At 48.0% G+C, this 57,671-nt stretch carries 46 protein-coding genes and 1 tRNA gene (2 of these 47 cut by a window edge); 26 read left to right on the plus strand and 21 right to left on the minus strand.

From position 1 onward, the window contains the following. Both T496_RS0106575 and T496_RS0106580 read right to left on the minus strand, forming a co-directional pair. Positions 1–350, minus strand: the 5' portion of a protein-coding gene (locus tag T496_RS0106575; RefSeq protein ID WP_027450042.1) for an outer membrane beta-barrel protein. The gene continues 151 nt to the left of window position 1, outside the view; 350 of the gene's 501 nt are visible here — the first part of the coding sequence; its start codon is at positions 348–350; the stop codon falls past the left edge of the window. A 7-nt stretch (positions 351–357) separates the two neighbouring features. Beyond that, positions 358–1,827: a carbon starvation CstA family protein gene (locus T496_RS0106580; RefSeq protein ID WP_027450043.1), complete on the minus strand. Its 1,470-nt coding sequence runs from the start codon at positions 1,825–1,827 to the stop codon at positions 358–360. Positions 1,828–2,026: 199 nt separating this feature from the next. On the opposite strand from T496_RS0106580, the gene T496_RS0106585 reads away from it, so the two are divergent. Both T496_RS0106585 and carB read left to right on the plus strand, forming a co-directional pair. Then, positions 2,027–3,577: a glycoside hydrolase family 10 protein gene (locus tag T496_RS0106585; protein ID WP_231478020.1), complete on the plus strand. Its 1,551-nt coding sequence runs from the start codon at positions 2,027–2,029 to the stop codon at positions 3,575–3,577. 114 nt (positions 3,578–3,691) lie between these two features. Further along, complete coding sequence (gene carB / locus T496_RS0106590; protein ID WP_027450045.1) at positions 3,692–6,925, plus strand: carbamoyl-phosphate synthase (glutamine-hydrolyzing) large subunit; 3,234 nt, start codon at positions 3,692–3,694, stop codon at positions 6,923–6,925. A gap of 562 nt (positions 6,926–7,487) precedes the next feature. Here carB and T496_RS0106595 read toward each other — a convergent pair. Continuing rightward, the gene (locus T496_RS0106595) at positions 7,488–7,907 is read right to left on the minus strand and encodes a rhodanese-like domain-containing protein (RefSeq protein WP_052342116.1); all 420 of its coding nucleotides are present in this window, start codon (positions 7,905–7,907) and stop codon (positions 7,488–7,490) included. Positions 7,908–8,048: 141 nt separating this feature from the next. Between T496_RS0106595 and T496_RS0106600 the strand changes: the two genes are divergently transcribed. Genes T496_RS0106600 through T496_RS0106615 form a run of 4 tightly spaced genes read left to right on the plus strand, consistent with a single transcriptional unit; the run spans position 8,049 to position 13,343 of the window. After that, on the plus strand, positions 8,049–8,510 hold the full coding sequence (locus T496_RS0106600) for a low molecular weight protein-tyrosine-phosphatase (protein WP_044110772.1): 462 nt from the start codon (positions 8,049–8,051) through the stop codon (positions 8,508–8,510). A 48-nt stretch (positions 8,511–8,558) separates the two neighbouring features. After that, positions 8,559–10,775 carry a RelA/SpoT family protein gene (locus T496_RS0106605; RefSeq protein ID WP_027450048.1) on the plus strand — a complete coding sequence of 739 codons (2,217 nt, stop codon included), beginning with the start codon at positions 8,559–8,561 and terminating at the stop codon, positions 10,773–10,775. 13 nt (positions 10,776–10,788) lie between these two features. Beyond that, complete coding sequence (locus tag T496_RS0106610) at positions 10,789–11,802, plus strand: sugar kinase (protein WP_027450049.1); 1,014 nt, start codon at positions 10,789–10,791, stop codon at positions 11,800–11,802. 41 nt (positions 11,803–11,843) lie between these two features. After that, positions 11,844–13,343, plus strand: a complete 1,500-nt coding sequence (locus T496_RS0106615; protein ID WP_027450050.1) for a DUF4301 family protein — start codon at positions 11,844–11,846, stop codon at positions 13,341–13,343. A gap of 8 nt (positions 13,344–13,351) precedes the next feature. On the opposite strand, the gene T496_RS0106620 is transcribed toward T496_RS0106615, so the two are convergent. Continuing rightward, a complete protein-coding gene (locus T496_RS0106620) occupies positions 13,352–14,005 on the minus strand; it encodes an HAD family hydrolase (protein WP_027450051.1) in 654 nt (217 codons plus the stop codon). A 440-nt stretch (positions 14,006–14,445) separates the two neighbouring features. Here T496_RS0106620 and T496_RS0106625 point away from each other — a divergent pair. The 8 genes from T496_RS0106625 (at position 14,446) to T496_RS0106660 (ending at position 23,192) form a co-directional block, all read left to right on the plus strand. Next, a tRNA-Tyr gene (locus T496_RS0106625) sits at positions 14,446–14,528 on the plus strand. Between the two features lie 141 nt (positions 14,529–14,669). Further along, positions 14,670–15,701, plus strand: a complete 1,032-nt coding sequence (gene mltG, locus T496_RS0106630; protein WP_027450052.1) for an endolytic transglycosylase MltG — start codon at positions 14,670–14,672, stop codon at positions 15,699–15,701. Between the two features lie 267 nt (positions 15,702–15,968). After that, entirely contained in the window at positions 15,969–17,711 is a 1,743-nt protein-coding gene (locus T496_RS0106635) for a glutamine--tRNA ligase/YqeY domain fusion protein (protein ID WP_027450053.1), read from the plus strand. Between the two features lie 4 nt (positions 17,712–17,715). After that, complete coding sequence (locus T496_RS0106640) at positions 17,716–19,146, plus strand: tetratricopeptide repeat protein (protein ID WP_027450054.1); 1,431 nt, start codon at positions 17,716–17,718, stop codon at positions 19,144–19,146. Next, complete coding sequence (locus T496_RS0106645) at positions 19,143–19,784, plus strand: DedA family protein (RefSeq protein ID WP_027450055.1); 642 nt, start codon at positions 19,143–19,145, stop codon at positions 19,782–19,784. Before T496_RS0106640 ends, T496_RS0106645 begins: the two co-directional genes overlap by 4 nt. A gap of 67 nt (positions 19,785–19,851) precedes the next feature. Beyond that, positions 19,852–20,919 carry a mannose-1-phosphate guanylyltransferase gene (locus T496_RS0106650; RefSeq protein WP_027450056.1) on the plus strand — a complete coding sequence of 356 codons (1,068 nt, stop codon included), beginning with the start codon at positions 19,852–19,854 and terminating at the stop codon, positions 20,917–20,919. A 9-nt stretch (positions 20,920–20,928) separates the two neighbouring features. Further along, positions 20,929–22,020 carry a GDP-mannose 4,6-dehydratase gene (gene gmd, locus T496_RS13655; RefSeq protein ID WP_044110774.1) on the plus strand — a complete coding sequence of 364 codons (1,092 nt, stop codon included), beginning with the start codon at positions 20,929–20,931 and terminating at the stop codon, positions 22,018–22,020. Next, entirely contained in the window at positions 22,020–23,192 is a 1,173-nt protein-coding gene (locus T496_RS0106660) for a GDP-L-fucose synthase family protein (protein ID WP_027450057.1), read from the plus strand. The genes gmd and T496_RS0106660 overlap by 1 nt, the downstream gene beginning before the upstream one ends. A gap of 61 nt (positions 23,193–23,253) precedes the next feature. On the opposite strand, the gene T496_RS0106665 is transcribed toward T496_RS0106660, so the two are convergent. Both T496_RS0106665 and T496_RS14415 read right to left on the minus strand, forming a co-directional pair. Continuing rightward, positions 23,254–25,962, minus strand: coding sequence for a LamG-like jellyroll fold domain-containing protein (locus T496_RS0106665; RefSeq protein ID WP_027450058.1), 2,709 nt, complete (start codon positions 25,960–25,962; stop codon positions 23,254–23,256). A gap of 29 nt (positions 25,963–25,991) precedes the next feature. Further along, positions 25,992–29,684, minus strand: coding sequence for a glycosyl hydrolase (locus T496_RS14415; RefSeq protein ID WP_081783580.1), 3,693 nt, complete (start codon positions 29,682–29,684; stop codon positions 25,992–25,994). Positions 29,685–29,832: 148 nt separating this feature from the next. Here T496_RS14415 and T496_RS0106675 point away from each other — a divergent pair, with 148 nt between their 5' ends. Continuing rightward, the gene (locus T496_RS0106675; protein WP_044110775.1) at positions 29,833–30,459 is read left to right on the plus strand and encodes a phosphoribosylanthranilate isomerase; all 627 of its coding nucleotides are present in this window, start codon (positions 29,833–29,835) and stop codon (positions 30,457–30,459) included. On the opposite strand, the gene T496_RS0106680 is transcribed toward T496_RS0106675, so the two are convergent. Both T496_RS0106680 and T496_RS0106685 read right to left on the minus strand, forming a co-directional pair. Then, entirely contained in the window at positions 30,449–31,075 is a 627-nt protein-coding gene (locus T496_RS0106680) for a trimeric intracellular cation channel family protein (RefSeq protein WP_027450060.1), read from the minus strand. The genes T496_RS0106675 and T496_RS0106680 overlap by 11 nt on opposite strands. A gap of 5 nt (positions 31,076–31,080) precedes the next feature. Beyond that, positions 31,081–32,373, minus strand: a complete 1,293-nt coding sequence (locus T496_RS0106685) for a replication-associated recombination protein A (protein WP_027450061.1) — start codon at positions 32,371–32,373, stop codon at positions 31,081–31,083. Between the two features lie 100 nt (positions 32,374–32,473). Between T496_RS0106685 and T496_RS0106690 the strand changes: the two genes are divergently transcribed. Then, positions 32,474–33,280 (plus strand): hypothetical protein, encoded by an 807-nt coding sequence (locus T496_RS0106690; RefSeq protein ID WP_027450062.1) that lies wholly within the window; start codon positions 32,474–32,476, stop codon positions 33,278–33,280. 195 nt (positions 33,281–33,475) lie between these two features. On the opposite strand, the gene T496_RS0106695 is transcribed toward T496_RS0106690, so the two are convergent. From T496_RS0106695 to T496_RS0106710, 4 genes are read right to left on the minus strand one after another with little or no spacing between them, the layout of a single operon-like run. Continuing rightward, positions 33,476–34,057, minus strand: coding sequence for a Maf-like protein (locus tag T496_RS0106695; RefSeq protein ID WP_027450063.1), 582 nt, complete (start codon positions 34,055–34,057; stop codon positions 33,476–33,478). Positions 34,058–34,067: 10 nt separating this feature from the next. Beyond that, on the minus strand, positions 34,068–34,586 hold the full coding sequence (locus T496_RS0106700; RefSeq protein WP_027450064.1) for a KdsC family phosphatase: 519 nt from the start codon (positions 34,584–34,586) through the stop codon (positions 34,068–34,070). Then, positions 34,583–35,350: a Rossmann-like and DUF2520 domain-containing protein gene (locus tag T496_RS0106705; protein WP_027450065.1), complete on the minus strand. Its 768-nt coding sequence runs from the start codon at positions 35,348–35,350 to the stop codon at positions 34,583–34,585. The genes T496_RS0106700 and T496_RS0106705 overlap by 4 nt, the downstream gene beginning before the upstream one ends. A 5-nt stretch (positions 35,351–35,355) precedes the next feature. Further along, positions 35,356–35,883 carry a nitroreductase family protein gene (locus tag T496_RS0106710; protein WP_027450066.1) on the minus strand — a complete coding sequence of 176 codons (528 nt, stop codon included), beginning with the start codon at positions 35,881–35,883 and terminating at the stop codon, positions 35,356–35,358. A gap of 90 nt (positions 35,884–35,973) precedes the next feature. Between T496_RS0106710 and T496_RS0106715 the strand changes: the two genes are divergently transcribed. The 7 genes from T496_RS0106715 (at position 35,974) to T496_RS0106745 (ending at position 44,710) form a co-directional block, all read left to right on the plus strand. Continuing rightward, positions 35,974–36,957 carry a GNAT family N-acetyltransferase gene (locus T496_RS0106715; protein WP_027450067.1) on the plus strand — a complete coding sequence of 328 codons (984 nt, stop codon included), beginning with the start codon at positions 35,974–35,976 and terminating at the stop codon, positions 36,955–36,957. A 414-nt stretch (positions 36,958–37,371) separates the two neighbouring features. After that, positions 37,372–39,750, plus strand: coding sequence for a TonB-dependent receptor (locus T496_RS0106720; RefSeq protein WP_027450068.1), 2,379 nt, complete (start codon positions 37,372–37,374; stop codon positions 39,748–39,750). 167 nt (positions 39,751–39,917) lie between these two features. Then, positions 39,918–41,954 carry a DUF4842 domain-containing protein gene (locus T496_RS0106725; protein WP_081783581.1) on the plus strand — a complete coding sequence of 679 codons (2,037 nt, stop codon included), beginning with the start codon at positions 39,918–39,920 and terminating at the stop codon, positions 41,952–41,954. 159 nt (positions 41,955–42,113) lie between these two features. Further along, positions 42,114–42,518: a methylmalonyl-CoA epimerase gene (gene mce, locus T496_RS0106730; RefSeq protein WP_027450070.1), complete on the plus strand. Its 405-nt coding sequence runs from the start codon at positions 42,114–42,116 to the stop codon at positions 42,516–42,518. Between the two features lie 8 nt (positions 42,519–42,526). Further along, the gene (locus T496_RS0106735) at positions 42,527–44,092 is read left to right on the plus strand and encodes an acyl-CoA carboxylase subunit beta (protein ID WP_027450071.1); all 1,566 of its coding nucleotides are present in this window, start codon (positions 42,527–42,529) and stop codon (positions 44,090–44,092) included. A gap of 12 nt (positions 44,093–44,104) precedes the next feature. Continuing rightward, complete coding sequence (locus T496_RS15115) at positions 44,105–44,257, plus strand: hypothetical protein (protein WP_169735261.1); 153 nt, start codon at positions 44,105–44,107, stop codon at positions 44,255–44,257. A gap of 18 nt (positions 44,258–44,275) precedes the next feature. Next, entirely contained in the window at positions 44,276–44,710 is a 435-nt protein-coding gene (locus T496_RS0106745) for a biotin/lipoyl-containing protein (RefSeq protein WP_027450072.1), read from the plus strand. A 96-nt stretch (positions 44,711–44,806) separates the two neighbouring features. Here T496_RS0106745 and T496_RS0106750 read toward each other — a convergent pair whose 3' ends face one another. From T496_RS0106750 to T496_RS0106765, 4 genes are read right to left on the minus strand one after another with little or no spacing between them, the layout of a single operon-like run. Further along, entirely contained in the window at positions 44,807–45,970 is a 1,164-nt protein-coding gene (locus T496_RS0106750; protein WP_027450073.1) for a DUF6057 family protein, read from the minus strand. Further along, entirely contained in the window at positions 45,970–48,006 is a 2,037-nt protein-coding gene (locus T496_RS0106755; protein ID WP_027450074.1) for an alpha amylase C-terminal domain-containing protein, read from the minus strand. Before T496_RS0106755 ends, T496_RS0106750 begins: the two co-directional genes overlap by 1 nt. 4 nt (positions 48,007–48,010) lie before the next feature. After that, positions 48,011–48,457 (minus strand): YhcH/YjgK/YiaL family protein, encoded by a 447-nt coding sequence (locus tag T496_RS0106760; protein ID WP_027450075.1) that lies wholly within the window; start codon positions 48,455–48,457, stop codon positions 48,011–48,013. Positions 48,458–48,489: 32 nt separating this feature from the next. Continuing rightward, positions 48,490–49,611, minus strand: a complete 1,122-nt coding sequence (locus tag T496_RS0106765; protein ID WP_027450076.1) for an MORN repeat-containing protein — start codon at positions 49,609–49,611, stop codon at positions 48,490–48,492. 122 nt (positions 49,612–49,733) lie between these two features. Between T496_RS0106765 and kdsB the strand changes: the two genes are divergently transcribed. Continuing rightward, complete coding sequence (gene kdsB / locus T496_RS0106770) at positions 49,734–50,480, plus strand: 3-deoxy-manno-octulosonate cytidylyltransferase (protein ID WP_027450077.1); 747 nt, start codon at positions 49,734–49,736, stop codon at positions 50,478–50,480. Here the strand turns inward: kdsB and T496_RS0106775 are convergent. The 5 genes from T496_RS0106775 to T496_RS0106795 form a co-directional block, all read right to left on the minus strand. Then, on the minus strand, positions 50,458–51,114 hold the full coding sequence (locus T496_RS0106775) for a DnaJ domain-containing protein (RefSeq protein WP_027450078.1): 657 nt from the start codon (positions 51,112–51,114) through the stop codon (positions 50,458–50,460). The two genes, kdsB and T496_RS0106775, sit on opposite strands and share 23 nt — an antisense overlap. A 111-nt stretch (positions 51,115–51,225) precedes the next feature. Next, a complete protein-coding gene (gene rny, locus T496_RS0106780; protein WP_155808442.1) occupies positions 51,226–52,767 on the minus strand; it encodes a ribonuclease Y in 1,542 nt (513 codons plus the stop codon). A gap of 28 nt (positions 52,768–52,795) precedes the next feature. After that, a complete protein-coding gene (locus T496_RS0106785; RefSeq protein ID WP_027450080.1) occupies positions 52,796–53,095 on the minus strand; it encodes a cell division protein ZapA in 300 nt (99 codons plus the stop codon). 11 nt (positions 53,096–53,106) lie between these two features. Further along, on the minus strand, positions 53,107–53,403 hold the full coding sequence (locus T496_RS0106790) for a hypothetical protein (protein WP_027450081.1): 297 nt from the start codon (positions 53,401–53,403) through the stop codon (positions 53,107–53,109). A gap of 78 nt (positions 53,404–53,481) precedes the next feature. Next, entirely contained in the window at positions 53,482–54,111 is a 630-nt protein-coding gene (locus T496_RS0106795; protein ID WP_027450082.1) for a hypothetical protein, read from the minus strand. Positions 54,112–54,243: 132 nt separating this feature from the next. Between T496_RS0106795 and rfbA the strand changes: the two genes are divergently transcribed. Continuing rightward, positions 54,244–55,122, plus strand: coding sequence for a glucose-1-phosphate thymidylyltransferase RfbA (gene rfbA, locus T496_RS0106800; RefSeq protein WP_027450083.1), 879 nt, complete (start codon positions 54,244–54,246; stop codon positions 55,120–55,122). 28 nt (positions 55,123–55,150) lie between these two features. After that, on the plus strand, positions 55,151–57,671 hold the 5' portion of the coding sequence (locus tag T496_RS0106805) for an exopolysaccharide transport family protein (RefSeq protein WP_027450084.1). It continues 20 nt past the right edge of the window; only the first 2,521 of its 2,541 coding nucleotides appear in the window; its start codon is at positions 55,151–55,153; the stop codon falls past the right edge of the window.

The following is a 57,671-nucleotide window of genomic DNA, read 5'->3' on the forward strand; positions in this document are numbered from 1 at the left end:
TCATCAAACTTATGACGGTGAACATAGTTAGCACCAGCACCCAGATAGAGTCCGTTCTGCTCGATATAGTAACGAATACCGGCACCTGCTGAGAGAGCATTTGGGCCCACCTTATGCCAGTCATAACCCAAGTTGGCTGTTACCATCCAGTCGTCCTCGAACAGATAACCACCTTTGGCATTAAAACCCATCTTCAGGCTCTCTGCTTTAGTATAGTCAAGATTAAAATTAGAAAGACTTGCAGATGCATAATACTTGTCCATGCCAAATGGCGGACGATCCTGTATCTGTGCATTACCAGTCAATGAGAAGACAAGACCACAAAGGGTCATTAAAAAGAATCTTTTCATAAGTAATTTATTTTAGGGTTTTACGATAATTTGCTAACCAGATAATGAACCATGCGGCAGAGAGTATCGCCGTTAATGCAGCAATAACTCCAGCATATTCAGTTTCCAAATGGAATGCCTGCTCTGAAAGCAGATAAGTTACACATACCGTAGTCATAAATACGGCTGGGATAAAAGTAACCAAACAATTTCTCTTCTCACGAACCAAATAGACCGTGATAGCCCACAATGTAAAGACAGACAATGTCTGGTTGCTCCAACCAAACCAACTCCAGATCACATCGAATCCATCTGGATTAGCCATCTGCCAGATGAGTAAAGCTATAACTGCCAAGAACATAGGTATACATACATAGAGACGCTTACGTATGCTTCTCTGTTCCAGACGGATGAAGTCAGCAATAATCAGACGAGCAGAACGTAGAGCCGTATCACCACTGGTGATGGGTGCTGCCACCACACCAAGGATAGCCAAGACACTACCAAACACGCCTAACCAGTTCTCGCTCACCATATTTACAATAGCAGGAGCCTTACTGATAATAGCCTCACCGCCCTCCATTTGCTGATAACCTGCAACAGGTTCATTATAGAAGAAATACATGGCCACCGTAGCCCAAATGAGCGCTACGAAGCCTTCTGTAATCATGGAACCATAGAAAATAGGACGTCCCATTTTCTCATGTTTCACACAACGAGCCATCAACGGACTCTGTGTTGCATGGAAGCCACTGATAGCGCCGCAAGCAATTGTAATAAATAAACATGGGAATATATTCTTCGTGGTCAGCGAAGCTTCGCCTACCCCTTCCCACAGTTCTGGAATGTCGGGCTGCTTGATGAATAGCATCACCAGGAATGCCACTGCCATAAACAGCAAGGAGAAGGCAAAGAGTGGATACACTTTTCCAATAATCTTATCAATTGGCATCATCGTAGCAATCAGGTAATAGAGGAATATTACCACAATCCAGAAAGTACTATTACTGAGGAAAGCAAGTTGTGTGCCCTCTGTATGGAACAAATTCTGAAGCAGAGAAGCCGGACTGTAAACAAACACTGCGCCTACCATCATAAGTAAGAACACAGAGAAAATAAGCATCACTTGCTTAGGTACATTACCCAAATAACGTCCGATAATCTCAGGCAAGTTGGCACCGCCATTACGAATAGAGAGCATACCACTCAAGTAATCATGCGTGGCACCTGCAAAGATACATCCCAACACAATCCACAAATAGGCCGCAGGACCAAACTTAGCACCCATGATAGCTCCGAAGATAGGTCCGGTACCCGCAATATTCAGAAACTGAATCATGAAGATCTTCCAACCCGGTAAAACCATAAAATCTACGCCATCTGCCTTTGCCACTGCAGGCGTTTGACGATCATCTGGACCAAAGATACGCTCCACAAAGCGACCATAAATAAAATAGCCCAAAACAAGAGCCACGAGGCTCACAACAAACGTAATCATTTTTGCTTATTTTTGTGAATTAGCAATGCAAAAGTACTATTTTTATTTGAAATATGAAAAAAAAAGCCTAACTTTGCACGAAAATTTAATAATAATAATGAGATATCGTTTCATTCTATTCATACTACTTGTTGGTTTGCTTACTATCCAACCAACAAAAGCCCAATTTTCCTCTTCTCCCAAACACGAAGTCCGCGCCATGTGGCTGACCACTATCGGTGGCATCGACTGGCCCAGATCTTCCGGACAGAAGGCCCAGAAACTTGAGATGATCAGTATTCTCGACCAACTGAAAGCGGCTGGCATCAACACGGTCTTATTTCAAGCTCGTGTCAGGGGCACCACCATGTACCCATCGAAATATGAGCCTTGGGAGACCTGCCTGACAGGCACCCCCGGCAAGAATCCCGGCTATGACCCTCTGAAGCTCTGCATCGACCTTTGTCACGAGCGAGGCATGGAATGCCACGCATGGGTGGTCACCATCCCCATGGGCAACTGGAACAAGATTGGCTGTAAGACCATGCGTCAGAAACACCCCAACCTGGTCAAGCGCATTGGCGACGATGGTTTCATGGACCCCGAAAATACCCTGACTGGTGATTATCTGGTGAAGATATGCCGCGAGATTGTGGACAACTACGACGTTGACGGCATCCACCTGGACTACATCCGTTATCCTGAGACGTGGCCTACCAAACTGAAGGCCAAGAAGACCATTCAGCAGCGACGCAACTACATCACAGACATCGTGAGAAAGATTAGCCATAGCATCAAGCCCCGCAAGCCATGGATCAAGTTCTCGTGCTCGCCAATAGGCAAATACGACAATCTGAGACGCTACTCTGCCGGTGGCTGGAATGCCCATACTGCCGTATCGCAAGATGCACAACTATGGCTGAAGGAAGGTCTGATGGACGAGCTCTTCCCCATGATGTACTTCCGCGACAACAACTTCTTCCCCTTTGCCATCGACTGGAAAGAGAACAGCAACGGCCGACTCATCGTGCCGGGCTTGGGCATCTATTTCCTGGATCCTAAAGAGGGCAAATGGGAACTGGATCAGGTGGCACGTCAGATGAACGTGTGCCGACAGATTGGTGTGGGCCACTGCTACTTCCGCTCTAAGTTCTTCACCGACAACACGAAGGGCATCTACGATTACGCCCGTGCTTTTGATGCCACACTGGCATTGGTACCACCTATGACATGGGCCACAAAGTCGGTGCCCAGCGCCCCTAAATCGCTATCGCTCGAAGGCACCCGACTGCACTGGGGAGCTGCTCACGACGACAGTGGTGCTCCATATTTATTATACAATGTCTATGCCTCCGACACCTATCCGGTGGATATCACCAAGGCAGAAAACCTGGTAGCCGTGCGACAGACCAAAACATCCATTCAGGTGCCAGCCCATAAGTACTATGCCGTCACGGCCATGAACCGCTTTGGCATCGAGAGTAAGTCCATACAATTACATCACGGAAAGGCTACTCAAACACCACGTCAATCCACAGGTCCAGACCAGTTCTTCTCCGAAGGAAATGTATTCGTACTTCCTACAAAAGAGAACACCCTAGACGCTAAGTATATCATTATAGAAACACTTCAAGGTCAGACGATTACGATTATTCCTTACACCAGGACTTTAGACGTAAAGAAGATTCCTAACGGCATCTATCAATTGCGCTCTTTAGGTCGCAACGGACGTAATCATCGCATTGGTTTCTTAACCATTAAAAGACCTTAAGAAAAGGGAACGGAAAATAATATTATATTTTTTCGTTCCCCTTTTTCTTATAATTCGGAAGAATTAAGTAACTTTGCACACGGAATCGTAAACCCAAAGGATAATAAAGAAATTATGGCAATTAAAAAACTCAAAAAGGTACTAGTGCTCGGTTCAGGTGCACTAAAGATTGGACAAGCAGGTGAGTTCGACTACTCTGGTTCGCAGGCATTGAAAGCCCTGCGCGAGGAAGGTATCAAGAGCGTGTTGGTAAACCCCAACATCGCCACCATCCAGACCTCAGAAGGCATCGCCGACAAGGTCTATTTCCAGCCCGTCAACACTCATTTCGTCACCGAGATCATCAAGAAGGAACGCCCCGATGGTATCCTCTTGGCATTTGGTGGACAGACAGCTCTGAACTGCGGTACTGAGCTGTATCAGAATGGCACACTGAAGGAATACGGCGTCGAGGTGCTTGGCACCAGTGTTGAAGCGATCATGAACACTGAGGACCGTGACCTTTTTGTGAAGAAGCTCGATGAGATTGAGCTGAAGACGCCCGTCAGCCATGCTGTAGAGAACATGGACGACGCGCTGAAGGCAGCCCACGAGATTGGCTTCCCCATCATGATCCGTTCTGCCTATGCACTGGGTGGTCTTGGCTCGGGTATCTGTCCTGACGAAGCCGCCTTCAAGGAGTTGGCAGAGAGTGCTTTCACCTTTGCACCACAGATCCTGGTAGAGGAGTCTCTGAAAGGCTGGAAGGAAATTGAGTTTGAGTGCATCCGTGATGCCAACGACCGTTGCTTCACCGTGGCCTCAATGGAGAACTTCGATCCCCTGGGCATCCACACCGGTGAGTCTATCGTGGTAGCACCCACCTGTTCGCTGACTGAAGAGCAGGTCAAGATGCTGCAGGACATCACCATCCGTTGCGTACGCCACCTGAACATCATTGGCGAGTGCAACATCCAGTTTGCCTTCAATGCCACGACCAACGACTATCGCATCATTGAGATCAATGCTCGTCTGTCTCGTTCTTCTGCTCTGGCATCAAAGGCTACAGGTTATCCTCTGGCTTTCGTAGCAGCAAAGATTGCATTGGGCTACACCCTCGACCAGATTGGCGAGATGGGCACCACCAGCAGTGCTTATGTAGCTCCCTCACTCGACTATATGATTTGTAAGATTCCTCGTTGGGACCTTACCAAGTTTGCTGGTGTAAGCCGTCAGATCGGTTCTTCGATGAAGTCTGTGGGCGAGATCATGTCTATCGGCCGCAGCTTTGAAGAGATGATCCAGAAGGGCTTGCGCATGATTGGTCAGGGCATGCACGGATTCGTGGGCAACGACCACACCAAGTTCGAAGACCTCGACGACGCACTCCAGAACCCCACCGACCTGCGTATCTTTGCCATTGCACAGGCACTGGAAGAGGGTTACACCATTGAGCGCATCGAAGAGCTCACCAAGATTGACCCCTGGTTCCTGGAGCGCCTGAAGCACATCGTGGACCTGAAGCACCAGTTGCAGACCTACAACAAGATGGAAGACTTGCCCGATGCCCTGCTGCTCGAAGTGAAGCAGGCCGGTTTCAGCGACTTCCAGATTGCCCGCTTCGTCCTGAAGCCCGAGACTGGCAACATGGAGAAAGAGAACCTGGAGGTGCGCAGCTATCGCCAGAGCCGTGGCATCCAGCCCTCTGTGAAGCGCATCCCAACAGTTGCTTCCGAGCATCCCGAACTGACCAACTATCTGTACTTCACCTACCTGCCCACCGTACAGCACGACATCGCCTACTATCACAACGAGAAGTCGGTGATCGTACTGGGTTCTGGTGCCTATCGCATCGGTTCGTCGGTAGAGTTTGACTGGTGTTCTGTCAACGCCATCAACACCGCTCGCAAACTGGGCTACAAGTCTATCATGGTGAACTACAACCCCGAGACCGTATCTACCGACTATGATATGTGCGACCGCCTCTACTTCGACGAGTTGTCATTGGAGCGCGTGCTCGACGTCATCGAACTGGAGTCGCCTCGCGGCGTCATCGTCAGCGTGGGCGGACAGATTCCTAACAACCTCGCCATGAAGTTGCACCGCCGTGGTGTTCCCGTGCTGGGCACTTCGCCAGTGGACATCGACCGTGCAGAGAACCGCGACAAGTTCTCAGCTATGCTCGACAAGCTGGGCATCGACCAGCCTGCATGGCGTGCGCTGACCTCGTTCGACGATATTAAGGAGTTCGTAGCAGAGGTAGGCTACCCCGTACTGGTGCGTCCTTCTTACGTACTCTCTGGTGCTGCCATGAACGTCTGCTACGACGAGGAGGAGCTGCACCGCTTCCTCAACATGGCTACCGAGGTGTCTAAGGAGTTCCCCGTTGTAGTGTCTAAGTTCATGACCGAGACCAAGGAGATTGAGTTCGACGCCGTAGCCGACAAGGGTGAGGTCATCGAGTATGCCATCTCTGAACACGTAGAGTATGCCGGTGTTCACTCGGGCGATGCCACCATGGTGTTCCCCGCTCAGCACATCTACTTCTCTACCATCCGTCAGATCAAGAAGATCGCTCGTCGCATTGCTGCCGAGCTGAACATCAGCGGACCATTCAACATTCAGTTCCTGGCCAAGAACCGCGAGGTGAAGGTTATCGAGTGTAACCTCCGTGCTTCTCGTTCGTTCCCCTTCGTTTCAAAGATTCTGAAGCGCAACTTCATCGAGACAGCCACCAAGATCATGCTGGATGCCCCCTACTCTCGTCCCGACAAGTCAGAGTTCGACATCGACCGCATCGGCGTGAAGGCCTCTCAGTTCTCGTTTGCCCGTCTGCAGAATGCCGACCCCGTACTGGGTGTTGACATGTCGTCAACCGGTGAGGTGGGCTGTCTGGGCGACGACCTCCACGAGGCATTGCTCAACGCCCTGATTGCCACTGGCTATCGTGTACCTAAGAAGGGTGGCGCCATCCTCATCTCTAGCGGTGCTGCTAAGGGCAAGGTGAGCCTGTTGGAGCCTGCCAAGCAGTTGGTAAAGCAGGGCTTCGAGGTTTATGCCACACCAGGTACTGCTCGTTTCTTCAACGACAATGGCATTGCTGCCAAGTCAGTGGCATGGCCTGATGAAGAGGGCGACAACAACGTGATGAAGATGATTGCCGATCATAAGTTCGACTTGATTGTCAACGTACCCAAAAACCACTCTAAGCGTGAGCTGACCAATGGCTACCGCATTCGTCGCGGTGCCATCGACCACAACACGCCCTTGATGACCAATGTTCGTCTGGCCAAGGCCTTCATCGAGGCCTTCACAGCCATCGACGAGAGCGACATCAAGATCAAGAGTTGGCAAGAATATAACAACTAAACTCTAGACCATCTAAAGCAAAGCGGATGTGTTCATTACTGAGCACATCCGCTTTTTGTATTTTCCCGCTTTATATTTTATATTGATACCGCCTGTCTGATATACACTCCCCCAGACAGAACACTTGGAATATTGGGCCTATTCCGAATCAACACCAGCACTTTTGCACATCAATACTGGCGCTTTCAGGTATCAATACCAATGCCTTTAAACACTAAGAGTGGCAGTATGCTGTCGGTTCTAGCCCCTGGAACACATAATTCTAGACCCTAGAATCGATCGTTCTAGACTCTAGAATCAGTCGATCTAGACCCTAGAATGGAGTATTCTAGACTCTAGATCGGGATCAAAAGTGCCACTATTGCAAGACAAAAGCGTAACTATTGGAATAGAACAGTTACGCTTTTCATCAGGAATAGTGCCACTATCCTCATAGAAAAGTGCCACTATTCTCGGAGAAAAGTGCCACTATTCTCGGAGAAGAGTGCTGCTATTCTCATAGAAAAGTGCCACTATTCTCGGAGAAAAGTGGCACTAAAATGGGGGTCTTATATGAGGGAATTTAATTCTTACTGAGCACGGGCTTGCCCGCTTCTATCCAGGCATCGGTGCCGCCTTCCATGTTTACGACCTTGTAGCCTTCCTTAGACAGGAACTCTGCAGCAGAGGCACTTCTGATACCACTGCGACAATAAACAGCGATGGTCTTGTTTTTGGGCAACTGACTGAGGGCTGCAGACTTAAAGGAATCGGCTTTGTAGTCGATGAGCAACGAGCCTTTCAGATAGGCATCCTCATATTCAGAGGCAGTACAGACATCGAGCAGCACCACACTGTCGGAACCTGAAATGAGGCGATGAAAGGCTTCCACATCAACGGTTTTGTAGTCCTTGCAGGGAGTGTTATGACCACGGAGCACCCATGCCACCCCAAGGACAATGGTCAGCAGTAGAACAAGTGTCAACTTATTAGATCGATTCATAGGTTTTAAACATCAAAAGATTATGGTGCAAAAGTAAGCATTTTCGGTCAAAAGCCAAAACATTCTGCGAAAAAAGCGCATTATTAGACCAAAATACGCTATCTTTGCATGTAAAAAACGAAGAAACACGCAATATTAGACATGAAACAAACCAAGATACTCTTTGTCTGCCACGGTAATATCTGCCGCAGTCCTATGGCCGAATTTGTGATGAAGAAAATCGTTGCCGATGCCGGTCTTGAGGATTCGTTCTACATCGAGTCGGCAGCTACCTCGACCGAGGAGATTGGCAACGAGGTCTATCCACCGGCCAAGCGGAAGCTGGCCGAGCACGGCATCTCGTGCAAGGGAAAGACGGCACGACAGATGACCCGACAGGACTATCTGCGCTTTGACCTGCTGGTGGGCATGGACGACTGGAACATACGCAACATGAAGCGCATCTGTGGCGACGACCCCGACGAGAAGATTCACCGCCTGATGGATTTCACGGTGCGTCCCGGCGAGGTAGCCGACCCTTGGTACACCGGCAACTTTGAGGCCACGTGGAATGATGTGCTGGAGGGATGCACCGATCTGCTGAGGAGTATCGTTAAAAATTAGCTAAAAGCTAACGCATTATACTATTTTTTTCCTACCTTTGTGGCGGATATGACAGAACTATTAGAATTTACAGCACCCGAACGCGAGCTTGCCCTGCAGCTCTATGCTGAGCTGAAGGACAAAATCATATCGACACTGGAACCTGCCGATGAGGAGAAGTTACGCAGTCACCTGATGGAGCTCATCAGTCAGAACATCGTGCATCGCAACGTATTCGGGCTGAACCCCATCATCACTGCTGTCCAGACAGCCCTGCTTGTGGTCGACGAGATAGGACTGCGCAGGGATGCGGTCATCGCCGTCCTGCTCTATCCCAGCATCGAGGCCGAGTACACCACCATCGACGAGGTGAGCGAGAACTACGGTGAGTCCGTGGGACGCATCCTGCACGGCTTGCTGCGCATACAGGAGCTCTACAAGAAGAACCCCGTCATTGAAAGCGAAAACTTCCGCAATCTGCTGCTCTCGTTTGCCGAGGACATGCGTGTGATTCTGATCATGATTGCCGACCGCGTGAACCTGATGCGACAGATACGCGACTCAGACAACGAAGCCGGCAAGCGCGAGGTCTCGGAAGAGGCAGCCTACCTCTATGCCCCACTGGCCCACAAGCTGGGTCTATACAAGTTGAAGAGCGAACTGGAGGACCTGTCACTGAAGTACCTGGAGCACGACGCCTACTACATGATTCGCGAGAAGCTGAACGCCACCAAAAGTGCGCGTGATGCTTATATCAAAAACTTCATTGCGCCTATCGAGAAGAAGCTCATCGAGGCCGGTCTGAAGTTCCACATGAAGGGACGCACCAAGTCCATCCATTCCATCTGGCAGAAGATGAAGAAGCAGAAGTGTGCCTTCGAGGGCGTCTATGACCTCTTTGCCATCCGCATCATCATCGACTGTCCGATAGAGAAAGAGAAACAGCAATGCTGGCAGACGTTTGCACTGATCACCGATATGTACACCTCTAACCCCAAGCGCATGCGCGACTGGCTCACCGTGCCAAAGACCAACGGCTACGAGAGTCTGCACATCACCGTGCTGGGACCCGAGCAGAAATGGGTAGAGGTGCAGATACGCACCGAGCGCATGGACGACATCGCCGAGCGCGGTGTGGCTGCCCACTGGCGCTACAAGGGCGTGAAGGCCGAAGGCGGCATGGACGAGTGGCTCAACGGCATCCGCCAGATGCTGGAGGAGTCGAGCGGCATAGAGGCCATGGATCAGTTTAAGATGGACCTCTACGACGATGAGATCTATGTGTTCACACCCAAGGGCGACCTGCTGAAATTCCCCAAAGGGGCCACCGTGCTCGACATGGCCTACCACATCCACTCGAAGGTGGGATCGGCTTGCACGGGCGCGCGCATTAATAATAAGGTGGTGACATTCCGCCAGGAACTGCACTCGGGCGACCAGGTAGAGATCATCACTTCCTCTACTCAGTACCCCAAACAGGAATGGCTCAACATCGTCAAGACCTCGAGAGCCAAGGCCAAGATTAGACTGGCCCTGAAGGAGACCCAACAGAAAGAGGCGCTGCTGGTGAAGGAAATGCTAGAACGTAAGTTCCGCAACCGCAAGATAGAACAGGACGAGAGCCTGATGATGCGCACGATGAAGAAGTTGGGCTACAAAGAGGCCAGCGACTTCTATCGCGACATTGCCCGCGAGACACTGGAAGTGCAGACCGTGTTCGACAAATACCTGGAACTGCAGCAAGGCGAGAAGGTCATCACGGGCGACAACATCGCGCGTTCGGCCGAGGAGTTCACACTGGAAGACTCGAAGTTTGCCAACCCCAACACGCAGGTTGCCGACGACGTGCTCGTCATCGGCAAAGACCTGAAGGGCGTTGACTACCAGTTGGCCCACTGCTGCAATCCCATCTATGGCGACGAGGTGTTTGGCTTTGTCACCGTGAACGGCGGTATCAAGATTCACCGTTGCGACTGTCCGAATGCGCCCGAGATGCGCCGCCGCTTTGGCTATCGCGTGGTCAGGGCAAGATGGAGCGGCAAGGGCTCGAGCCAGTATGCCATCACACTGCGCATCATCGGCAACGATGACCTGGGCATCGTGAACAACCTCACGTCGATTATCTCGAAAGACGAGCGACTGGTGCTGCGCAGCATCAACATCGACTCTAACGACGGACTGTTCCGTGGCAACCTGGTCATCATGATCAACGACAACACCCGCCTGGAAGCGCTCATCAAAAAGCTGCGCACCGTGAAAGGCGTGAAACAGGTTGAAAGAATATAACCCACACACAACAATGAAAACTAAATTCGTGACTTTCGGAGAACTGCTGCTGCGATTCTCAAAACAAGATCACCAACGACTGTCGCAAGGCGACTACTTCACCAGTAAATACGGGGGTAGCGAGGCTAATGTGGCTGTGTCGCTGGCGATGCTAGGCAACGACGTGCAATACGTCACTCGCCTGCCCGACACACCTGTTGGACATACCGGCATGCAGAACCTGATGCAACTGGGTGTTGACTGCCGGCACATCCTCTTTGGTGGTCAGCGCATAGGCACATACTACATGGAACCGGCTGCGGGCATGCGCTCGGCCAAGGTAATCTACGACCGTGCCGGTTCGGCCTGCTCGGAGATAAAGCCCGGCATGATTCCCTGGCGCGAGATCCTGAAAGATGCCGCCGTGCTGCATATATCGGGCATCACGGCTGCCATCTCGCAGAGTTCGGCCGACGCCACCTTCGAAGCCCTCGACATTGCCGACGAACTGGGTGTCAAGGTGGCCTTCGACATCAACTACCGCAAGAACCTGTGGCAGTATGGTGCCGACCCACGCCAGACGCTGAGGTGCATCCTCTCGCGCTGCGACCTGATGTTTGGAGATGCCATCGAATTTGAGTTTCTCTGTCAGCGCAAGCAACCTCCCTTCACGGCCACGGACTCCAGTTTTCAGATGCAAATGGACGAATATCGCGCCTGGTTCGACGACCTTCACAAGGAGTTTCCACGTTGTAAGAAATGGCTGATGGGCATGCGAAACATCGTGGCCTCCAACCACCACCTGCTCACGGCGCTGCTGTGGACCGACGGTGAACTGCTCAAGGCGCCTATCAACGACATCAACGGTGTGGTGGATGCCTCGGGCGTAGGCGACGCCTTCATGGCTGGCATGCTGCATGCCCTCAGGGCCTACCCCGACGACAGTCAGATGCAGCTCAACTACTCGCTGGCAGCCTCGACACTCAAGAACACCATTCCCGGTGACTTCAACCTGGCCACCGACGAGGAAATCACAGCGCTGCTATAGGCAAAGAATATTTTTAACCCGCTTATATATAATAAGAAACTATGCTATCAGAAAAAGACTTGCAACAGATTGCTCAACGTGGCATCAGCCAGGAGCAGATTGAAACCCAACTAAAAGAATTTGAAACAGGCTTCCCCTTCCTGCGTCTGGAGGCTGCCGCTGCCGTGGGCAATGGCATTCTGGCCCCCTCAGCAGATGAGCGTCAGTCGTATGTAAAAGCTTGGGAAGACTATAAGGCAGAAGGACACCGCGTGGTGAAGTTCGTACCCGCCAGTGGTGCTGCCAGCCGCATGTTCAAGAACATGTTTGCGTTTGTGGATGCCGACTACGACGTGCCTACCACCGATTTCGAGAAGAAATACTTCAACGACATTGAGAAGTTTGCCTTCTATGAGGCCCTGAACCAGGTCTGCATAGAAAACGAAGGCAAGGACATCAAGACACTGATGGCCGAGGGCAACTACAAGGCAGTGGCTGCCAACATGCTGAAGAAAGAAGGTCTGAACTACGGTCAACTGCCAAAGGGCATGCTGCTGTTCCACAAATATGCTGAAGGTGCTCGCACACCTATGGAGGAACATCTGGTAGAGGGTGCACTCTATGCAGCCTCTAATGGTGAGGCCCATGTGCACTTCACCGTGAGCCACGACCACCTGGAGTTCTTCAAGCAGAAAGTGGCAGAGAAGGCCGACGGCTTTGCCAAGAAATATGGCATCAAATACGACATCACCTTCTCGGAGCAGAAGCCTTCTACAGATACCGTTGCAGCTAATCCTGACAACACACCTTTCCGCGAGGCCGACGGCTCACTGCTGTTCCGTCCCGGTGGTCATGGTGCGCTGATCGAGAACCTCAACGAGATCGAGGCTGACGTCATCTTTGTGAAGAACATCGACAACGTGGTGCCCGACCGTCTGAAGCCCGAGACCGTAGAGTGGAAGCAGGTCATCGCTGGTGTGCTGGTAACGCTGCAGAAAAAGGCATTCGAGTATCTGCGCCAGTTGGACAGCAACCCAACAGACGCACAGATTGCCGAGATTGCACAGTTTGTAGAGAAGTGCCTTTGCACCAATCCTAAGAACAACAAGGTGGACGCTGCCTACCTGAGAAGCAAGCTCAACCGCCCCATGCGCGTGTGCGGCGTGGTGAAGAACGTGGGCGAGCCTGGCGGTGGGCCATTCCTCACCTACAATCAGGATGGCACCGTGTCTCTGCAGATTTTGGAGAGCTCACAGATTGACACCAACAATGCTGAGTACATGAAGATGTTCACCCAGGGCACACACTTCAACCCCGTTGACCTGGTTTGCGCTGTCAAGGACTATCAGGGCAAGCCATTCAACCTGCCCGACTTCGTTGACAAGACCACTGGTTTCATCTCTAGCAAGTCAAAGAGCGGCAAAGAGCTGAAAGCACTTGAGTTGCCTGGCCTCTGGAATGGTGCCATGAGCAACTGGTCAACCGTCTTCGTGGAAGTACCTCTGGGTACGTTCAACCCCGTGAAAACGGTCAACGACCTGCTGCGCGAACAGCATCAGTAATCGTTGCGTTATAAAGACAAGATATCCAATGGAGCAGCTACAAAGGTGGTTGCTCCATTTTCTTTCAGAAAGTCACGATCGCGGAACCCCCAAAGCACACTGATACAGGGCAGACCAGCATTGCGAGCTGTCTGCAGATCGACCTCGCTGTCGCCCACATACACAGCATTCTCTTTTCCCACACCCAGTTGTTTGAGGGCTTCTATCACGGTGTCGGGGGCAGGTTTCTTGCGGATGCCTTCTGATTCGTGCTCACCAATAGCCACCTCGACGGTGTCGGGGAAGAAATGACGACAGAGCGACTGCGTAGCAGCACAGAACTTATTGCTGACCACAGCTATACGCTTGCCCCTACTCTTCAACTCTGCCAACAACTCTGGAATGCCGGCATAGGGACGCGTCGTATCAAGAGAATGATCCATATAGTAGGCACGAAACGTGGCAAAGGCAGCCTCAAACTGAGGGTTAGCCTCACCAGAAGGTACTGCACGAACCATCAGCATCTTCACGCCATTACCTACAAAGCGGCGCACATCTGCCAAGGAATGTTCGGGCATGCCATGCGTTCTCATGGCATAGTTCACGGCGGCAGTCAAGTCCTCTAACGTCTCCAGCAAGGTGCCGTCAAGATCAAAAATGTATGTATGGTAGCTTTTCGTCATCTGAACCTATGATTAGATTTGAGGTGCAAAGTTATAAATATTTAGTCGATTAACGGCACTAGCTGCCGAATTAATTTGAAAATCTGGATAAAAAGAACCACCATCCATCACGGATGGTGGAAACTAACACAAAAACTAAGATTTTTCCACAGCCCTCTTCACAGATGGCCTGTGGTTGGGAATAATGGTTATATACACCTTTTGAGTCGTTATATAAATAACTTCTTCAAAAGCGATGCGAAATTACAAAAAAAAATTGAGGTAACAAGCATTTCACTGCATAAATCTGCTAATTGGGCAGTTAAATGGATAATAATTGCAATAATATAAGGTGGAAAAGCTACAATTTGCACATTATTGGAGGAAAAACAAAACTTTATTTCCAAAACATTTGCTAATATCAAAAAAAATGTATACCTTTGCACTCGCTTTTGAAAAACGGGTGTTTTCCAGAGTGGCCAAATGGGGCAGACTGTAAATCTGCTGTCTTTCGACTTCGGTGGTTCGAATCCATCAGCACCCACTTAGCTTTCACACTTTTTTTTGGTATTTTTACAGAAAGCATACAAATCCATTTTTTATTAGAAAATTCCTCAAAAAGTATTCGTAATTACAGAAAAAGCTGTAACTTTGCATTGCAAAACTTTAAAAGGGATACACACACATGCAAGACCATAAGAAAAAAGCCAAATATTACCTTTGGCCAGCAGCTATCTCGATGCTGATCATCGTAAGTATCATTTTTTACTATTTCTTTTGTACTTTCTCTAAAAGCAACGAAGATCAATTCGTCTATATCGATGGTGACGACACGCCCGATTCCGTTTACACGAAACTTGCAGATATTGCCAACAGTTGTCAGTTAGCGGGTTTCCGCACGCTGGCCAGACACTATGGATACGAAAAAAACATACGAACAGGACGATATCTCATCACACCAGGAATGAACACCTTCACCGTGTTCCGCCACATGAAAAACGGACATCAGCAGCCTATGATGCTGACCATCCCCGAAGCCAGAACCACTGAGCTTCTCGCTGGCAGACTTTCGCAGAAGCTGATGGTGGACAGCACAGAGCTGGTGCAAGCATTGACATCAGAAGAGATTTGCGAGAAATACGGCTACGACACGGCCACCATCGTGGCTATGTTCGTGCCAAACACATACGAGGTTTACTGGGACATGACACTCGAGAAACTGATGCAGCGCATGCAGAAAGAGCACGATGCCTTTTGGACCGACGAACGACAAAAGAAAGCCCAAAAGCTGGGACTGACTCCTAATGAAGTAGCAACGCTAGCAAGTATTGTGGACGAGGAAACGGCAAACACAGCGGAAAAGCCAATGATAGCAGGGATGTACCTGAACAGACTGAAGACCGGTATGCCCTTGCAGGCCGATCCCACGGTGAAGTTTGCCTTGAAAGACTTCAACCTGAAGCGCATCTACCACAACCATCTCAGCGTTGAGAGCCCCTACAACACCTATGCACACATCGGACTGCCTCCTGGCCCAATCAAAGTGGCAAGCATCAAAGGCATCGACGCGGTGCTCAACCGCCAAGCGCACAACTATCTGTACATGTGCGCCAACAGCGATTTTTCGGGCACACACGTTTTTGCCCGCAACTATCAGGAGCACCTGCACAACGCAGCACTCTATGCTAAAGCACTCAACGAAAGAGGCATCAAATAAAGACATCGTATAAAAAGCGAAATGCCCATCGTTTCGCAACGAAGGGCATATCTCAATAGGTATTAGTCTTTTTAAGGTAAAAAGATTGTATTCAGGATAACGAGTGCAAAGATAATTGATATAAGTCAACCTTGCAAACTTTTTGATATGTTATTCAACATATGCCCGTTTTTTAGCCTGTTTTATATAAATAAATAAGGTGAAGAAATCGAATATTCTGATTTATTTTGTACCTTTGCAATCAAAATCAAAAAACAACTTACGGAAATGGAAGAAAAGACACTGAACGAAAACGAAGAGAAGAAAAGTCTTAGCTTCGTGGAACAAATGGTAAAGGATGATCTGGCAGCAGGCAAGAACGGTGGACGACTGCAAACACGCTTCCCACCAGAGCCAAACGGCTACCTGCACATCGGCCATGCGAAAGCCATTGCCATTGACTTCGGACTTGCAAAAAAATATGGCGGCACATGCAACCTGCGCTTCGATGATACAAACCCCGTAAAGGAAGACACAGAATACATTGAGAGCATCGAGCACGACATCAAATGGATGGGCTTCCAGTGGGCTAATGTTTATTATGCATCTGACTATTTCCAGCAACTGTGGGACTTTGCCGTATGGCTTATCAAACAGGGAAGAGCATATGTTGACGAGCAGAGTTCTGAAGCTATTGCACAACAGAAGGGCACCACAACAAGTCCCGGTACAAACTCACCATTCCGCGATCGACCCATTGAAGAGAACCTTCGTTTGTTCGACTTCATGAACAGCGGAAAATGCGAGCCAGGTAGCATGGTGCTGCGCGCCAAGATTGACATGGCACATCCTAACATGCTGTTCCGTGACCCATTAATCTACCGCGTGCTGAACATTCCACACGTGAAGACTGGCGACAAATGGAACGCCTACCCCATGTACGACTTCACCCATGGTCAGTGTGACTACCTGGAGGGCGTGACTCACTCGTGGTGTACGCTGGAGTTTGTGGAGCACCGCCCCTTGTACGACCTGTTCGTGACATGGATGAAGGAATGGAAGGGCGAAACCGATAATATTGAAGACAACCGTCCACGACAGACTGAGTTCAACAAGCTGAACCTGAGCTACACGCTGATGTCAAAGCGCAACTTGCTGGCGCTGGTCAACGAACACCTGGTGAACGGTTGGGACGATCCTCGCATGCCAACCATCTGCGGCTTGCGTCGTCGTGGCTACTCGCCCGAGAGTCTGAGAAAGTTCATTGACAAGATTGGCTATACAAAACTGGATGGTCTGAACGACATTGCACTTTTGGAGAGTGTGGTTCGCGATGACCTGAACAGCAGAGCTCAGCGCGTCAGCGCAGTCCTGGACCCTGTTAAGGTTGTGATCACCAACTATCCTGAAGGTCAGACCGAACAACTGACAGCCATCAATAACCCCGAAAACGAGGCAGACGGCACACACACCGTGGAATTCAGCCGTGAACTGTGGATTGAGCGCGATGACTTTATGGAGGTAGCAGAAAAGAAATTCATGCGCCTGGCTCCTGGTAAAGAGGTGCGCTTGAAGAATGCATACATCATTAAGTGCGACGAGGAGCATGCCTGCGACAAGGATGCTGAGGGACGTGTGACCACCATCTACTGCACCTACGACCCTGAGACGAAGAGTGGTATGCCCGGTGCCGATCGTAAGATTAAAGGCAAGACACTGCACTGGGTGAGCTGCCACAACGCGATGAAGGCAGAGGTTCGTTTGTACGACCGCCTGTGGAAGGTTGAGAATCCACGCGATGAGATGGCTGCTATCCGCGATGCACAGCAGTGTGATGCAGTGACGGCCATGAAGCAGATTATCAACCCCAATTCTCTGAGTGTAAACAAGGAATGCTACATTGAGCCATTTGCAGCTAACATGCAGCCATTGAGCTACTTGCAGTTCCAGCGCATTGGATACTTCAACGTGGATCCCGACTCAACACCAGAGCATCCTGTATTTAACAAGACTGTAGGTCTTAGATCTTAATCAGATGTCAGTAAACGAAGGCTCAAACATTGATTCATACGACAAAGAGTTCACCGAGCGTTTAAACGAATACGAGAAGTCTGTTGAATCTGGACTTCCTGTCTTACTTGACGCCAATGAGCTCGCTGAGATTGCGGACTATTACCATATGCACGAACAGGAGGAAAAGGCTGAGAATGCTTTACAACTAGCACTCAGCCTTTCACCTGGTGCTATCGGTCCGCTGACCTACAGAATACACGAGGCCTTCGAGAGAGACGACATTGAAGCTGCCAAGGAATACTACGCACAGATAACTGAGACGGACAGCCCAGACTACGTCTATGACTGGGTAGAGATCCTATTGGCACAAAACAAAGAGGATGAAGCAGAGAACTATCTCGAAACTGAAATCGAAAAGATACCAACATCTGAGCGACAGGATTTTATCGTTGACATAGCGCATATCTATGAGCAGTGGGGCTACTATGCCCTGGCCATGAAATGGATATGTGGCGCTCAGAAAGAAGATTCACAGGACTTCAAGGAGATCATGGCTCACACCCTGCTGGGCCTTGGGAAATTCGAAGACAGCGAAAAGATGTTCGACGAATTACTAGATAAGTCCCCCTACTCTTCACAATACTGGATTTCACTGTCGAATGCCCAGCTGATGAAAGGCGACATCGCCAAGGCCGTGGAGAGCAGCGAATATGCCCTGGCCATAAACCCTGATGACACGGAGGCCATGCTGGCAAAAGCCAACGGGCTAAGCAACCTTGGCAACTACGAGGAAGCCCTGAAGTTCTACATGCGTGCACTCACAATCGTCCCCGACAACTGTGCTGCCCTTCTATTCACCGGTATTTGTCTGGGCAACTTGAACAGACATCAAGAAGCCATCGAAAAACTATTGCAAGCCAAACAAAAAGCCAAAGAATTCAACGAGGTACTACTACCTGACATCAACCACGAACTGGCTTTAACCTATTGTGCAAACAACGAGATAGATGAGGCGTTGGCATGCATTGATGAATTGGATAAGCTGGGAGAAGACAAGGCACATGTGCTACTGATCAGAGGACACATCCTTTTGAACGGCCGCAGAGTGGAGGAAGCAGAAAAGACCTTTAAGCAGGCCTTGGAAAAGGCGGCTAAACCGGCAGAGATGCTGCTGCACATCGCAGTGTCGTTCTTAGAAAACCAGATGGTGAAGGCTGCCTACGACCTGCTGAGGAGATATTTCCAAGTGGCTCCCACAGACGTCAAAGACGGTTATGCCTATATGGCGATGTGCTGCTACGACCTTAAAGACACCAAGGGCTTCTTAGAAAACCTGGATAAGGCCTGCAAACTGAACCCACAGGAATGTAAGAATGTTTTCTCAAACGTTTTCCCTGAAGAGGTGGCTCCAGAAGAATATTATAATTATGTAATAGGCAAGATTAACCTATGAGTTGGATATCAAGTTTATTAAGCAATCTGAATTATAGCACCATCTTTTTTTTGATGCTATTGGAAAGTACTGTCATTCCCGTTCCCTCTGAATTGGTGGTCGCACCGGCTGCTTATCGTGCTGCTGCAGGCGATCTGGACGTTTTCTTAGTGATACTATTTGCCACCATTGGTGCCGACATTGGTGCCTCTATCAACTACTTCGTGGCGCTCTATGTAGGCCGCCCTGTCATCTACAAATTTGCTAATAGCAAATGGGGAAAGATGTGTTTACTCAACCAGAAAAAGGTAGAAAAAAGCGAGTCTTACTTTGACAATCATGGCATCATGGCTACACTGACAGGCAGACTCGTGCCTGGCATCCGCCACCTCATATCCATTCCTGCCGGACTGGCACGGATGAACTACTGGAAGTTCCTGCTCTACACCACCATCGGTGCTGGCGCATGGCACAGCATCTTGGCCGCCATGGGCTGGTATCTGCACACGGCCGTAGGAGATGTGAGCGATGAAGAACTAAAAAACATCATCGGGCAATACAACCACTACATCGTAGGCGGCATACTGGCTATCGTGGCTTTATTAATCGGTTATCTGCTGTTAAAGAGCTATCTAAAGGGAAAGAAGGAAAAATCATAGTCATTTGCTTGCGGATGTCATATAAAATACATATCTTTGCAAAAGAATCAAGAAATCAATAACAATTATGGCTCAAGTTAACAATCATCTCGTGATTATGGCGGGCGGCATCGGAAGTCGCTTTTGGCCAATGAGCACAACAGAACGCCCTAAACAGTTTATCGACGTCCTTGGCGTTGGCAAAACACTGTTGCAACTAACCGTAGAACGATTTGGCAAACTGGTCAATCCCCAAAATATCTGGGTAGTTACTAACCAAAGATACGTAGATATTGTACGTCAGCAACTGCCTGACATTCCACAAGGCAACATTCTGTGTGAACCGTGTCGCAGAAACACAGCACCATGTATCGCATATGTATCGTGGCGCATCAAGGCACAGGATCCTAAAGCAAATATCGTGGTGACCCCCAGTGATCATATTGTCATGAACGTTCAGGAGTTTCAACGTGTGATCAAGGAATGTATGGAGTTCACCGACGAAAGCGATGCCATCGTCACACTGGGCATGAAGCCCAACCGCCCTGAGACTGGCTATGGCTACATACAAGCAGACTTATCTAATAGTTCGCTGCGTAATAAAGGTATATTCCGTGTGGACTCTTTCCGCGAGAAGCCTGATTTGGAAACAGCGCAACAATATATTAAGAAGAACTATTATTACTGGAATGCAGGCATCTTCATCTGGAATGTATCGACGATTGTTAACGCATTCCGCGTATATCAGCCCAAGATGAATAAGATCTTCGAATCGCTTCTGCCCGTATATGGCACGCCACAGGAACAGGAAGTGATCAACGAGAAGTTCCCTTCGTGCGAGAATATCTCTGTGGACTATGCCATCATGGAGAAGGCTGAGGAAATCTTTGTCTGTCCTGCAGACTTCGGTTGGAGCGATCTGGGTACCTGGGGGTCTTTACAGTCGCACGTGCGCCGCGACCTCTATGGAAACGCATGCATCGGAAACGACATCAACCTATTTGAGACACACAACTGCATGATACACACCACGCAAGAGAAGAAGGTGGTGGTACAGGGATTAGATGGCTACATCGTGGCAGAAAACGACAACACGCTGCTCATTTGCAAACTCTCTGAAGAACAACGCATCAAGCAGTTCAGCGGTGAAAACTAAATAATAAATATGAAGAATATAGCATTAATCACAGGAATCACTGGCCAAGATGGCTCTTATCTGGCAGAGTTTCTTTTAGATAAAGGTTATGAGGTGCACGGCACTATCCGCCGTTCATCGGTTGACTATCGTGAGCGCATCGCTCATTTAGAAGGAAAGAGTCACTTTCATCTGCACTATGCAGACCTGGGCGACTCGATGAGTATTCTTGGTGTCATCGGCAAAGTTCGCCCTACTGAGATTTATAACCTTGCAGCACAAAGCCATGTGCAGGTGTCTTTTGACTCACCTGAGTTTACGGCCGATGTTGACGCTGTAGGTGTGCTGCGCATTCTGGAAGCTGTGCGTCAGCTGGGAATGACAGAGACATGCCGTATCTACCAGGCATCGACCTCCGAACTGTATGGAAAAGTGGAAGAAGTGCCACAGAATGAGAACACCCCGTTCCACCCCTACTCTCCTTATGCCGTAGCAAAACAGTATGGCTTCTGGATTGTTAAGGAGTATCGCGAAGCATACAACATGTATTGCTGCTCGGGTATTCTTTTCAACCATGAGAGTGAACGCCGTGGTGAGACATTCGTGACCCGTAAGATTACGCTGGCCGCTGCTCGCATCAAGCAAGGCAAGCAGGACAAACTCTACCTGGGTAACCTAGGCAGTCTTCGCGACTGGGGCTATGCCAAAGACTACGTGGAATGCATGTGGCTGATTCTGCAACAAAAGGAGCCAGAAGATTTCGTAATTGCCACCGGTGTGCAGCACTCTGTCCGCGAATTCTGCTATACAGCATTTAAGCATGTAGGCATTGAACTGGAGTTTGTGGGCGAAGGCGCTGAGGAGAAAGGCATCGATAAAGCAACAGGCAAGGTGCTTATCGAAGTCAGTCCCGACTTCTATCGCCCAACAGACGTGGTCAACTTGTGGGGCGATCCGACCAAGGCAAAAGCCAAACTGGGCTGGAATCCCAACAAGACCTCATTTGAGGAATTGGTGAAAATCATGGTGGACAGCGACATGGCCAAAGTGGCAGCAGAAGGAGCTGCAGCCAAAGTACGCACAAACCTAGCAGAGTATTTAGAGAAAGGAATCGTGAAATAATGGCACTAGAAAAGAATTCTAAGATATACGTAGCAGGGCACCACGGACTAGTAGGCTCTGCCATTTGGAACAACCTACAGCAGAGAGGTTACACGAATCTTGTAGGACGCAGTCATCAAGAGCTCGACTTGACAGACCAAGTTGCCGTCAAGAAGTTCTTTGATGAAGAGAAGCCCGATGCTGTGGTATTAGCAGCAGCATTTGTGGGTGGTATCATGGCTAACTCACTGTATCGCGCTGATTTCATCATGATGAACATGAAGATACAATGCAACGTGATCAGCGAGGCCTATGCACACGGCGTAAAGAAGTTATTGTTCCTGGGTTCGACATGTATCTACCCCAAAAATGCGCCCCAACCCATGAAGGAGGATTGCCTGCTGACAAGCCCTCTGGAATACACAAACGAAGAGTATGCCATCGCAAAGATCGCTGGTCTGAAGATGTGCGAGTCGTACAACCTTCAATACGGCACTAACTACATTGCCGTCATGCCTACCAACCTCTATGGTCCCAACGACAATTTCCATTTGGAGAATAGTCATGTGATGCCAGCTATGATGCGCAAAATCTATTTGGCTAAACTGATTCATGAGGGAGAATGGGAGAAGATTGCCATTGACCTGAACAAGCGCCCCGTAGAAGGCGTCAACGGCGATGCCTCAAAGGAGGACATCCTACGCGTCTTAGCCAAGTATGGCATTGAAAACAATAAGGTCACCCTCTGGGGTACAGGCACGCCATTAAGAGAATTCCTGTGGAGCGAGGACATGGCCGATGCCAGCGTACACGTACTGCTGAATGTGGACTTCAAAGACATCATTGGCATTGAGAAATATTCAAGTGTTCACTTCGGAGCCTCAACAGACGGTGCCGTTGACCGCAACCACTCTGCAGGTAGAGGTGGAGCCATCCCCTCGCTGGGAGAGATTCGCAACTGTCATATCAACGTGGGTACAGGCAAAGAGCTGACCATCCGTGAGTTGTCTGAACTGATTGTGAAAAGTGTTGGCTTTGAAGGTACCGTTGAGTTTGATGCCACGAAACCTGATGGAACCATGCGCAAACTGATCGATGTTGAGAAGCTTCATTCTCTGGGCTGGACACACAAAGTAGAGATTGAAGATGGCGTTGACAAACTATTCCATTGGTATCAAGACAGTCTTCGATAGAAAAAGAACAAGTAAAGGAAAAAAATAAAGGTTGACAAAATTGCCAACCTTTATTTTTTTGTTATTTCTTCATCACCTTCTTCTTGTCGATGATGTTGATTCCTCGTTTCATCTGCGAGCGTCGAGTTCCATCAATACCATATATTGCAGAAGGCTGTTTTTCGTCCTTGACATCCTTGATGTCGTTACTCTTATCGTTCATCATGACTTTTATCTCTTCTACATCTGCAGCATAATTATAGATGCGCATGTCACGAATGAGCATTGGCATATTGGGATCCGTCAGGAACTGGCTACGACCTACGTAATTTAATACTGCATGCAAATCACTTGGCTTAATGGTGATGCTATTGCTTGAGCCTACCTCCTCGCCATTCAAATAGATCGCTGTCTTGTCCTTGCCAATAGTCACGGTGAGGTACTTCCAACTTGACAACGCTAAGTTCTGGGTGGCATCAAGTATCTGTTCGTCTCCTCCGTTCTTAATAGCGAAACGCATGCCACTCTTACCATTATTTGTGGTCAGGAACATATAATGTGAATCATCGAGGCCGAAATCAAAGACGCGCTGCCAAGCATTATTAGCACGCATTTTAATCCACATGGCAATGGTCATCTCATCATGATTGGCGATGTTATAGGGCAACTGAAGATGAGCACCATTTGTCAACGAGAGATACTTGATGTCATTAGTAGTATCATCCACATAGGCAGGTGTATCACTATGAACAGCATCCATCATATTAGGAGTCTCGTCATACAGATTGGTTTCAAAATGCCAACGGGCAATCATAGCTTTCTCGCCTGTGGCAGTTGATTCGATGGTCTCTGAAGCCTCTGACAGATTCTCCGAGAGGTCAATGGCCTTCACTTTATAGACATAGTCCACTGAGGGCAGACAGGTGTTATCTACGAAATGAGCTTTCTTAACTTTGCGGGCAATGGTGTTCCACTCTTCACGACCCTTCTCAGCACGAAGAATCATATAACCATCGAGGTCACGCTCTTTATTGGCATCCCATGACAAACGCACAGAAGCAGGCTGAGCATCGGCAACAAGTCCCTGGGGCTGTGCAGGTGCCTTACGGTCGAAAGTAGCAGTAACAGGAAGGAATCGCCACAGCTGACGAGTGCGGTCCTCGCCTGTCAACAGTTCGTTGGTCTGCACATTCACATTATTGATTGCCGACGTTTTTACGGTCGTCAGATAAAGAGCATTCTCACGATTGCGAATATAATAGGTACCATTACCAGCATACTCCAAATACCATTGCTCGTTAGAATGAGCAACCTTGTTAGCACCATACGCCATCACATTTGCACCATCAAACGTTGAGAAGTTTTGAACATTCAGATGAAGCCAATCATTTTTCGAAGCAGTGATATCATAGAAACTGAAATCGCCTGAGGTTGTTGGAGATACAGCTGGTGTCACATTCCACTTCTGTGTGCCCAGTTTCTCGTATTTCTGCACCACGATATTGTCTCCCTGTGTACCAATGGACAATCCTGTAGCTTCATTGACGATCTGATACTGACCATCAATGGCAGAAGGCTGAACGTCATCACCCCAAGTGATATCAATAACACGCTCGGCATTGACCTGTCCATTCATATAGTCTGTACCACCAGGTATCTCCATACGGAAAGCACGCAGCGGGCCTTGACCATCGAAATAGAGATCACGCTGTGGAGATACAAACTGATAAGAGGTAGTTTTTGCCTGACGCTCAGAAGAACCGATAAAGGCCTTCACACGGCCGTCATCATGACGATAGATGCTGGCTGCCGTCCAATTGTTACGGTGATCACGATAATCAAGACGCTCACCATGACGACTGATGTCGCAGAACTCACCACGAACACGACTGTCAAAGCCCCACCAAATACCAACACTCATGCCATGCTCCAGTCCAGCCATAGCCTCGACCACATTATGCATTTCGTCATTATAGCCCACTTTTCCATCATTTTGCAGGCGGTCGTAGAAGTTGACATAGCTATCCATAGAGCCTGCCAACTGGTGGGTGTTACCCCAGTCATAAACATCAGAACCTTCACTATACCAATTGATGGCATTATCATCATTCAGCGTGTTGCCACCACACATAAGAATGCCCTGCATGCTATCGTAGGTTTTTAGCTTTCTAGCCACATTGGCCTCATCCGTCTTGTTACCCTGGATTTCTCCACGGAGATTCTTCTCCCAGGCATTGTCGGGCTCGTTGAAAGGTGACACACCTATGATAGGATGCGTGGAATTCTCTTTCATCCACGCTACATGAGCTTCGATACATTTAGCCCAGTGGTCAACATTGACTGTCTTGTTTGCCGTGGTATAATAGGTATTGATAAACGGCTCTGTACTATTCTCTGGTCGATAACCATTGTCGCAGTTCATCACCAGTGGCAGGTCTTTGCTCACAATGTCAAACATTGTGGAACGCATGCTAAGACCACCAATCTGATCGATGGCCAAAGACACATCATTCACCAGTGGTGAGAAAACGCGAAAAGAGGTGCGACCAATACCCACATTCTCCGCTCCCATATGACGCAGTCCCTTTCTCAGGTTCTGTTCATTGGGCCACGCCAAGTCCAGTCCCCATGTTGGAGAGAAGCGCTTACCCTCGGCTTTGATATCTACAGGCATCGTGATATCCGACTTCTTAAAGATCTTCAGATTGATGCTTGACGACGAACGCTCCTGCGCTATAGCCACAGAAGAGACCAGAAGGCACGCTGTAAGTAAATAGTTGTTTGTGTTCATTATTTTAATAATTCTTGATTTTCTAATTATTATTTTTTGATAATCTTATAAACATGTCCATTCTCTACCTTCAAGTAAATACCCTTATTAACTTGAGTAGAATTAATCTTTCTGCCGTCGATGGTGTATAAACCATCTTCCAGCTGCGTAGAGGAAAGGGTGACATTGCTGATTGCAAGTGCATACTCGGCCTCTGTCAGTCCTTCGATAGGCATGGTCTCGCCTTCCCAATTGTCTTTCTTAGGAATATAGCTTGACAGAGAATCGTCAAAAGGAAGAATGACGGCAGTATAACTGGTCATACGAGGACGGTTATTGGGATCTACCTTTTTCCAAACGCCATTATCCAAATAATAATGCTGCTTGGGTACGCGCGCTGTAGTACGGAAATAGCCCCAAAGGTTTCCTTGTCCGAGTACCGGCTCTTTCGCCTTCGCACCATATTCATACAAAGAAACATCGGCCTTCTCTGACTTGAAAATAAAGGGAAGACCTGCGGGAACATCTGTTATCTCATATAGACAGAGGTTCTTAAGATCGGCCGTTACGCCACCTATCATGTAGAACTTCACACCATCATAGGCTTTCACGGCATAAGGCAGACAAGTGACGTTCCACTGGTTGGGCTCTACAGTGGTGCGATAGAGAGGATGGAACCTCAAGACGAAGTCAGTGGCGCACCACCATCCCTCACGGTTATCAGAAACATCGTTGGTGTCTCCCACTTTATGCCATGCTCCATTGATAGCCCCTTCTTTGGTTCCAACGAAGCCAACGGTCAATGCAGCATCATCAGGAACATACAGAGGAGAAGTCAACAGCGTTTGCCAGCGATCTTCGACACTGACGGTGGGCAGATCGTAATAATCAGCAGTCAGGACAGGTGTTGATACTGTTGTAGTGCCATCGGTCAGATAGGCATGCTGATCACTCAGGCAGAAATGCTCTGTTGAGGCCTTACACTCCAATGAGTACAAGCCATGACCAAGATCCTCGACGGTCTGTTTGATAGCCATACTCTTAGCAGTACCCTCTGAAGCATCTATTCCAGACCACCATGCATTCCAGAACGTCACATCATTCTGTTTATTGAGACGCTGGTCACCAGCTGTGTAAGTACCGCATTTCGTGGTCCATCCTGTAGAGGTAGAGAAAGATGGAGACACGATAGCATCGGTCAAAGAAGTCTGTGGGTAATATGCCTCCACAGCTGCCGTGAGCTGAGGATAAGAAGCGACGATAGCATCAATAGTCGTTGTGCCATCAAACTGCGATAGCATCTGCTGCAGCTCGTCACTGCCAGGCAGATTCAATGCTACATAGTCAGACCACAACGACTTGTTTCTGGCATACTCGTTCAAATATGAATAGGCCTTAAAGGCCTGTTCCAACAAGGTCTGGAGTGCTGCAAGAGCGTTGGCATCATTAGTGGTAACAGCATTCATCTTCTGAGTTAGATCATCGTTGATGAATGTGTATTTCGTGTTATAGCTCTGGAAGAGCTGAGCTGTCTGGCGGACACTGGAAAGGCCATCGGCCACGGCCTCGTCGAGTGTGTCATACAACGGGCCCATAAAGAGATTGCCAAACTGAGCTTTGGCACCCAACGCACGGAAAGACAAGATGGCCTTTGAATATGCTTCTGAATTGAATGTTTTAGACTGCATGACCCATAAGCCAGTCGTATTATGTATATATAAAAAGCTCTTATCCTTCTGAATACCATCACTAGAGCCATATACGAAGCTCGACAAATTGGTGGTATTACATACAGCACCAGCAAAATAATAATCCGTATTGGGTTTGATATCTACTACCTGGCGAATAGACTTCTCGCTATTATCATCGCCATCGCCATAACACTGCAGATAAGGATAACCAGCAAAACCACCCTTGGCAACGTCCTGGAAATAAGGAGCAGCGAGAGGTTCGCCTGCGCCGTTAGTCCATCCAGTAAGTCCCATCATGAAGTTGCCGTTTTTGAAAACGTTACCGCCCAGATACTTGGTGGCACCATTAATCTCAATAGCATCACCAGCCTGGACCTCTTTTGCAGCAGCTGTGATCTGATTGGTTCTGCGCTCGTCGCCATTTCCATCAACCACAAGCACACGATACTGATAGCCAATGCCTGAGTTTTTATCCTCATAAGTATAGTCGGCAGCACTTTCCTCCATGGGAATTTCTGCAAACGTCTCCCACTTGGCCGATGAATTCACACGACGCTCTACATAGATGCCGCCATTCATCTCACCATTATAATCGTGCCACTTCAGTGTAGCAACCTTTGTCTTGTTATCAAACTCAAGGGTGAAACCAGACGGAGTACGCTGCTTTACAACTTTTGGAGCATAGTCGTACTTACCGTTATAGCCTACGCCAGAGTTGATGGTGGCATAATACTGACCCGCAGCAGTCAAGGAGAAATTGTCTCTCATGATTCTGGATGGGTCACGCTCACTGTTCCAATAATAGTAACGTTCAATGTAATCCCAGTTGTTCAGATTTCCACAGATACGCTTAATAGCCTCAGCATTCTGTTGCTCTGTCACATCAGAGGCAAAAGCACCATTATGATTCCACGATGCGCCCCATACCCACTCGGAAATCCAGATTGGACGATGATAGCGATCAACCCACTGGTTTTTGAAACTCCATTCATTGAAACTGCTCTCAGGCCAGTAGCAATGCAAGTCAATAATGTCACAACGCCAGCCACGAGCATCTATACTATCCATAAACTCGCGCAAGTGATTCAAGCTACCATCATGAGAAGATGGTGAACACAAGCGCATGCCTGTACGCATCAGATTTTCCCAGTTATCCAATATTACCGCTACCGACTGCGGAGTGTCGTCGGCGGAATTTCCCGGCTCATTATTGGTTTTCAAATGCGGAGAATAAGACACCCTACCGCAATCAGCAGCAGAAGGCCAGTCTTCTTTGATGTGGTGAGGCACACACTCGCAGTCTATGCCGCGGTTCTCACCAAGACCAAACGAATAACAGCTGGTAACATTCAATGCTTCCACAGAATTAGCACGCGTATCGTTGGCCAGCGCCTGCTTACCGGTATCATACCACTTGAAGATGCGATATGAAGAAATACTGCGATCCAGAACCGCAGGCATGTTAGCTATCTCGAGGTCCTTGTCTGCAGCAATAAAACAGCGGCTATAGCCACGTCCTCCCTTTCCATTGGCGAAGGTCACCATATAGCCTCGCTTCAATTTGAAGGAGCGAATTCTGTTGTTCAGTTTCTCATCGGTCAGCGTATTCATGAAACCGCCAGTATTCTCCAAACCAAAGTCGCTACAAGACTCACCTGCGAAATTTGGTTCAGAAAACACTGTCAATGGTTTAAAGTTGGCTGCATAAGGCAGAATGATACAACCACGATTATAGAGCTTCACCTGACAGTTCGTGTTGTAAACGGCGCGCTTGCCATTAATCTGCACGTGCTTTTCCAAAAGCCCCAGCGCAGCAGAGGGCTTCACAGCGTCTAAGATAAGAACGGCATGTTCTGTATTGACGATGTTCACAACACCATTATTCCCGAAAGGAGTTGCCGACGACACAACATAATCAACATCATTCGTCAAGGAGATAGATGTCGTTACTTGCGAAACGGTAGTTTTTTGATTTGCCGACCATGCGGTCAGACTGGTAGTAAGGATGAGGCTAAGGGCCATCAGCATCCCGCGAATCAGTACTTTCTTCATTGTATAAATAGATTGATAGTTTTAGTTTTATTAATTTTGATGCAAAGTTAAAGGAATTATGGTAATTCTCCAAATTAATTATTGTTTTTTGGCAAAACAATAATTGCGTATGTTTATCCGTTAGGATAAGAAAGAATAAATATCAAAGATGAAGATTAAAGTCTGTGGCATGAAAGACGGCGAGAACATTCGCCAAGTCAGTGGGTTGAGTGTGGACTATATTGGCCTGCATTTCTGTGCGGATTCGCCACGTCACGTGACAATGCTTTCCACCCATGCAGGTATTATTCCTGATCGTGGAAGGTCTATGTCTGCAGAGGCGAGCTCTTCCATCCAGAAAGTTGGTGTCTTCACCAACGAGATGCCTCAGAACATCATCACACGGGCGGTCACCTTCGGCCTTGATATCATCCAACTAAACGGAGAAGAAACACCAACACTCATCCGTAATCTGCGCGCGACCCTCGTTCCCGACATCTGCCCAGACATTCAGTTTTGGAAGAAGGCAAAGCCACAGAAAGAAAGCTATGGGAAATATGAACACGCCGTCGAAGCATTCATCTTCGATATGAAAGACATCGACTTCCTATCAGAATACGAAGGAACAAAACCCTTCTTTCTTTGTGGCACGTTTACTGAGAAAGATGCAGAATCCATTCGCAACATCCGCCATCCCCAATTGGCCGGAATAGATCTTTCTACCAGTTTTGAAAGTCAGCCTGGCATCAAGGATATAGAAAGACTCAAGGCCTTTTTAGACCTGTTTAAGAATTAGAATCCTCGGAGGCAAGGATAGGTAGAGAGATATGGTAGCGAACAGCTAGGAATCTGACAAGGCAGATCAGCACAAAGCTCACAATAGCCGTAATGCCGACAGACAGGCCTGCTGCTAGTCCTATCCAATAGACCACACCTCCCAGCACACTGGCCATAGCATAAATCTCCTTGTGGAATATGACAGGCTCATTATTGAGAAGCACATCTCGAATGACGCCACCAGCTGCACCCGTGATGCAACCCATGATGACAGCAACCCAGAAAGGTTGTCCGAAAGCCAGACTCTTTTGAATTCCAGCTACGGTGAAAAGCGCCAGACCAAAGGTATCAAATACGAACCAAGCATTCTTCAATGGTTCCATCCATTTACCCATAAAAGCAACGGTCAGCAATGCGATAGCCGTACATATCATGTAAATGGGCGTTGTCATCCAAAACGGTGTGGCACCAAGCAAGACATCACGTATAGTACCACCACCAATGGCCACGGCAATGCCACAAACATAACCGCCAAACCAATCAAAATGTTTTGCTGCCGCATGACGAATGCCTGAAATGGCAAAGGCGAATGTGCCAAGCATTTCAATAACGCTGATCAAGAAATCCTGATTCATCTATCCTAATCTTCAAAACGTTTTCCCCAATAGTTAACCATTCTCTGATAGAGTTTCTCCTCTGCCGGATTATGTTGTCCGTGCCACAGCCGCTGGTCAACCAGTTCATCGGGCATATATTGCTGCTGGGTGAAGTGGCCAGGATAATCATGCGGATATTTGTAACCATCATGATATCCAAGCTCTTTCATTAATTTAGTTGGAGCATTTCTAAGAGGTAAAGGCACGGGAAGATTGCCCGTCGCACGCACCAAAGCCAGCGCCTGATCAATGCCCAGATAAGCAGAGTTGCTCTTGGGCGAGGTGGCCAAATAGACCGCACATTCTGCCAGAGCGATACGCGCCTCGGGCCATCCTATTTTCATCACCGTATCGAAGGCGGCATTGGCCAGCAACAAGGCATTAGGATTGGCCAATCCGATATCCTCGGCAGCAGAGATCACCAGACGGCGGGCAATAAACTGCGGGTCTTCCCCACCCTCTATCATACGTGCCATCCAGTACAGCGCTGCATCGGGATCACTTCCTCTGATACTCTTAATAAAGGCAGAAATGATGTCATAATGCATCTCGCCATCCTTATCATAGGCCAGCGGATTCTGCTGGAGACACGACACTACGAAATCATCTGTGATAACAATCTCTGAAGATGCAGAATCTTTGGTCGCCTTAGCGCTCTCAACAACCAGCTCAAGGATGTTTAACAGCTTACGCGCATCGCCACCGCTGAACCTTAATAGCGCATCGGTCTCCTTCAGGTTGATCTGAAGCTCCCGAAGAACCACGTCGGTAGAAATAGCACGATCCAGCAGTTTCAGCAGATCTTCTTTCTCCAGTGAGCGAAGAACATACAGCTGACAACGCGACAACAGAGGTCTGATAACCTCAAAAGACGGGTTCTCTGTCGTTGCACCAATCAGTGTAACAATACCGCGTTCCACCGCCCCCAACAAAGAATCCTGTTGAGACTTAGAGAAGCGATGAATCTCGTCTATAAATAATATAGGTGAAGCCTCATTGAAGAAGCGTCCTTTCTGCGCTTTTTCAATGACATCCCTGACATCCTTCACGCCACTTGTCACTGCAGAGAGCGTGTAGAAGGGTGTTTCCAACTTATTGGCAATGATATGCGCCAACGTTGTTTTTCCAACGCCCGGAGGTCCCCACAAAATGAAAGAAGAGATGCGCCCCGAGTCTATCATTCTGCGGAGAACAGCCCCCTCACCTACCAAGTGTTGCTGACCAATATAGTCATCCAACGTTCGCGGTCTCAATCTTTCTGCTAATGGTTCTGCCATAATTTCGATGCAAAGATAGAAAATAATTGCGAAATATGAATTATGAATTAAGAATAATTTCGTATCTTTGCACCATAAACAAGCAAATGCACTAATTTTTATGGAGCAACAGACTAATAAAAAAGCACTTACGCTCAAGACACTGACCAAAAGCAGTGTGTGGGACATACAGGAAAACGACATCTTCCGCTTGTGGGAAGGTGCCGAAAAAGATGCTGAGGTAAAAGACAATGCACGCCATTTTGTAGACATCATTCGTTCTGCATTTATGATTGAGGAGATTAACAGCGATTCTGATTTGGTAAAGACCAAATTCGAAAAGCTGGGATATAAAGTAGGCCAAGTAAAGCTGGACGAGAATGCCAAGGTCACATGGGCCATCAAGAAGCGTCCCATCATGCGTGTTACGGATTTGACCTACGAGAACATTCGTCACATCTCTGCAACAAAGCTTATCGAAGTGTTAGACCGTAACTTTGGCGGAGGTTGGGATTCGTTGTCTCAGAGCATCAAAGACATTATCGAGAGTGGCTTTGACATCTCTACCACCACACTTCCCAAAGATCGTCTGCACAAGAAGGGTGGCATGTACGAGAAGAAAGTTGAAGACGGTTTTGAGGTGCTGGAAGTAGCCAAAGGCACATGGGTTGAGGCTATCTTTGCCAAAGCTAAACCTGAGAGTGAGAAGCCTCGCATGAAGTTTGCTTCATCAAGCATGGACGATGAGGACGACGATGCTGATGTAGAAATTGAGGACAACTACAACAAGCCCGACGAAGACGATATTGAGATCTCTGATCCCAATGACGAAGATATCACTGAAGAGAACTACTCTACCATGATGGATTTGGGTAGTGGCGACCCCGACGAGGAAGCTGAAAACATGTCGGATTACGGCGAAGAGTAGTTCTTCATTATCAGAAATCCACCTTACTACAATAAAATAGGGAACCTATTCTCACGAACGGGTTCCCTTTTTTTAAAAACTTTGGAAAATGATAAATATAGATTAAAATTACTAGTTATCGATTGCAAAGTTACAAATTATTTCTACAACGCCAAAACTTTTCACTATTTTTTTTATTGTTTAAGAAAAATAGAACTAAAAAGATGCTAATTCCGTATAAATACGCTGAACCGGCAACCCCATTACGTTGAAGTAGCTCCCACTCAATCCTGTGACACCTATATAGCCGATCCATTCTTGTATTCCATAGGCGCCAGCCTTGTCAAATGGACGGTATTTCTCAACGTAACAATCGATTTCGTCGTCTGTGAGTTGTTTAAACGTTACGTCTGTCGTAACAGAAAAGTTGCGCTTCTTGTCTTTGGTCATCAAGCAAACACCTGTTGTCACTTGATGAGAGCAGTTGCTCAGCTTATGCAACATGCGACGAGCATCGCTGGCATCATGAGGCTTGCCCATCACTTCATCGCCAGCAATCACCACCGTATCGGCAGTAATGATGAGGTCATTGGACTTCATGACTGCCTGGTAGGCCTCTGCTTTCTTATTAGAGATATACTGCGCAATCTCGCCTACAGGCAGTGTTGAGGGATATGATTCATCAATATCACCAAGCACTTTCACCTCGAAAGGAAGGCCGAGCCCTCCTAACAGTTCGCGTCGGCGAGGCGAATTGCTTGCCAACACGATATGATATTTCTGTAGATTCTCAAACATAATTTTTCCTTTACCAGCCAAAGGCTTTTTCGTTCATCAGCCATTTACCCTGAGCACGCAGGGTTTGTTCTACGACATCACGCCCACATCCGTAGCCGCCTTTCCGGTCGCTGACGTAAAGACAGGCCTCACGCACCTCCTGACAAGCGTCTTGCGGACATACGGGGCACCCCACCCTGCGCAGCACTTCCAAATCGGGTATGTCGTCTCCCATAAACATGACCTCTTCATCAGTGAGCTGATACTTCTTGAGGAAGGCCTCATAGGTTGTGATTTTCACGGCACAGCCCATCATCACATCCTTCACGCCCAGGCCTTCGTACCTCACGCGAATGGCATCAACGTTAGCACCCGTCATGATGGCAATATGAAGACCCAGTTTGATGGCCAACTGAATGGCATAGCCATCCTTGATGTTTACCGTTCGTTGTGGCAAACCATCGGGAGCCAATGTGATGGTCTCTGCCGAAAGGACGCCATCAATATCGAAGATAATGGCTTTAATCTTTGTCAAATCGTAGTTAATCATTTCGCTAACAGATGTATACTTTTACTCATTAATTCGTAAATCTTCTGCACGTCGGGGGCATCTGCAAGCAATGCATTCTGAGCCTCAATCACGTTGACATCGTAACGTACGGCCGGTCCCGTCTGTGCCTCCACAGGGTTCATCGTGTTCACCTTCTGTGCCGTCTCGTTGATCAGAGGCAGCATCACCGAGAATGGCAGGCCATGCTTCTGCAGAATCTCTGCCGACAAGGCATAGCAATGATTGGCAAAATTGCAGGCGAAGACAGCTGCTAGATGCAGATATCGGCGCTCTGCGGAAGAAAGGTGATAGATGAGTGGCGAGATGGACGAAGCCAGATCCTCGGCCAGGCGGAGACTGCTATCATCGTTGGCCTCTATAAATATAGGTACACGAGAGAAATCAACCAATCGCTCTTTGGAGAACGTCTGCATGGGATAGATAATGCCATGATGACGATGCTGACCAAAGACCTCCATAGACACGGAGCCTGCCGTGTGAAAGAAGGGGACCTCTTCGCGCCCCGACTGCAGATCGGCAATCAGACTTCCAAGGACAGTATCCTTCACCGAAAAGATAAAAGCATCTGCATTCTTGGGCAATGACTGCAGATCGCAGGTAGCCTCAGCGCCCACCTTCTCGGCCAGTTGCTGTGCAGAAAGCATCGTGCGACTGTAAATAGCCACGATGCGATGTCCTTTTTGGCACAAAGCCTGCGCCATGTTAGTGGCCAGTCTTCCTGCACCCACAAAAACGATATCCATACAGCTTAATACTTATTCAGATGAACACGTTCCCACTTCAGCTTATCCTCGTTCTGTGGCTGACGCTCATCGGCCTTATGTCCCACAGCAAGTACGCAGAGCACAGACAGGTTCTCGGGGATGTCAAGTATGCCCCTGATAACAGTATCGGCACTGGTACCATCGCTCAGCCCGCGACCACGCATCTGCACCCAACAAGAACCAAGTCCCAGTTCCTCGGCCTGGTACTGCATCGAGATGGCAGCAATAGAGCCATCCTCTATCCAACAGTCATTGACCATAGGGTCGCCCAGCACAACGATGGCCAGAGGAGCCTCCTTCAGGAACTGGCCGCCCATGGCTTTAGCATCCGAGAGCTTTTCCAGATCCATCTTGTCATCGACCACTATAAATTCCCATGCACGCTGTCCTTTTGATGTGGGCGACATGAGTGCCGCTCTGAGAATGAGTTTTACATCTTCTGCATCAATTTCCTCACTCGTGAACTTGCGATGTGAACGACGCGTCTGCGCCAATGTCTTAAAGTTTGTCATTTTCTAGAGAGTTACATTTTTCGGCAAAGTTACGAAATTATTGCGAAACGAGAACGATGAATTAAGAATTATTTCGTATCTTTGCCAGCGATGAACGAATTAAGCATCAGAATATACACCAGCGGTGACAAGCTGCCCGAGGGCTTGGAAGAGAAAAACATCTTCCACAGCAAGACGTTCTTCACGCTTGTCGAGCCTAGTCGTCGTCAACGCCCGTATATGGTCACCATGGAAACGCAAGACGGCACCGTGGTAGCACAGATGCTTGGTATCGTACGTTTCCGCTGTTCGTGGTTCCCACCCTATCTCTATCGCCACTGTCGCATCCTGGGCGAAGGCGTCTATCATCCCGACTATGAAGACCAGAGTGCCACGCTGTTTGGCATGATGCTCAAGAAACTGACCACTGCGCTTGGACGCAATATCCTGTATGTGGAGGTCAGCAACCTGAGAGAGAAGATGTTTGGCTACCGTCAGTTTCGCGAGGCAGGCTATTTTCCCGTGAGATGGATGAGCATCCACAACTCGCTTCACTCCAAAGCACCAGAAGAGCGACTCAGCGAACGCATGAAAAAGCGCATAGAGCGCAGCTACAAGCTTGGCGTTGAGACCGATGTGGTGAAGACCGAAGCTGACTTCAAGGCCTTTTCAAAGCTCCTGCGGCGCTATCACTGGCTGAAGCCCAAGCGCTATATCCCCGAAGACTCTTTCTTCTGCAGCCTTATCAACCACGAGGCTTGTCGCCTCTACGTCACGCGCTATCACCAGCATATCATTGGCTGTTCGGTGGTGTTCTTCAGTCAGAATCAAGCTTACCTGTGGTTCTCAGCCTTCCGCCGCAAGTCGTATGCTTTTGTTCACCCCGACATCATCACCATTTGGCACGCACTGAAAGATGCCCACCGAATGGGCTATGAGCACATGTTCTTCCTGGACGTAGGCTTGCCATTCAAGAAGAACGGCTATCGCGATTTCATCTTGCGATTTGGCGGAAAGCCTTCATCTACCTATCGATGGTTTCATATCTCTATAGGTTGGCTGAACCGGTTGTTTTCTCTGTTCTACAAAGACTGAGAGAATTGACAATTGACAATTGAGAATTGACAATTTAAAAGCGTTCATTTTGTGTGGTAATAGTTACGCTTTTACGACCTAAGAGTGGCGCTATTGCGATGCAATTCGATAAGTATTGTACTGCACCTAGACTCTAGAAAGGTGCATTCTAGAGTCTGGACACGCTCATTCTAGAGTCTAGAATTACTCTATCTAAAGTCTAGAATTACGCATTCTAGAGTCTAGAATCGGAGCAAAAGTGCCAGTATTGGAAGACAAAAGTGGCACTTTTGTTACGGCAAAGGGGTAGTTTTGTTACGGCAAAGGGGCAGTTTAGTTACGGCAAAGGGGCAGTTTAGTTACGGCAAAGCATAAGTTTTCTGGGTTAAAATGCAAACTCCATAATAAAACGAGCATTTCTGCGTTATAAGAGAAATGAATTCAAAGTGTACATCCCTCATTCTTACACTCGTCATGCTATTGATGAGCAGTGTTGTCGTGGCGCAATCTTTCACGTTGAAAGGTCGCGTGACCGACGAGGATGGCAATGCCCTTGAGTTTGCCACCGTGGCCTGTGCCAAGCAAGCTAAGGTAACGATGACCGACCTGAAGGGTGAATTCAACATGAAACTACAATCGGCCGACTCGGTAGAGATACGCTTCTCTATGGTTGGCTACAAGACCCGCACCCGAGTACTGAGAAACCCGCGCACCACGCAGACGCTGCAGATACAGATGTCGCCCATGCAGGAACTGAGCGAAGTGGTGATCACAGAGCGCCGCCGACAGACCACGCAGATGCAGGAGATTGATGCTAAGGAACTGAAGGCCACGCCATCTGCATCGGGCAATGCCGTGGAGGAACTGATACAGCAGCAGGCTGGCGTCTCTACACACAACGAGCTCTCCAGTCAATATAACGTCAGAGGTGGCTCGTTCGACGAGAACTCGGTGTATATCAACAATATCGAGGTTTACCGCCCGCTACTCATCAGAAGCGGTCAGCAGGAAGGCCTCTCGGTCATCAACCCTGATATGGTCGAGAAGATTGGTTTCTCGTCAGGCGGTTTCTCAGCTAAGTATGGCGACAAGATGTCGAGTGCGCTGGATATCACCTACAAGCGTCCCAAGGCATTTGAAGCCACGGCTATGGCTTCGCTGCTGGGCGGAAGCGCCTATGTCGGCATGTCGAACAAGAAGTTTTCCATGAGTCACGGCCTGAGATATAAGACAAACAGGTATCTACTTGGCTCACTCGAAACAACCGGAGAATACAGACCGAACCAGCTTGACTATCAGTCATACATGACCTACAACCCAAACAAGCGGTGGTCGTTAGACCTGCTGGGAAACATCTCTGAAAACCATTACAACTTCAAGCCGCACGATCGTGAAACGAGCTTCGGCACGATGCAGTCGACAAAATCATTCAAGGTGTACTTTGACGGACAGGAAAAAGACATCTTCCGCACACTCTTTGGGGCCGCATCCATCACGCGCCACATCAGCGATTCACTCAGCATCAAACTGCTCTGGTCGGCCTTCCACACCAAGGAGCAAGAGGCTTACGACATACAGGGACAATACTGGCTGAACGATGCTCAGAGCGCAGAGCAACTGGGCGTGGGCACCTATGCCGAGCATGCGCGCAACTATCTCACGGCCAACGTACAGAGCCTGAAGCTGATGGTGAACAGGAAGTTGAAACAACATGAGATAGAAGGAGGGCTGGTGGTGAAGTGGGAACACCTGAAAGAGCAGAGTCGTGAGTACGAGATGCGCGACTCCAGCGGCTACTCCATTCCCCACACCGGCAACCGTCTGGACCTTATCTACACGCTTTCGTCCAAAAACGATATGCGCTCCACACGCATTGAAGGCTATGTGCAAGACGTCTTCCGATGGCACAACGGCGACAACTTCTTCACGTTGAACTATGGTGTTCGCTTTGCCAACTGGTCGTTCAACAAAGAGACGCTGGTGTCTCCCAGGGCCTCGCTGGCGTTGGTGCCCGCCTATAATCCAGATATCACCTACCGACTGGCCACAGGTATCTACTACCAGGCACCGTTCTATAAGGAATTTCGCGACACGACTGCCGTGGGCGGCATCACAAAAGTGACGCTCAACAAGCACATCAAGAGTCAGCGCTCATTCCAGATCATTGGAGCTATGGACTACCGGTTCAAGATGAAAGACCTGCCCTATAAGTTTAGTGCCGAGGTCTATTATAAAGCGCTGTCTAATTTGGTGCCCTATAACATACAAAACGTGAAGACGACCTACTACGGCGAGAACCTCTGTTCGGGCTATGCCGCAGGTCTCGACTTGAAGCTCTATGGAGAATTTGTTCCAGGCACTGACTCGTGGATAAGTCTCTCGCTGATGCGTACACAACAGAAAATGAACGGCCAGTGGATTCCAATGCCTACCGACCAACGCTACGCACTCAACCTGCACTTCACCGACTATTTCCCAGGTACCACGCGTTGGAAGATGACCCTGAAACTGGCCTATGCCGACGGCCTGCCCTTCGGCGCGCCCCATCGCGGCATCACCAACCAGAGCTTCAGGGCGCCTGCCTACAAAAGAGCGGACATCGGTATGAGCTATCTGGCCTATCAGCCATCGGAGTCAGAAACAAAGAAATACAGCATTAAGCGCGTTTGGCTGGGCATCGACTGTCTAAATCTGTTTGGCATTTCCAACGTAAACAGCTACTACTGGGTGACCGACGTCACCAACCGCCAATGGGCTGTTCCCAACTATCTGACAGGGCGCCAGATTAACGGCAAGATCATTGTAGAGTTGTAATTCGTACAACTCACAATATCAACAAATTAGCGCCCAAATGAAAAAAAATCAGAAATTGCGCTTTTGTTTCAGTATTTTTTTGTAATTTTGCACCATTCTTATAAAATTGTAAGGACTTACTAGATAGTCATTAACGGTGCAAAGAAAATATAAACGATAACCAAAATATGAAAAAGTTATTATCTTTACTTGCAGTTACTAGTTTAACATTAACCAGCTGTATTGACCACGAAACAAATCTATACAAAGGCGATGACAGCAAGGCTATCAAACAGAACGCAGAGAACGTTTTAGGCCAAATTGTTAGACAAGATTGGAGTTCTATTAACCAAGGCTCAGTGAAAATCATCGCTAATGCCCCTCTCAACAACATCGTAAAGGTGCAGATTCTGACCGAATCACCTTTCGGCAATCCTAATGCAAGAGTACTGAATGAAGCAGAAATCGTCAACGGACGCTATGTGACATTGAAATACGATGCGCCCAACGTTTACGACAGACTGATTGCTGCCTGTGTCAACGATAAAGGTATCTACTATGTACAGTCGTTCGGACTGCAAGATGCAGAAGTTGACTTCGGTGAAGTAGCCGAATCACGCAGAGCTCGTGCTGCCGAATACACATATCCCGCCGCCAGCTCTATCGTACTGGGCGAACCTGTCAAGTCTTTCAATGCACTTCGTGCCGAGGCTACCCTCAACAGCGAGACGCATCAGATTATGGTGAACGATGGTACCAACGATTTCTATTACATGAATCTGTACGACGCTTCATGGGCCAACGATCGTCTCTGGTCTCCACAGGCCAAAACCGATGGTGACTGGAAGATCACAGAGAACGGCATCTACAAGGAAATCAAAGAGACCGTCGACATGACCACCGTCAAGGCTATCTGCGATGCATACCTCCAGAAGTTGGGCGGTCTGCACCCCACCAACGGACGAAGCAACAACTGGGAACTCATTGCTGAGGGCAATGATCACTTTATCATCAACAACAACTACCTCATCAGCGATGGCACACCTCTGATTGTAACACCAGTTCAGATGGGAACCTCTGAAGGCAACAACAATAATATTTACTATTACTATTTCGACCCTGCCAAGACTGTAGGCATGACCTCTGAGCAGGAAGCCAACTATATCAAGGCTCTGCCAAAGTTCAAGGCCATGAAAGGTTTGGCCAACAAGTCTAACTTCTTCAGAGACAAGGCCTACCTGCTCCCCTACTATGGTAATGGCACACTGGAAAATGGCGCGACTGCCTCTGCAGGACTGGCTATCCCCAAGGGCTATAAGATTGGTTTCCTGAACAGAAAGGGCTACGCCGGCAAGACAGAACAGGACTGCACCAGCGGTTGCACCTATGGCGACGGTCGTTTGAACGTAGAGGTGAACCACTTACATGGTCACTATCTGTCGGCCATCGACACCAAATTGGCAGCAACCATCAGAAAGAACGACCCCAATGCCAAAGACGATCTGCGCTATGGTAAGACGACCAACGGCATGCAGTTCGACAGCCCACGTATCGCAGTGTTCAGCGCCAACGACCGTACATACCTCTGCTTTGAGGATGGTTCTGACTGTAACTTCTGCGACATGATTCTGGAAGTATCTCAGGGTGCTAAGACTATCGACGAGTCACCCGCCCCCGAAGCATCGCTCTATACCATGTGTTTCGAAGACCGCTTGGCTTCTGCCGACTACGACATGAACGACATTGTGCTGCAGGCTTCACGCATCAACGAGACAACCATCAGACTGAGCCTCGTGGCAAGTGGTGCCGACGACCTGCTGCAGCTTGAGATTCCCGGCTACGACGAAGCTATGCTGGCTAGTAAAGAGGTGCATGAGCTCTTCAACGTCACACCTGGTTCTACGTTTATCAACACCAAGACAGGTCAGGATTCGTTCGAGCCTATCAGCGAAGACTTCGAGGTGGCAGCAGACCTGAGCATCGAGGACTTCCTGAAGACCATCAAGCTGAATAACCTCACCACGGGTAAGACAATCACTGTTCCGACAACAGCTGGCGAGCCTCCCTATGCAATCATCGTCCCCTTGAACTTTGCATATCCCTTGGAGACCGTTTGCATCAAGGATGCCTACAGCAAGTTCACAGAGTGGGTTCAGACCAACGACCAGACCATCTACTGGTATCTGGACATCAACACAGAAAAGGTTTACCCCAACAATGAGTAAAACAATGAAATAGTCTTAATATGCTATACAAAGAGAGATTATTGCTCACAACACGCAATAATCTCTCTTTTTTTAAATAAAAAAGACCAAAAAGAAGCAGAAATTCATTAATCTTTTGTACCTTTGTGCCACAATTTTATTAATCAAAAGAATACGATTATGAGAATTTCACACATTGAGCATCTGGGCATTGCTGTACAGAGCATTGAAGAAAGCCTGCCATTCTTTGAGAACGTGCTGGGCTTGAAGTGCTACAACATTGAGACCGTCGAAGACCAAAAAGTGAAAACTGCATTCATGAAGTGCGGCGAGGTCAAGCTGGAACTGCTTGAACCCACATCACCTGAGAGCACCATTCAGAAATGGCTCGACAAAGGTAACAAGGGTGTTCATCATGTAGCCTTCTGCATAGAGGATGGCGTTGCCAACGCACTGGCAGAAGTGAGCGAGAAAGGTGTACGTCTCATCGATCAGGCTCCAAGAAAGGGTGCCGAGAATCTGAACATCGCCTTCCTCCATCCCAAATCAACATGTGGTATATTGACAGAATTATGTGAACATTAATAATAATTATGAGCAAGCAATTAGAAAAGATCAAACAACTCATCGAGAAGCGCGAACAAGCTCGTCTCGGTGGTGGTGAGAAAGCCATTCAAAAGCAACACGACCGTGGTAAATATACAGCACGCGAGCGCATCGAAATGCTTCTCGACGAAGGCTCTTTTGAGGAGTACGACATGTTCAAGGAGCATCGTTGTCACAACTTCGGCATGGAGAAGAAGCAGTTCCTGGGCGACGGTGTTGTAGCTGGTTCAGGTACTATCGACGGACGTCTGGTATATGTATTTGCACAGGACTTCACCGTTCATGCCGGTTCTCTTTCTGAGACCATGAGCCAGAAGATTTGCAAAGTCATGGATATGGCCATGAAGATGGGTGCACCTGTTATCGGCATCAACGACTCGGGTGGCGCACGTATTCAGGAAGGTATCAACTCTCTGGCAGGTTTTGCCGAGATCTTCGAGCGTAACATCCTGGCTTCAGGTGTGATTCCTCAAATCAGCGGTATCTTTGGTCCTTGCGCAGGTGGCTCTGTTTACAGCCCTGCCCTGACCGACTTCACCCTGATGATGGAAGGCACATCATACATGTTCCTCACCGGTCCTAAGGTTGTGAAGACCGTTACGGGCGAGGACATCGACCAGGAGCACCTGGGTGGTGCCAGCGTTCACGCTACCAAGTCGGGTGTGACACACTTCACGGCAAAGACCGAGGAGGAAGGTCTGCAGATGATCAAGACCCTCCTGTCATATATTCCTTCAAACAATATGGAGGTGGCTCCTCGCAAGAAGTGCGACGACCCCATCAACCGTATGGAGGACATGCTCAATGAGATTATCCCCGAGAACCCCAACGAGGCATACGATATGTACAAGGTCATCGGTGCCGTTGTTGATAACGGAGAGTTCTTTGAAGTACAGCCTAAGTTCGCTAAGAACATCATCGTAGGTTTCGCTCGCTTCAACGGTCAGAGCGTAGGTATCGTTGCCAACCAGCCTTCATGCTACGCTGGTGTGCTCGACGTGAACGCTTCACGTAAGGGTGCACGCTTCGTACGCTTCTGCGACGCCTTCAACATTCCTATCGTTTCATTCGTTGACGTACCTGGATTCTTGCCCGGTACAGGTCAGGAGTACAACGCAGTGATCCTGCACGGTGCCCAGTTGCTCTACGCTTACGGTGAGGCTACAGTGCCCAAGATCACAGTCACACTGCGTAAGTCTTACGGTGGTTCACACATCGTAATGGGTTCTAAGCAGCTCCACACCGACCTGAACTATGCATGGCCTTCTGCCGAGATTGCCGTGATGGGTGCCTCTGGTGCTGCTGCCGTTCTTTACGCTAAAGAAGCAAAGGCCAAGAAGGAAGCTGGCGAAGATGTTAAGGCCTTCATCGCTGAGAAGGAGGAAGAGTACAACGAGCTCTTCGCTAATCCTTATCAGGCTGCTAAGTACGGCTACATCGACGATGTGATCGAACCACGCAACACACGTTTCCGCATCTGCCGCGCACTGGCACAGCTCGCTACAAAACGCGACGCCCTGCCCGCTAAGAAGCATGGTAACATTCCAATGTAATCAGAACCGCATATGAAGACGAACGAAGTTTATGCTGCTATTGCAATGGCTCTGCACGAGCACCTTGGCAATAATGTCCACGACATAGAGCCCGGCATCATCACAATTGCTGAGCATCCCACACAGTGGAATGGTTATGCACAGACAATGACAGCACATCCATAAATCAAGATTCAAACAAAGATGAAAGAATATAAGTATACCATCAACGGAACAAAGTATGAAGTTGCTGTAGGCGACATCGAGGATAACCTCGTATGCGTGACAGTAAATGGCGAAGAATACAAAGTAGAACTTGAGAAGCAGGCAGAACCTGAGAAGAAGAAGCCTGTGCTCGGCAAGCCCGCAGCAGCAGCTTCTGCCCCCGCAGAAGGTGGCGAAGCTACTAGCAAGGCCGTGAACAAGAACAACGCCGTGAAAGCTCCCCTGCCCGGTGTTATCACAGACATCAAGGTTGCCGTAGGTGACCAGGTAGCCGTAGGCGACACCGTTGTTGTGCTCGAGGCTATGAAGATGGCCAACAACCTGGCAGCAGAAAAAGCTGGTACCGTTACCGCTATCTGTGTAAAGGTTGGCGAAAGCGTTATGGAAGACGACGCACTTATCGTTATCGAATAATAATAAGTTCTATACAAAGAAGAAAGGCTGGTTCGCAAATAGAACCAGCCTTTTTTTTCTTCTCATCAACGAATGCCTAAGAGGCGATCCGTGCTGTTATTTGTAGAGATAATAATAGAAGTAACTGCCACGATGACGTTCTAATGCACGAAGACGACGTGCAGACTTGTCAGGGATCTGTTTCTTCAGATCACGTATGGCCACCCACTGGTCATATACCAAAGAATCCTGACGGGCAATGACCGTATCACCTTGGATAGAGCGATACATGACCATCGCTTCCTGATAGTGACGAGGCAAGCTAACAGAATCCGAAATCTCGTAATAGCGCGGCAGAGCATGTGCAAACGCTTTCAGGTTCTTATCCATCAAAAAGCCACAAAGCACATAGTCGGCCACAGCACGCGTCGCAAACGAGTCGCGCTCGACGGCGTTCAGGTACTGCCATACATCAATGGGGCGCTTGGGTCTGCCGCCAAGATGCTTATAGATAGAATCCGCCGGCAGCAACAACAGACGGCTCTGGCTGTCCTTTAATGGCAACAGATCGGTGCTCTTCCCCTCTAGGGCATATTCAAATAGGTGCTCGCCCATCTCGCCCTTTCTAGAAAGAGCAAATGCTCGCAACATGGTCAAGCTGGCATTGGTCTCTAGCGACTTTGCGCCGACATGCAGCGCTTCATCGTCATCACCATGCAACAACGACGTTTCTGCATGAGCTTGGAAATGGAACACCGCATTGGTGTTGGTACTAAACGTCACAAACAGCACCATCACGAGCAGTATCAAAACATTCTGCCATACATCTCGTGAGAAATAGGCATTATTCACATTGTTCTGGTTCTCGAAAGTCAGCAACTGCTTAGACAGCCATACGCATGCTCCCCATAAGAGAAGCACTAATGGTATAAGCCATTTCCAGTCGCCCAACGAATAGTCTAGATGATCGTCAAAGTTGAAGTCTGAGATAAGAGCCAGAAACAACATTGATGGCAGATAAGTCAAGGCATACGACCGCTTGGACTGACGGAGAATCAAAGAGACCACCAACTGCAGCAGATATAATGCCAAGGTGATGAAGATGGCGCCAAGCGAACGGTTATAATGCGTTGCACCATCACTTAGAATGTGCTGGGAAACAGCTAACACATCTGCCTGGAAAGCATAGAGCCAGACAAACGAAAACAACCAAAAACAGACGGCACAGACCACCTTGACAGTGGTCGTGCCGTTCTTATGATTTGAATAATCTCTTCTCATTAGTTTTTCTTCAGAACTACTGCTGAACGCGCAGGAATATATAGTTTCAGCCACTCCTTATGATCCTTAACATAGAGAGGATCATAGTTTGTGAAATGCGTCACCGAATCATCGGCAAATCCATGTCCGCCAAATGCCGGTGAGTCTGTATTCAACACGACATCATAGGAACCCGTGGGAACCAGGAAGCCATAGTCTGTAAACGACTGTGTCGGAGAGAAGTTAAACACAAATATCAAGTCACCTCGCATGAAGGCCAGCACCTGATCGGCGTCGTTGTGCCATATCTCAACAACGGGTTTTGCCTGGAAGTTACGAACACTCTTAATCACACGAAGCATCTCGCGGTCGAAGTCGCCCAACCAGTGATAACAAAGATCTTTGTTGTCAACCAGATTCCACTGACGTCGTGCATACTTATAGCTCCACCCATTACCCTCACGAGGGAAGTCGATCCATTCCGGATGACCATATTCGTTACCCATGAAGTTCAGGTATCCGCCATTGATGGCTGCCGCCGTCACAAGACGTATCATCTTATGGAGCGCAATGCCTCGCTCAGCAACACCGTTGACATCCTTCTTGGCGAAGTGCCAGTACATGTCAGCATCTATCAGACGGAAGACGATGGTCTTGTCGCCTACCAATGCCTGATCATGACTCTCACAATAAGAGATGGTCTTCTCATCTGGACGGCGATTCTTCACTTCCCAGAAGATTGAGCTAGGCTTCCAGTTCTCATCTGGCTGTTCCTTGATGGTCTTAATCCAATAATCAGGAATATTCATCGCCATACGATAATCAAAGCCATAGCCACCATCCTCAAACTTGGCTGCCAAACCTGGCATACCACTGACCTCCTCGGCGATGGTAATAGCATCAGGGTTGACCTCGTGTATCAGCTTATTGGCCAGCGTGAGGTAGCAGATGGCATTATCATCCTCGTGTCCATTGAAGTAGTCACCATAACCACAGAAAGCCTCTCCCAAACCATGACTATAGTAGAGCATGGATGTCACGCCATCAAATCGGAAGCCATCAAAATGGTACTCCTCTTGCCAATAGCGACAGTTTGAAAGCAGGAAATGCAGCACTTCGTCCTTGCCGTAGTCAAAGCAAAGAGAATCCCATGCTGGATGTTCATGACGGTCACCAGGATAGAAATACTGATTGGGATCGCCCGCCAGATTGCCCAAACCTTCGATTTCGTTCTTCACAGCATGAGAATGAACGATATCCATGATCACAGCCACTCCCTTCTTATGAGCTTCATCGATGAGTTGTTTCAACTCTTCAGGCGTACCGAAGCGAGACGAGGGTGCAAAGAAAGATGACACATGATAACCAAAAGAACCATAGTAGGGATGTTCTTGGATGGCCATTACCTGAATGCAGTTATACCCATCATTGACCACACGAGGCAGAACGTTCTCACGGAACTCATTATAGGTACCGACTTTCTCTGCATCTTGTCCCATGCCCACATGACATTCATAGATGAGCAATGGCGATTTCTTTGGTTTAAAAATCTTTTTCTTAAACTCATAAGGAACAGCAGGATTCCATACCTGAGCAGAAAATATCTTGGTATTTTCGTCCTGTACAACCCTACGACACCAAGCAGGAATGCGTTCACCCTCTCCCCCATTCCATCTTACTTTCATCTTGTAGAGCTGTCCATGCTTCAGGTCACGCTCTTTCAGTTTCAGTTCCCAGTTTCCTGTGCCTTCAATACGCTTCAACTTATACTTCTCGGTCTCCTTCCAATCGTTGAAGTCGCCTATCAGGTATATCTCTGTTGCATTAGGAGCCCACTCACGAAACACCCATCCTCTTAGTAGCTTATGGAGTCCGAAGTAAAGATGTCCTGATGCAAAGTCTTTCAATGTCTTTTTGCCATTTCGAGTCAATTGGTTCAACTTCCATACGGCGTGCTCATGACGCCCACGTATAGCGTCTTCAAAAGGTTCCAGCCAACTGTCATTTTGCACAAGTCCAATATGCTGGATTTCAGTTGTTTTTTTAGTAGTTGCCATAGTTTTATGCTTTTACTTTAAAGATAGCTTTTTTGATTGTCGGTGCCATTGAAATGCAGGGAGCATGACCATCCTGAGGAAAGAAGACGGCGAACATACCAGGTTGACAGTCTATAAAGCTATCGGCCATCTGTCCAGGATATTTCGTGATGTCCTTCTCAGCTTGATATGGCACGTCAGGAAGATTGCACAAAGGCGTGTAGCCGTAAGTCTCCATACCGTCAAGAGGTATCTGTATGTCAACCATCTTACGATGGGTCTCTATCACGGCCTCGTCGGGAGTCTTGCCCTTAGCCACCTGAATATTCACAAACAGATCATCACCATCAATCACATGTTTACCTTCTGCAAGTGTCATGAGGTCATTCTCACGAAGAAAGGCTACGACCTTCTTAAACAAAGGATTAACAGCCACGTATTTCTCTAGGTTCTCAAGCGTATCAATAATCATATTAGTCTAAGTTTTAAAGTTTGTTCTAAACATTATTCATCCAACTGGCGACGGCCGTTGACATACGAGCCTTTAGCCGTTACCTTGCCATTCTTATCTTTCTCAACGAAACCGCCTTCTCTGTGACCATCCACATAGTTTCCTTCGAATCGTGTTCCATCGTTTTTCTCCTCGATAGAAAAGCCATTACGCTTTCCATTCTTGAAGATGGCTTTAAACTTGGAGCCGTCGGCCAGATGACCGATACATTCTCCATTGGGTTCACCATTGCTGAACTGTCCTTCGACGGTGTCTCCCTGCTTGGTGACCAGTTTGCCGCGTCCTGTAGGTTTGTCAGCATGCCATTCTCCGGTATAGCTATCGCCATTTTTCCAGGTTACCGTGCCTTGGCCTTCTTTGTCACCATCGCGCAACTGACCTTGATATCTGTCGCCGTTGGCATAGTTGATAACACCCTGACCAGTACGCTGACCACGAACATAATCGCCCTGATAGATATCTCCATTTTGGAAACGATAGATGCCCTTGCCATGCTGCACGTCATTTCTCCACTGACCTACATAGACATCGCCGTCAGCATATTTATAGGTACCTTCGCCGTTGCGCTTATTGTCAAGCCACTGGCCGTCGTACGATGAGCCGTCCGACCAATAGAAATAGCCCTTTCCGCTCTTTTTGTCAGCTTTCCATTCACCGTCGTAATAGGCACCGCTGGCAAAAGTGTACTTACCCTTGCCTTCACGCTTGTCCTCTTTCCAACTGCCATTATAGATATCGCCATTAAAGTAGTACATAATACCATGTCCCTGCTGATAATCGCAATACCACAGACCTACATATTTATTGTTATTCTGGAAGTAATAGGTGCCCTGACCATGCTGATGGTCCTGCAACCACTGACCTTCGTATTTCTCACCATCGGGGAAGATATAGATACCAAAACCTTCGCGTTTACCTTTCACATACTCTCCTTCGTAAACGTCACCATTCTTCCATACGGTTTTCCCTTTTCCATTTGGCTTTCCAGCAGACATCTCACCATTATACTCGCCCTTATCCTTTGTTATACATGAACCAAGTGTGATTTTCTGGGCGTGCACCGGGCACATCAAAAAAGAAAAACCTAATGTCAACAATATATCTCGTATATTCATAGTCTTTATCTTTTATTTGCCCCAAAATTACTAAAAAAATATGTTGTTGACAAATTAATCACTCATTATGAATTATGAATTATGAATTTTTAGTATCTTTGCGTCGTAAAAACATATAAACGATGAAATTTATTGGTATTATCCCCGCCCGCTATGCTTCTACCCGTTTTCCTGGGAAGCCCCTTGCCATACTGGGCGGAAAAACAGTTATTCAGAGAGTTTACGAACAGGTTGTCAACGTATTAGGTGAAGCCTACGTCGCCACCGATGATGAGCGCATCTTCAAGGCTGTTGAGCAGTTTGGCGGACGCGCTGTCATGACTCGCAATGACCACAAAAGTGGAACAGACCGCATTGAGGAGGCTGCACAGAAAATCAAGACTGATGCTGACGTCATCATCAACATACAAGGTGACGAGCCCTTCATCCAGAAGAGCCAGCTAGAAACCGTCAAGCATCTCTTTGACGACCCACAGACTCAGATTGCAACACTGGGAAAACCCTTTGAAACCATGGAGGCCGTAGAGAATCCCAACTCACCTAAAATCATTTGCGATGTCAACGGCTATGCCATGTACTTCAGTCGAAGTGTGATACCTTATATCAGAGGAAAAGAACAAAAGGAATGGATCAAGCACTTCCCCTTCATCAAACATATTGGACTTTATGCCTATCGACGCGAAGTGCTGTCAGAAATAACAAAACTGCCCCAAAGCCCACTGGAGTTAGCCGAGAGCCTGGAGCAGTTGCGCTGGTTGCAAAACGGTTATCGCATCAAGGTTGGACTTACCGACGTAGAAACCGTTGGTATTGACACCCCCGAAGATTTGCAGCGAGCCGAGCAGTTTATCCTTGCTGCATCTGTTTGAGCAGTTCCTGCTGACGAAGAGACAAGTTGGTGGGCAGTGTCACATTGAACGTGATAATCAAGTCCGTACCATTCGATCCCTTACCGCGCAAACGAACCTTAGAGCCTGGCTGAGTGCCAGGCTTTATTTTTAGTTTCAGCTTTCTTCCATCTTGCGTGGCCACAATGACATCACCACCAAGCAGGGCTGTGTACATGTCGATAGACACCGAGGCCTGGGTGTCTGTAGGGGCGTGATGAGCACGACCGCCCATATTCCCCATTCCGCCACGGAAGAGGCTATCGAAGAACGAACTGAATCCGCCCTGACCATTGGAGAATGCGGAGAAGTCAAAACCATCGAAAGAGTCTCCACCGCGTCCGCCAGTACCCGAGAAACCGCCAAATCCGCCACCTCCGAATGCATCAGCTTCTTTCCACTGTGCACCATACTGGTCATACTTCTTACGTTTTTCTGGATCACCGATCACGTCATAAGCCTCGTTCAATGCCTGAAACTTTGCCTTTGCTTTCGGATCATCGGGATGAAGGTCCGGATGAAACTGCTTGGCGCGCTTCAAGTAGGCTCGCTTCACATCCTTTTGAGGGATGTTTTTATCTACACCTAAGATCTTGTAATAATCAATAAATGCCATAATACAATCCTCCTTTTTTTACTCAAATACCAGCAAAAAACATGCCATGGACATGAAAAAAGAGCCTTAGTCGAAAACTAAAGGCTCTTTTTATCTGGGAGAATGAATAATTTACTTAGCGTAAGCAACAGAACGGGTCTCACGGATCACCGTGATCTTCACCTGACCAGGATAGGTCATCTCGTTCTGAATCTTTGTCGCGATCTCGCCACTCAGTGCCTCGGTCTCTGCATCGTCCATCTTGTCAGCACCGACAATCACACGCAACTCGCGACCAGCCTGGATAGCATAGGTCTTCGTTACGCCAGGATAGCTCATCGCAATGGCCTCAAGGTCGTTCAGACGCTTAATGTAGGCTTCCACGATTTCACGACGGGCACCAGGACGAGCACCACTGATTGCATCACACACCTGAACGATAGGAGCCAGCAAGGTCTGCATCTCCATCTCATCGTGGTGAGCACCAATAGCATTACAAATATCGGGTTTCTCCTTATACTTCTCGGCAATCTTGGCGCCATAGAGTGCGTGAGGCATCTCGCTCTCCTCGTCGGGCACCTTACCAATATCATGCAGAAGTCCGGCACGCTTTGCTTTCTTAGGATTCAAGCCAAGCTCAGATGCCATGACAGCACAAAGGTTGGCTGTCTCGCGGGCATGCTGCAGCAAGTTCTGTCCGTAACTTGAACGATACTTCATCTTACCAATGATACGAACCAGCTCGGGATGCAATCCGTGAATACCCAGGTCAATAGCTGTACGCTTACCAGTTTCGATAATCTCGTTATCCAACTGCTTCTTCACCTTGGTCACCACTTCTTCAATACGGGCGGGATGGATACGTCCATCGCTTACCAACTGATGGAGGGCTAGGCGACAGGTCTCACGACGCACGGGATCGAAGGCAGAAATAACGATAGCCTCGGGTGTGTCATCGACCACAATTTCAACGCCGCATGCAGCCTCAAGAGCACGGATGTTACGACCCTCACGACCAATGATGCGACCCTTTACTTCATCGTTATCAATATGGAATACCGATACAGAGTTCTCCACTGCAGTCTCGGTGGCAACACGCTGGATTGTCTGGATCACAATCTTCTTGGCCTGTGCATTGGCGTTGAGTTTTGCCTCGTCCATAATCTCATTGACATAGGCAGCAGCGTCTGTACGCGCTTCGTCCTTCATGGCTTCCACCAATCTGTTCTTTGCCTCTTCGGCGCTCAAACCAGAAAGTTCCTCCAGCTTCTCGCGCTCTTTCTGCTGCATCTTATCAAGTTCCTCCTGCTTAATAGCCAAAGAGCGCTTCTCGTTATCAATACGCTGCTGCTGGTTATCCAGCTCATTCTTGCGACGTCCCAACTCTTCCTGACGTTGGTTCAGAGAGATTTCTCTCTGCTTCAGCTTGTTCTCACTCTGTTGGATATGCTGGTTACGCTGTTGGACCTCTTTTTCCAGTTCACTCTTCTTGTTGAGGAACTTCTCTTTCACCTCCAACAACTTCTTTTCCTTAATCACTTCGGCATCTTTTTGTGCGGCGTCAATAATCTGTTGCGCCTTTCCTCTAACTACTTTCAAAAAGATGAAATATCCTATTGCCACGCCAGCAGCCAACGCAGCAACAGCAACAAAAATCATAATAGATGTTTCCATATAAAAAATATGTAAAGTTAATATTCTCTCACTTGATGACTTCTTCAATCTCAGAAGTCAGTTGCGAGAGAATATCCCGATAAGGAACGGTATCATTCTTACCTAGTTCCTTTTCATATCGCAGAGCAATTTCCACCAAAGTCATCAAAGCAATCGTATGATCGCTTTTAATACCGGCGAAAACCTGCGCATAGGCGCCATATCGCTCTGATATCAACTTTGCAGCTGCACGATAGAATTCTTCATCTGCACGATCAATCGTAGCATGAATGTCTTCATCGTACACGTGCAATGTTATATTAAGTTTCTCTTTACTTCCTTCTGCCATCGCTTCCGTCTTTACTTATCACCGCTAAGAACAGCAATGCATTTATTCACATCTCGTATTAGATTGGCCACGCGGTCCTTGGCGCCTTCAAGGTCGCCGCTGGTTATCTCCAACATCTTGGCCATCTTCAACGATTGGTAGTCATGATCTTTCTGAGCCATTTGTTCCTTTAAGGACTCAATTTCAGCCTCTTTCTCCTCGACCATGGCATACAAGTCGCCGTTTTCCTTTTTAATTTCTTGGAAACGGAGAATCAACTGCCGTACGCGAGTCTGGAAGTCTGCTAAAACCTTCTCGTTCTGATTCATGACTAAATTATTTCCTTACAAAGGTAGAAAAAAAAAATTAAACTATAACTTTTATAGCGTTTTTTTAATGTTTATTAATTATTTATCTACCTTTTGAGTATTTTTCTCCTTCTTTGCAAGCATCACAACGCGATATACAAAGTCTGTGACCCACTTCTCAGAGAAGCCCAAGCGCTTATTATACTCACGCACAGACAGCACCGTTTTGATGACACCAGAGTCTGTATAATCGTTTTTGGTAAATATCTCATGAACAGTCTTTTCCGTCATTGCATACAAGGCCTTCTTGAAGAAGCTGGGCAGACGCAATTTCATCTTCATCAAATTGCCTGTCAACATCATAACGTCCTGTACAAATGCCTGGAATTGTAATAAATAGGTCTGCACATCCTGTATCTTCTTGCAGCGACGACGAATGCTCTGATCAATCTCCTTAAAGAACAGATCGTCCATCTGATACATATCCTTTAAAATTCTCTTGCAGCGTGCCTTTTCGGCCACGCCCAGCTTACCGCCCTGAGTAGGCACTTTTAAAGTGGTTTTAAACACACGCAGGTCGGGCAAAGCCGCCAAATTAGAAATACCAAGATCTGCAGCTATCTCTGCCTGAAAATATACGCGAATCAATGTCATGAAGTCTTCCATGCCACCAATTTTCGCTTCTGTTTCTTGTGCCTTACGGCCAAACAAATTAGTTAAAAAGCTCATAATTTCAAAATAAATTGTGTGCAAAGATACGCTTTTTTCTCTAATTTTTGCAATTTTAAAGTAAAAAGATGTCTTAATATAAAAAAAAAATGTATCTTTGCAACTCTAATTTAGTGACAAATAAATCTATTTATGAAAGGAATCGTACTTGCTGGTGGCAGTGGCACACGCCTCTACCCGATCACGAAAGGTATTAGTAAGCAGCTGATACCTATCTTCGATAAGCCAATGATCTACTATCCAATTTCAGTATTGATGTTGGCTGGCATCCGAGACATTCTGATTATATCTACGCCTCATGATTTACCTGGTTTCAAACGCTTATTTGGTGATGGCAAGGACTTTGGCATCCACTTAGAATATGCAGAACAGCCTTCGCCAGACGGACTTGCACAGGCCTTCATCATTGGTGAAGACTTCATTGGAGACGACAGTGTCTGCCTGGTTCTTGGCGACAACATCTTCTACGGTTCCGGATTCACAGCACTATTGAAACAGAGCGTTATTAATGCCGAGAAACATAATCTGGCCACCATCTTTGGCTATAATGTCAACGACCCCGAGCGCTATGGCGTCGCAGAGTTTGACAAAGAGGGCAACTGCCTGAGCATTGAGGAAAAGCCCGAACATCCAAAGTCTAACTATGCTGTCGTAGGTCTTTATTTCTACCCCAACAGCGTCGTTGAGATAGCTAAGAACATCAAGCCCAGCGCACGCGGCGAACTTGAAATCACAACAGTGAATCAGGAATACCTGAAACGAAACGCCTTAAAGGTGCTGACACTGCAGCGCGGTTTTGCATGGCTTGACACAGGCACCCACGACTCATTGTCGGAAGCTAGTACCTTCATTGAGGTCATCGAGAAGCGCCAAGGCCTGAAAGTGGCATGCCTTGAAGAGATTGCTTACAAGAAAGGCTGGATCTCTAAAGAACAGCTCCTTGAAGTTGCTCGCCCCATGCAGAAGAACGAATACGGTCAATATCTGATCAACCTAGCTAAATTTAAATAAGAACAACTAATACCAATTATAATAGTATATGGAAGATACCAAAAGAAAGGATCTTGTTGACGGCATCCTTAACCAGCCACAAGAAGAGGAATCCTCTTTCGATTTTAGAACCATTTTCACTCTGGTGATACTCAACTGGCAATGGTTCTTGCTATCATTGTTCGTATTTATCTGTGGCGCATTATTCTATCTGCGCTATACGGCCCCCGTCTTTCAGACATCGGTCAAAATGCTGATTAAGGACGAAAACAACAATCGTCGTTCTAACGGTCAGCTGCTGGCCAACATGCAAGATTTCGGAATCATCTCGAACTCTGCAGGTTTCGAGAACGAGATTGAAATTCTGCGTTCCAGCATCCTGGCCCGTGAGGTGGTAAAGGACTTGAAACTCTATACGGAATATGAGAGCGAAGGTCGCATCAAGAGAACACTGATTTACAAGAATCAGCCTATCAACGTGGACCTCGACCCTGAAAGCCTGGAGAGACTTGACAAAACTCGCGGCAGCATCAATTTGAAGTTAGAAAAGGAGGGCAACACCTATCGTGTGGAAGACGTGAATGGCGAATTTGCCGGTTCTTTCAAGTCGCTGCCAGCATCTATCAACACGCCTTACGGCACACTGACCTTCACCAAGAACCCTATCGTCGAGGAGAATGAAAAGGAAGCTAGACTGCTGATTCTGCGCAGAGGCGGCAAGATAGATACAAGTGCAAAGAAGGATGAAGAATACACAATGTATGTCACCATCACCTCGCCAGTAAGAGTGGCCACGAAATATGCCGGTGCACTGAACGTTGCTCCCACATCGAAGGTCACTTCAATCGCCGAACTTTCTATCAACGACCTGATTCCCGAACGTGGTATTGACTACCTGAAGCACTTGGCCGTTTGCTATAACAGACAGGCTAATGCCGACAAAAACGAGATTGCCTACAAGACGGAGACATTCATCAACAAGCGACTGGAGAAAATCAATGCTGAGCTAGGCACCACCGAAAGCGAACTGGAACACTATAAACGTAGCAACAACCTGGTGCAACTGAGATTGGACGCCACGCAGATCATGACGCAGTCTAACCTCTACTATGGTCAGCTGTCTGAAGCCAACACACAGATCCAGCTGCTCGACTATCTTCGCGAGTATATGGATGACAAGTCCAACAGATATCAGATCATACCTTCTAACGTTGGTCTGACAGACAGGGTATCATCGTCACTTATCGACCAATATAATAAGGTAGTGCTGGACCGCAACCGCCTGTTGGCTGCTGCCAACGAAAACGCGCCCAACGTCATTACGCTCACCAACACCTTGGATCAACTTCAGAAGAGTATCGACGATGCTTTGATTCAGGCACGCCGCACGGCCGACATTGAGCGTATGGGCATTCAGAAACGCTACGACACCTTCCAGACCAAGGTTGAGAACACCCCCGAACAGGAGCGCGTGCTCACACAAATAGGACGCCAGCAAGAGGTAATGTCTGGGCTCTACCTGCTGTTGCTGCAAAAACGTGAGGAGAACTCTATCTCACTGGCCGCCACTGCAGACAAGGGACGCCTCATCGACGACCCCGCCTTTGGTGGAAAGGTTAGTCCCAAGAGTTCTATCATCCTCTTAGGTGCCTTGCTGCTGGGCTTTGCCCTCCCCCTGCTCATTGTATATGTACTGCAGCTGCTGCGCTACAAGATTGAAGGTCATGAGGACGTAGCTAAACTCACCAACATACCTATCATTGCCGACGTAGCTGTGGCCACGGAATCTGTTAAGACCGCTGCTGGTATTGTGGTTCACGAGAACACGAACAATCAGACAGACGAGATATTCCGCTCGATGCGTACCAATATCAACTTCATGATGAAGGAAGACCAAAAGGTCATCATGTTCACATCATCTACCTCTGGTGAGGGTAAGACCTTTAATGCTGCCAACCTTGCAGTCAGCTTCGCTTTGTTGGGCAAGAAGGTAATCCTCCTAGGTCTCGACATCCGAAAGCCTGCCTTGGGCCGTCTCTTCGACATCAGAGACCGAGAGAGAGGTATCACAACGTTGCTGAGCAAACAGAACATCAGCGACAGTGATCTTAAAGAGCAGATTATGTCTTCGCGTATTAACACCAACCTTGACGTTCTGCTGGCAGGTCCTACACCTCCCAACCCCACTGAGCTTTTGGCCCGCGAGAACCTGGGCATTATTATGGATATGCTGAAGCAGGAATACGACTACATCATCCTCGATACCGCACCTGTAGGCTTGGTAACAGACACCTTGCAGATCGGTAAATACGCAGACGTTACCGTTTACATCTGTCGTGCCGACTACACGCCGAAATCCGCATTCGAGAATATCAATGCCCTGAACCGCGATGGCAAGCTGCCTAACATGTGCTTGGTTATCAACGGTGTGGACATGTCTAAGAAGAAGTATGGCTACTATTACGGCTACGGCAAGTACGGCCGCTACGCACGCTATGGCCGTTATAGCAACTATGGTGGCTATGGTGCCTACGGCAACTATTCAGAGAGCCACTATGGCAAAGCAGACG

Origin of the sequence: Xylanibacter brevis P6B11 (assembly GCF_000621825.1) — a bacterium.
Lineage (GTDB): Bacteria > Bacteroidota > Bacteroidia > Bacteroidales > Bacteroidaceae > Prevotella > Prevotella brevis.

Bases quoted from the DNA above. Each gene is read 5' to 3' on its own strand.
- T496_RS0106580 (WP_027450043.1), bottom strand. From the start codon at position 1,827: ATGATTACGTTTGTTGTGAGCCTCGTGGCTCTTGTTTTGGGCTATTTT.
- T496_RS0106585 (WP_231478020.1), top strand. From the start codon at position 2,027: ATGTGGCTGACCACTATCGGTGGCATCGACTGGCCCAGATCTTCCGGA.
- carB (WP_027450045.1), top strand. From the start codon at position 3,692: ATGGCAATTAAAAAACTCAAAAAGGTACTAGTGCTCGGTTCAGGTGCA.
- T496_RS0106595 (WP_052342116.1), bottom strand. From the start codon at position 7,907: ATGAATCGATCTAATAAGTTGACACTTGTTCTACTGCTGACCATTGTC.
- T496_RS0106600 (WP_044110772.1), top strand. From the start codon at position 8,049: ATGAAACAAACCAAGATACTCTTTGTCTGCCACGGTAATATCTGCCGC.
- T496_RS0106605 (WP_027450048.1), top strand. From the start codon at position 8,559: ATGACAGAACTATTAGAATTTACAGCACCCGAACGCGAGCTTGCCCTG.
- T496_RS0106610 (WP_027450049.1), top strand. From the start codon at position 10,789: ATGAAAACTAAATTCGTGACTTTCGGAGAACTGCTGCTGCGATTCTCA.
- T496_RS0106615 (WP_027450050.1), top strand. From the start codon at position 11,844: ATGCTATCAGAAAAAGACTTGCAACAGATTGCTCAACGTGGCATCAGC.
- T496_RS0106620 (WP_027450051.1), bottom strand. From the start codon at position 14,005: ATGACGAAAAGCTACCATACATACATTTTTGATCTTGACGGCACCTTG.
- mltG (WP_027450052.1), top strand. From the start codon at position 14,670: ATGCAAGACCATAAGAAAAAAGCCAAATATTACCTTTGGCCAGCAGCT.
- T496_RS0106635 (WP_027450053.1), top strand. From the start codon at position 15,969: ATGGAAGAAAAGACACTGAACGAAAACGAAGAGAAGAAAAGTCTTAGC.
- T496_RS0106640 (WP_027450054.1), top strand. From the start codon at position 17,716: ATGTCAGTAAACGAAGGCTCAAACATTGATTCATACGACAAAGAGTTC.
- T496_RS0106645 (WP_027450055.1), top strand. From the start codon at position 19,143: ATGAGTTGGATATCAAGTTTATTAAGCAATCTGAATTATAGCACCATC.
- T496_RS0106650 (WP_027450056.1), top strand. From the start codon at position 19,852: ATGGCTCAAGTTAACAATCATCTCGTGATTATGGCGGGCGGCATCGGA.
- gmd (WP_044110774.1), top strand. From the start codon at position 20,929: ATGAAGAATATAGCATTAATCACAGGAATCACTGGCCAAGATGGCTCT.
- T496_RS0106660 (WP_027450057.1), top strand. From the start codon at position 22,020: ATGGCACTAGAAAAGAATTCTAAGATATACGTAGCAGGGCACCACGGA.
- T496_RS0106665 (WP_027450058.1), bottom strand. From the start codon at position 25,962: ATGAACACAAACAACTATTTACTTACAGCGTGCCTTCTGGTCTCTTCT.
- T496_RS14415 (WP_081783580.1), bottom strand. From the start codon at position 29,684: ATGAAGAAAGTACTGATTCGCGGGATGCTGATGGCCCTTAGCCTCATC.
- T496_RS0106675 (WP_044110775.1), top strand. From the start codon at position 29,833: ATGAAGATTAAAGTCTGTGGCATGAAAGACGGCGAGAACATTCGCCAA.
- T496_RS0106680 (WP_027450060.1), bottom strand. From the start codon at position 31,075: ATGAATCAGGATTTCTTGATCAGCGTTATTGAAATGCTTGGCACATTC.
- T496_RS0106685 (WP_027450061.1), bottom strand. From the start codon at position 32,373: ATGGCAGAACCATTAGCAGAAAGATTGAGACCGCGAACGTTGGATGAC.
- T496_RS0106690 (WP_027450062.1), top strand. From the start codon at position 32,474: ATGGAGCAACAGACTAATAAAAAAGCACTTACGCTCAAGACACTGACC.
- T496_RS0106695 (WP_027450063.1), bottom strand. From the start codon at position 34,057: ATGTTTGAGAATCTACAGAAATATCATATCGTGTTGGCAAGCAATTCG.
- T496_RS0106700 (WP_027450064.1), bottom strand. From the start codon at position 34,586: ATGATTAACTACGATTTGACAAAGATTAAAGCCATTATCTTCGATATT.
- T496_RS0106705 (WP_027450065.1), bottom strand. From the start codon at position 35,350: ATGGATATCGTTTTTGTGGGTGCAGGAAGACTGGCCACTAACATGGCG.
- T496_RS0106710 (WP_027450066.1), bottom strand. From the start codon at position 35,883: ATGACAAACTTTAAGACATTGGCGCAGACGCGTCGTTCACATCGCAAG.
- T496_RS0106715 (WP_027450067.1), top strand. From the start codon at position 35,974: ATGAACGAATTAAGCATCAGAATATACACCAGCGGTGACAAGCTGCCC.
- T496_RS0106720 (WP_027450068.1), top strand. From the start codon at position 37,372: ATGAATTCAAAGTGTACATCCCTCATTCTTACACTCGTCATGCTATTG.
- T496_RS0106725 (WP_081783581.1), top strand. From the start codon at position 39,918: ATGAAAAAGTTATTATCTTTACTTGCAGTTACTAGTTTAACATTAACC.
- mce (WP_027450070.1), top strand. From the start codon at position 42,114: ATGAGAATTTCACACATTGAGCATCTGGGCATTGCTGTACAGAGCATT.
- T496_RS0106735 (WP_027450071.1), top strand. From the start codon at position 42,527: ATGAGCAAGCAATTAGAAAAGATCAAACAACTCATCGAGAAGCGCGAA.
- T496_RS15115 (WP_169735261.1), top strand. From the start codon at position 44,105: ATGAAGACGAACGAAGTTTATGCTGCTATTGCAATGGCTCTGCACGAG.
- T496_RS0106745 (WP_027450072.1), top strand. From the start codon at position 44,276: ATGAAAGAATATAAGTATACCATCAACGGAACAAAGTATGAAGTTGCT.
- T496_RS0106750 (WP_027450073.1), bottom strand. From the start codon at position 45,970: ATGAGAAGAGATTATTCAAATCATAAGAACGGCACGACCACTGTCAAG.
- T496_RS0106755 (WP_027450074.1), bottom strand. From the start codon at position 48,006: ATGGCAACTACTAAAAAAACAACTGAAATCCAGCATATTGGACTTGTG.
- T496_RS0106760 (WP_027450075.1), bottom strand. From the start codon at position 48,457: ATGATTATTGATACGCTTGAGAACCTAGAGAAATACGTGGCTGTTAAT.
- T496_RS0106765 (WP_027450076.1), bottom strand. From the start codon at position 49,611: ATGAATATACGAGATATATTGTTGACATTAGGTTTTTCTTTTTTGATG.
- kdsB (WP_027450077.1), top strand. From the start codon at position 49,734: ATGAAATTTATTGGTATTATCCCCGCCCGCTATGCTTCTACCCGTTTT.
- T496_RS0106775 (WP_027450078.1), bottom strand. From the start codon at position 51,114: ATGGCATTTATTGATTATTACAAGATCTTAGGTGTAGATAAAAACATC.
- rny (WP_155808442.1), bottom strand. From the start codon at position 52,767: ATGGAAACATCTATTATGATTTTTGTTGCTGTTGCTGCGTTGGCTGCT.
- T496_RS0106785 (WP_027450080.1), bottom strand. From the start codon at position 53,095: ATGGCAGAAGGAAGTAAAGAGAAACTTAATATAACATTGCACGTGTAC.
- T496_RS0106790 (WP_027450081.1), bottom strand. From the start codon at position 53,403: ATGAATCAGAACGAGAAGGTTTTAGCAGACTTCCAGACTCGCGTACGG.
- T496_RS0106795 (WP_027450082.1), bottom strand. From the start codon at position 54,111: ATGAGCTTTTTAACTAATTTGTTTGGCCGTAAGGCACAAGAAACAGAA.
- rfbA (WP_027450083.1), top strand. From the start codon at position 54,244: ATGAAAGGAATCGTACTTGCTGGTGGCAGTGGCACACGCCTCTACCCG.